The organism is Stenotrophomonas sp. YJH_SMC_8 (assembly GCF_059371315.1).
In genome coordinates this window covers 115,344-170,718 of record NZ_JCAFUL010000007.1, presented here as the reverse complement: position 1 = coordinate 170,718, position 55,375 = coordinate 115,344, and the positions used below count along the sequence as shown (strand labels likewise).

Sequence of the window (55,375 nt, the reverse complement as noted above, 5' to 3'; positions counted from 1 at the left end):
CGCGCCGGACTGGGTGAACAGTGCGGTGCCGTTGCCGTTCGGGTTGCTGTTGACCATCGCGATGGCGTCTTCCAGCGTTTCCGCTTCGAGGATGACCAGCACCGGCCCGAAGATTTCTTCCTGGTAGATGCGCATGTCGGTGGTGACACCGGCAAAGATGGTCGGGCCGACGAAGTTGCCCTTCTCGAAGCCATCGACCTGCGGCTTGCGGCCGTCGAGCACCAGCTGGGCGCCCTGCTCCACGCCCGAGGCGATCAGGCCTTCCACGCGCTCGCGGGCGCTGCAGGAAATGACCGGACCCACGTCGGTACCGGACACGGTGCCGCCGCTGACCTTCAGGGTCTTGGCCTTGCTGACCAGGTCCTGCACCCAGTTGCGTGCTTCACCGACCAGCACCAGGGTGGAGGCGGCCATGCAGCGCTGGCCGGCCGCACCGAAGGCGGCGCCGACCATCGCGTTGAGGGTCTGTTCCTTGTTGGCGTCCGGCAGCACCACGGCGTGGTTCTTGGCGCCCATCATGCACTGCACGCGCTTGCCGGCCAGCGAGGCGCGGTTGTAGACATGGGTGCCGACGCGGGTGGAACCGACGAACGACACGGCCTTGATGTCCGGGTGGTCGCAGATCGCGTTGACCACTTCTTCGCCGCCATGCACCACGTTCAGCACGCCCTTCGGAATGCCGGCTTCCAGCGCCAGTTCAACCAGGCGCATGGTGACCATCGGGTCCTGCTCGGACGGCTTGAGGATGAAGGTGTTGCCGGTGGCGATCGCCATCGGGAACATCCACAGCGGAATCATCGCCGGGAAGTTGAACGGGGTGATGCCGGCGCACACGCCCAGCGGCTGCATGATCGTGTAGGTATCCACGCCATTGGCCACGTTGTTGGCCAGCTCGCCCAGCTGCAGGTTGCCGATCGCAGCCGCATGCTCGACCACTTCCAGGCCGCGGAACACATCGCCTTCGGCGTCCGGCAGGGTCTTGCCCTGCTCGGCGGTGAGGATGTGGGCCAGCTCGCTCATGTTCTCGCGGATCAGCTGCTGGTACTTCAGGAAGATGCGCGCGCGGGTGCCGATCGGGGTCTTGCGCCAGGTCTTGAAGGCTTCCTTGGCGGCGGCGACGGCGGCGTCCACTTCACCGGTGGTGGCGAACGGCACCTTGGCCAGCACGTCCTGGGTGGCCGGATTGATCACGTCCTGCCAGTGGGAGGTGGCCGATTCGATGAACTGGCCATCGATCAGCATGCGGATACGGGGCGCTGCAACAGTCATGACGACAATCCCACGGGCTCGAAAGATGCTTGGCATTATTCACAGCACCCACCTCGATTTCCGGGCTGAATCCGCTTAATCTGGCCAACACGCCAGACGATTCATGTTAATTCTGTGAATTATTCAGCCACCCAGCGACAACTTGGCCTGCGCCTGCTGCGGCTGCGCGAGCAGCGCGGCTACAGCCAGGCCGACCTGGCACGAGCGCTGGGGTTGTCGGCCAGCTACCTGAACCAGATCGAGCGCAACAAGCGCCCGCTGACGCCGGCGGTGCAGAAAAAGCTGGGGGAGGTGTTGGGCGACGTTTCCTCGTTGTTCGACGAAGATGAGCCCGCCGCACTGCAGGAGGCTCTGGGCGAGACCCTGCGCGACCTGGGCCTGGCGGAGGTGAGCGCCACCGAACTGCGCGCGCTGGCCGGCAACCTGCCGCAGGTCAGCCGCGCGCTGCTGGACCTGCACCGCCGCCACCTGGCCCTGCGTGAACATGCCGCCGCCCTGGAATTCCAGCTGGGCGAGCCGGGTGCCGGCAGCACCCTGCCCGCCGGTGACCAGGTGCGCGAGTTCTTCAACCGCATGCACAACCACATCCCCGAGCTGGACGAGCTGGCCGAGCGCCTGTTCGCCGAGTGGGGGTTGTCGCCTGGGCATGTGGCACCACGCCTGCGCCAGCTGCTGGCCGACCGCCATGGCGTGCTGGTGGAAGTGGCCGCGCTGCAGGCCGGGCGCGAGAAGCGCCAGTACGATGCCGGTACCCGCCGGCTGTGGCTGCCGGACTACCTGGAGCCGGGCCAGCAGGCGTTCCAGATGGCCGCCGAGCTGGCCCTGCACGGCTACCTGCCACAGATCGATGCGGTGGTGGCACGTGCTGGATTCACCGATGACGCGCGCATCGCGCAGGCCCGCATCGGTCTTTCAAACTACTTCGCCGGTGCGCTGGTGATGCCGTACATGCGCTTCCTGCGCGCCGCCGAGGCCTGCAACTACGACATCGAACTGCTGGCGCACCAGTTCGGTGTCGGCTTCGAAGCGGTCTGCCACCGGCTGAGCACGCTGGCGCGGCGCAGCGCGCCTGGCCTGCCGTTCTTCTTCATCCGCGTGGACCGCGCCGGCAATGTGTCCAAGCGCCATTCGGCCACCGATTTCCATTTCTCGCAGGTGGGCGGCTCGTGCCCGCTGTGGATCGTCTACGAGGCGTTCAACCAGCCCGGGCGCATCCTCACCCAGACCGCGCGCATGCCCGATGGCCGCCGACATTTTTGGCTGGCACGGCAGGTCAGCAGCGGGCCGGTCGGGCATGGGCAGCCACGCAAGACGTTTGCGGTAGCACTGGGCTGCGATCTTCAGCATGCCGAACGGCTGGTGTACTCGCTGGGGCTGGACGTGCAGAGCCCGGGCAATTCGGTGTCGATCGGGCCGGGTTGCCGGGTATGCCCGCGCGAGGACTGCATGCAGCGCGCGTTCGCGCAGTTGCCGGGGCGTTGATGCCGTTGGGGTCAGATCCCTTTTGCCCTGCAAAAGGGATCTGACCCCATGATGGGACGCGGAGGGTTAAACCTTTCGTGCGTACGCTGCATCCCATTGCAATGCCTGCCCATGGAGACACCCATGTTCCTGCTGCGCTCTTGCCTGGCCCTGCTGCTTGCTGCCATCGCCGCACCGGCGTGGGCGACGTTCTCCATTGCCGCCTGCAACGAGGCTGGCGACTGTGGTGTGGCGGTGGCCACGCACAATCTCGGCGTCGGCGGTGTCGGGGTGCCGTGGGCGCAGGCGAAGGTGGGCGCTGTCGCCAGCCAGTTCGAGACCAACCCGACCTACGGCTCCAAAGGCCTTGAACTGCTGGCCAAAGGACGCACGCCTGCGCAGGTGTTGAAGCAGCTGCTGGACGAAGATGGCGATTTTGATGGCACCACGCTCGCCGAGCGACAGGTGGGGCTGGTCAGCGCGCGCGGCGGCAATGCGCAGTACACCGGTGCTACCGCGCAGCAGGCGGATTGGGCCGGTGCGCAGGGCGAGGGCATGCTGAGTGTGCAGGGCAATGGCCTGGCCGGGCCCGAGGTGCTGGCCGCAATGCAACGCGCCTTCGGCGCATCACACGGGGAATTGGCTGCGCGCCTGCTGGCGGCACTGGAAGCGGGCCAGGCCGAAGGCGGCCAGCGCAGCGGTCAATGGTCGGCGGCGCTGCTGGTACGTACACCTGGCGGCGACTGGCAGGACACCGATCTGCGCGTGGACGCCGACCCGCATGCAGTGGCGCGGCTGCGCGAGCTGTACGACATGCGCTTGTCCAACGAGGCGATCATCCGTGCCGAGCAGCGCTGGGAAAAGGGGGACGTGGCGGGTGCGCGCACGGCGCTGGCAACGTCGTTGTCGCTGGCACACGGCTGGGACCGGACCTGGGCGCGCGCGGCGCGGCTGGCGATGCGGCAGGGCGATGTTGCGCTGGCACGCGAGTATCTGGCGGGCCTGCGTGCGCTCAATCCGGGCTGGGTGAAGCAGGAGCTGGCGTTGCCGCTGTATGCGCCGTTGCGGGGCGATGCGGTGGTGGAGGCGTGGCGCTGAGGCGCACCGGGGAGGGGTCAGATCCGTTCTCCGCAGGAAAACGGATCTGACCCCGATTGCCCCCGATTGGACCGGCTCAGTAGATCGGCGTCACCTTCATCTGCGGCAGCGGTCGCGGCGCGCCGTCGGTGAGGTCGGGGCCGAGGTCATCCCAGGTGCGGCCCTGCTCGACCATCAAGCCCCACAGCTGCTGCGAGGCCAGCCGCTTGTCTTCCGAGCCCAGCTTGTACGACGGCGGTGCCGGTTCCCCGCGGGCAACCATCGAATAGGCCGCGCGGTAGGCCAGTACCTGCTGCGCCGGATCATCGGTGCGTGCCACTTCCAGCGTGTAGCGCTGGTAGGCCGAGGCCAGGTTGCGCCAGCGGATCCAGTAGTGGTTCTCGAACGAGAACGAACAGAAGCGCGCGCCGGCGAGGCTGCCCTTGTCGGCGATGTGGGTCAGCACCTCCTGCGGCATGTCCAGGTTCATGCCGCCTTCGTCGCCCTGCAGGCTGACGTGCACGATGCGGTCGCGGTAGCCCGGCGCGCGCGCCTGCAGCAGATCGCGCCAGTTCTGCATGGTCGCCACCACCGCGAACAGGAAGCGGCCCAGCTCGGCGGCCGCCAGCGGTGTGGCGATCGACTGGTAGGTGCGCTGCCAGCCGTGTCGGTTCTCGGTGGGCAGGAACACCGCGTGCTCCAGCGACTGGCGGCCACTGCTGCCGTGGTTCACCTCTTCGGCGTGCTGCGGGTAGACCAGATTGATGGCGAAGGTCGGCCAGCGCGGCAACGCGGCATCGAACAGATGGATCGGGAAATTGCTGCTGATGCCACCATCGGAGAACCAGCAGATGCGGAAGGCGGTGATCACCGGGCCGCAAGCCTGCCCGGCGCTGGTCAGCCCTTCCATGCTGTCGGCCACGTTGTGCTCGGGGTCGGCCGCCGGCGCGGTCGGCTCGCAGCGTCGTTCGCGGCGTGAGGGTTCATGCAGCGGCACCGCGCTGATCAGCAGCGGGAAGCTCAGGCTCATGCGCGTGGCCACCAGCACCGGCAGCTTCGGGCCCGGCGGCAGGTGGTAGTACTGCCGCCCTTCCACCTCCAGCGGCGGGCCGGCCTGCGTCACCAGCCACTGCACCACGCTGGCCGGGAACAGCTGCTCGAATTCCTCGCGCAGGAACCAGAACTGCGCGCCGCCCAGCGGCAGCGTGCGCGGCTCGTTGTGCGACACGCAGGTGGTGATCATCTGCAGGCTGATCGCATGCGGGCTGTCCGGTTCGCCGGCATAGCGCGGTGCGTCGTGCAGGTCGGCGAAGGTGAGCGGTGCATCCAGCGGCTTGCCGGACAACTGCTGCAGGCATTCGTGCAGCCACTCGGTCAGTGCCGGTGTGCGTGCATCGCGGCCGAGGCCGCTGCACAGGCCCAGCAGATTGCGTCGCGCCACGCGTGCCACACGAAGCGCGGCACCGGCCACACCTGCACCGTACGCACACAGCAGCGACGGCAGCAGCGTGGCCGCCACACCGCTCCAACCACCGCCCCACCAGCCCAGGCCGAGCAGCAGCGCCAGCGACACCAGCACTTCCAGCGGCGCGATCTCGAACACGGCAACGGCCAGGCACAGCAGTTTGTGCGGCAGGCTGGCATTGCCGGTCAGCACCACCAGCAGGCGATAGGCCGCGCGTGCCCCGCGTGCGGGCTGGAACAGGCTGTAGATGAAGCCGCGCCGCGACAGCTGCGCCGACACCGCCGACAACCCGCCATAGCCTGCATCGCCGGGCAGGTGCTCGCCGGCCTGCTGACGACGATCACCGCAGGCCGCCGCAGCCGCCACGGCGGCGGCGATGGCGCCGGCCGAAGTGCCGCCGATGCTCTTGAAGCGATACTCGCGCGCCAGCGCCAGTACCGCATTGGGGTACACGATACCGCTGGTGATGCCGCCTTTCATGACCAGATCGCAGTACTTGTCCGCCACTACCCTGCCCCCGCTGACTGTGCCCGAGATGCCATCCGACGCTACGGATGCAGTATGACGCGAAGCCTTCTCACAGCCTGAGAACCCGCCCACGGAAGCGCCACTGGCCGCCTCTGCCCAGCCCGGGCACACTGCACCCAGGACATTCATGCAGGGATTGCCATGACCACCCGTCGCGCGTTCATCGCAGGCTGTGGAGCCGCCGTTGCCGCCAATGCCTGTACGCGGCGCAGCGCGGGCATCGCCAACGACATCAGCCAGCTGGAACCCACCGAGGTCGCCGGGGTGCGGGCCATTGCCGGAACGGCGGATCTGCAGGCGGCGCTGCAGCAGCACCTCGGCACTGTCTGCGTGGCCGGTGGGCGATTCAGCATGGGCGGCCAGACCAGCGCGACCGCTGCCCTGCAGCTGGATCTGACGCCCAGCAACCGCCTGCTGTGGCTGGACATCGCCCGCAAGGCTGTGCGCGTGCAGGCCGGCATGCGCTGGCGCACGCTGCAGGAATGGCTGGACCCGCACAACCTGTCGGTGAAGGTGATGCAGAGCTTCAGCAACTTCACCGTCGGCGGCTCGGTCTCGGTGAACTGCCATGGCCGCTACGTCCGCAGCGGCAGTATCGCTTCGACCATTCGTGCGCTGCAGGTGGTGCTGCGCTCCGGCGAGGTGATCGAGACCTCGCGCACCCTGCATCCGGAGCTGTTCGCTGCGGTCATCGGTGGCTACGGCCTGATGGGCGTGGTCAGCGAAGTCGAACTGGACCTGGCCGACAACGACCGCATGGCGCGGCACATGGAACGGGTGGCGCTGGCCGACTACCCGCACTGGTTCCGCGAGAACGTGGTGTCACGCAGAGATGCGTTGATGCACAACGCCGACCTCATGCCACCCCGTTTCGACGCTCCGCTGACCGTGACCTGGCGACGCAGCACGGCACCACTGACCGACACCCGGCGACTGATACCGGTGGGCGCTGATTATGCCCACGAACAGAACATGATCTGGGCCGTCACCGAGCTGCCCGGCGGGCCACAGCTGCGCCAGAGCTCGGTGGTGAAGCAGCAGATGGCCGAACCGCGGGTGATCCATCGAAACCTGGAGGCAAGCCTGGATGTGGCGGCATTGGAGCCCCGCACCCGCGCGATGTCGACCTATCTGCTGCAGGAGTATTTCATCCCGGTGCGCAGCTTCCAGGCCTTCACCACGCGCATGGCGGCGATCCTGCAGCACCACCGCGTCGATGCGCTGAACGTATCGATCCGCCATGCGCCGGCCGATGCAACCGCATTGATGGCATGGGCAAGCGAAGAAGTGTTCTGCTTCGTGCTGTACCACAAGCAGCGTCGGCATCCGTGGGGCGACACGATGGCCACACGCTGGACCCGCGCATTGATCGACGCCGCGGTGGAGTGTGGCGGACGCTATTACCTGCCGTATCGCCCGCATGCCACACGCGAGCAGTTCCAGCGCGCGTATCCGCGGTGGAACGCATTCGTTGAACGCAAACGCCAGTACGATCCGCAGACGCAGCTGGTCAACCACCTCTGGCAGCGGTACATGGCGGCAGCATGAAGCCGAGGCATCCACGCACGGCGTGGATCCACCGCCCAGGCCCGGCCGGCAAATCAACGCTGCTGCGGACAGAGCGCCACGCGCTTGCTGCGCGCATCGATCAGCACCGCCGCGTCCTGCAGTGCGTGCGCGCCGATCACCGCCTCCGGGTAGCGATCAGAGACGCGAACGTCGAGATTGCGCAGCGTCAGGCCACCGGCCACCAGCGGCACGTCCAGCCGTGCCCGGCCGCTCTGGATCCGGCCGTGGCTGAGGGTCAGCGGGTCGCCCGGGACAACCACGCCGCTGGCCACGCGCTCATGGAGTGCAGCAGGCAGCACCAGCGCCACGTTCGCGCCGGTGTCCAACTGTGCTTCGGTCGTTACCGTGCCGATCTGCACCGGAATGCGGAAGGCCCGCGTGTAAGCCAGCGTGCCCGGCTGCCCCGGCAGCAATCGATGGTCGCGGCGAAAGCGCAGCCGCTTGCGTGGGAAGTCGAGCGCCAGCAGGCCATCGTCGAAGAAATCGCGCGCCAGGATCCCATCGAAGGCGGCGGCCTCGGACTGTCGGGCGTTGTAGTCGCGGGTGATCACCACCACGCCCTGGCGACGCACACCACCCAGGGTGAGCGAATCGAAGCGGACCGTGGTGGCATCGGCGGTGCGCACGCCATCGGAATGGGAGGCGGTGCCACCCATCGGCAGGTGCAGCGCGCGCACCAGGCGGGTATCGGCGCGCGCCATGCCGCTCGCACCGGTATCGACGGCGAAGCGGAACGTGCCTGCGTCGTTGACCTGCACCTGCAGGTAGATGCGCCCGTCGACAACCTCGAACGGAACATCGATGAGGGCTTCACCGGACGCGGTGGCCAGTGCGCATGCCGGCCAGCTGAGGGCAATGCATGGGTCCATCCGGAGAGGCAGAGCAGCCCCAGCGCCCATGCGGGCAGGCAGCGCCGCCTGGCACGGGTCGGGGCGGCAGGATGTCCGGTGCAGGCGTGCGGGGGCGTTGCGGCAAGGCTGTCCATGGGCAGGGTTCCAGGTGGTCCTGCAGCATGGATGCGCCACGGGCCTGCACGGTTGCACCCTGCGGACCTTGACCATCGCCGCCAACGGGTCCACCGTGCACACGCCGAAGGTATCCCTGCCGTGGCTGGATGGCGGCAGGGATTTAAACGGGAATCCGGTGAAGGCGCCTCGCGCGCCCATTCCGGAGCTGCCCCGCAGCGGTGAATGGAAACGAATCCTGCCAACAGCACTGGGCGCATGCCTGGGAAGCGGCAGGTAGTAGGTGGGCTGCGGCCCGTGTCCATCAGCCCGAATACCGGCCCCGGCCGGGGGACACGACCGTCCCCTGACTCGACCTGGACTCTCCGCGGGGAGGGTGCCGGGGCCGTCGTTGTCCTGCGCCTGCAGGCCGCGCGGCCGCGCGCGTCCTTTTCACGGTATCCGGCCCGCCCTGTTCCACCCACGCGCTGATGCATGGGCCACCGCCGTTGCCGGCGGTCCATGCGGTACCTGACGATGACCGAACTCCAACGCCCCACCCTGACCCTGCCTGCCGACGGCAAGCGCCTGCTGCTGCATTCGTGCTGCGCGCCCTGTTCGGGCGAAGTGATGGAGGCGATCACCGCCTCCGGGATCGACTACGCGATCTTCTTCTACAACCCCAACATCCACCCGGTGAAGGAGTACGAGCTGCGCAAGCAGGAGAACATCCGCTTCGCCGAACAGCACGACATTCCGTTCATCGACTGCGACTACGACACCGACAACTGGTTCAGCCGTGCGCGTGGCATGGAGAACGAACCCGAGCGCGGCATCCGCTGCACGATGTGCTTCGACATGCGTTTCGAGCGCACTGCGCTGTACGCGCATGAACACGGCTACGACACCATCAGCTCGTCGCTGGGCATCTCGCGCTGGAAGAACATGGCGCAGATCAACGACTGCGGCATCCGCGCCGCCTCACGCTATGAAGGCCTGCAGTACTGGGACTACAACTGGCGCAAGGGCGGTGGTGCCAGCCGCATGATCGAGATCAGCAAGCGCGAGCAGTTCTACCAGCAGGAATACTGCGGCTGCGTGTACTCGCTGCGCGATGCCAACCGCCATCGCCGCGAGAACGGCCGCGAGCGGATCAAGATCGGCCTGCTGTACTACGGGCAGGACGCTGAGACGCCGCAGGGCGATTGACCTGTGCCGCCGGGGCGGCCACGCTGGTCGTCCCTTTACGTTGTAGTGGACCTGCCATGACCGCCCTGCCCGCCGACGTCGCCCTGCTGGTGATCGACCTGCAGCCGGACTTCATGCCCGGTGGCGCGCTGGCCTGCGACCAGGGCGATGCGCTGGTGGCACCGATTGCTGGACTGCTGGCGCAGCGCCGCTACCGCACGGTGGTGGCCACCCAGGACTGGCACCCGGCCGATCACGCCTCATTCGCCAGCCAGCACCCCGGCAAGCGTCCGTTCGAGACCATCCTGCTGCACGCGCAGCCACAGACCCTGTGGCCCGACCATTGCGTGCAGGGCAGCGATGGCGCCGCGCTGCATCCGGGCGTGGACTGGACCGTGGCCGACCTGATCCTGCGCAAGGGCACGCGCCAACAGGTGGATTCGTACAGCGCCTTCCGCGAGAACCACGGCCCCGATGGCGAACGCCCGGCTACTGGCCTGGCCGGCTGGCTGCACGAGCGCCGCATCCGCGAAGTGCACGTGTGCGGCCTGGCCCGCGACTACTGCGTGCTGTGGAGCGCGCAGGACGCGGTGAAATCCGGCTTCCGGGTGAAGTTCCTGTGGGAGCTGACCAAACCGGTGACCGAGGCCAACGACGCGATGGTGCGCGAGGCGCTGGGCAAGGCGGGGATTGCGATCGCCTGACGGGCGACCGCCGGGCATGGCCCGGCGCTACCGATAATCCGACCCGAAACGGTAGTGCCGGCCGCTGGCCGGCAACCCCGGGATGGCTACCGTTGCCGGCCAGCGGCCGGCACTACCGGAACACGACGGTGCGGTGCCCGTTGAGCAGGATGCGGTGCTCCACATGCCGGCGCACGGCGCGCGCCAGCACCAGCGATTCGGTATCGCTGCCCAGCCGCACCAGTTCGCGCGGTGCCATCGCGTGGTCCACGCGGGCCACGTCCTGTTCGATGATCGGGCCTTCGTCCAGATCCTCGGTGACGTAGTGCGCGGTGGCACCGATGATCTTGACCCCGCGTGCGTGCGCCTGATGATACGGCTGCGCGCCCTTGAAGCTGGGCAGGAAGCTGTGGTGGATGTTGATCGCACGGCCGGCCAGCGCGCGGCACAGCGTGGGCGACAGGATCTGCATGTAGCGCGCCAGCACCACCAGGTCGATGCGCTCGCGCTCGACCAGGTCGATGATCTGCTGCTCCTGTACCGCGCGTGTTTCCGCGTTCACCGGCAGGTGGTGGAACGGCACCTGGTAGGACGCGGCCAGCGGCGCGAAGTCGGCGTGGTTGGAGGCCACCGCGGCGATGTCCACCTTCAGCTGGCCACTGTGGGCGCGGAACAGCAGATCGTTGAGGCAGTGGCCCTGCTTGCTGACCAGCACCAGCAGGCGCGCGCGGCGTCGGCCATCGTGCAGCTGCCAGTCCATGCCGAAGCCTTCGGCGAGCGCGGCCATGCTCGTGTGCACGGTCTCCAGCGGCAGGCTGGCGTCGCGGTCGAAGTGCACGCGCAGGAAGAAGCGGCCACTTTCCTCATCACCGAACTGCTGGGCGTCGAGGATGTTGCAGCCGTGGTCGAACAGCAGGCCGGACACGCGGTAGACGATGCCGGTACGGTCGGGACAGGACAGGGTAAGAATGGAATCGGGGCGCATTGCCCGAGTGTAGGGCAGCGCCCTGCCCGGCGGATCGATGGTCACCGATGCAACCGAACGGCTTGGTTCAGTCCCAAGCGATACTTGGGCATCCCCATGGCAAGCTGGTCGGTCATGAACCTGTTGCAACTGATCCGCAGCTTCACCCGCACCGCAGAGACCGGCAGCATTGCCGCCGCGGCCCGCATCCTTGGCATCAGCGCCACCGCAGTCGGCCAGAACATCAACCGGCTGGAGGCACATCTGGGCGTACGGTTGCTGAACCGAAGCACGCGCCAGCTGGCCCTCAGCGAGGCCGGTGCGCTGTACCTGGCCCAGGTGCGCCACATCGAAGCCGACCTGGCACGCGCGCAGGCCATGGTCACCGCCGGCGACATCGAGCCGGCCGGGCCGCTGCGCATCGCCAGCAGCAGCGCGTTCGGTCGCCATGTGCTGGCACCGTTGCTGCCTTCACTGCAGCAGCGCTATCCACAACTGCAGCTGGAGCTGCGCCTGACCGACCGCGCCGTGCAGCATGGGCCGGAAGCGGTGGATGCCAGCATCCGCATCGGTGCGCAGCTGGAAGATGGCGTGGTCGCGCGGCAACTGGCGCGCGTACCGTTCGTGTTCTGCGCCTCGCCGGCCTACCTGAAGGCGCACGGCACCCCGCAGCAGCCCTCCGACCTGGGCAGCCATCGTGGTCTGCTGCACCGCTTTCCCACCGATGGCCGACCATTGCGCTGGACGCTGCTGAAGGACGGCCAGCGCGTGGACGCCGCGCTGCCACCGAGCATGGTCTGCGATGACATCGATGCGCTGGCGACGCTGGCGGCGGCCGGTGCCGGCATCACCCGGCTGGCCGCATTCGTGGCCGAACCCTACCTGCGCGATGGCCGCCTGCAGGCGGTGTTCGGCGCCGATACTGCGTGGCGTCCGGAGCCGATGGAGGTCTATTTCTGCGTCAGCGACCGCCGCGACTTCACCGCCAAGATCCGCGCGCTGTTCGAGCACCTGCAGGCCGGCATGGCGCCGGCTTGGCGGGTGTGAGCTTCAGCGCGCCTTGAACACGCCGCGCGCATCGCGCGGCTCGCAGCGCAGGTACTGCGGCGCCGGTTCCACGCTGTCGCGCAATGCAGCAGCGGCGTGCCACGGCCAGCGCGGGTCGTAGAGGATGCCGCGTGCCAGCGCTACCGCATCGGCGTGGCGATGGCGCAGGATCGATTCGGCCTGCTCCGGTTCCGTGATCATGCCCACGGCGATAACCGGCATGCGCACCTTGGCCTTGATCGCCGCTGCGAACGGCACCTGATAGCCCGGGCCGACGCTGATCTTCTGGCGCTCGTCGAGGCCGCCGCTGGAGACATGCAGGAAGTTGCAGCCACGCGCATCCAGCACTTGGGCCAATGCCTCGCTCTGCACCAGATCCCAGCCGCCATCGACCCAGTCGCTGGCGGAAATGCGCACGCCTACGGCGACCTTGTCGGACACCGCCGCACGCACCGCGTCGAACACTTCCACCAGCAGGCGCAGGCGGTTCGGCAGCGAGCCACCGTAGCCGTCGGTGCGGCGGTTGCTCAGCGGCGACAGGAACTGGTGCAGCAGGTAACCGTGCGCGCCATGCAGCTCGATCAGCTCGAAGCCCAGGCGCTCGGCACGCACCGCGCTGGCGGCGAAGGCAGCGACGACTTCGGCAATGCCGGCCTCATCCAGCTCCTGCGGCGCCGGATCGGCGGCGTGGAACGGCAGCGGCGACGGCGCCACGGTGGCCCAGCCACGCGCATCATCGGCCGGCAGCTGGCCGCCGCCGTCCCACGGGCGCTTCACCGATGCCTTGCGACCGGCGTGGCCGAGCTGGATGCCCAGCGGCATCGGTGACCAGCGGCGGACGCTGGTCAGTACCTGCGCCAGTGCCGCTTCGGTGCCGTCATCCCACAGGCCCAGGTCGGCCCAGCTGATGCGGCCACGCGGCTCGACCGCGGTGGCTTCCAGGATCAGCAGGCCGGCGCCGGACTGGGCCAGGTTGCCCAGGTGCATGGCATGCCAGTCGCTGGCACGGCCGTCTTCGGCGGAGTACTGGCACATCGGCGCGATGACGATGCGGTTGGACAGGGTCAGGGGGCCGAACGAGATCGGCGAAAACAGCTGGCTCAAGACGGTGATGGACGACGAAGGGGGTGCGTATTGCACCGCCGCACGGCCTGCGAATCAACCGCCTGGATGGATCGCTGTTTCGCAGGGGCGCATGATGGGTAGCGCCGGGCCATGCCCGGCGAACGTGCGGCGCGGCACCCCGTTTCCGCCGGGCATGGCCCGGCGCTACCCGGTAACGAGCCCTGCCAGCGCCTCGGCGCAGTCGCGCTCATCCTTGAACTGCAGCAGGTCATCGGCGCGGGTGCGGCCTCGGTTCAGCGCCGCCACCGGCAACCCTGCCCTGGCCGCCGCCTGCACGAAGCGGAAGCCGGAATAGACCATCAGCGACGAGCCCACCACCAGCACGGCGTCGGCCTGCCGCAGGTGCTCATGCACCGCCTCCACGCGCTCGCGCGGCACGTTTTCGCCGAAGAACACCACATCTGGCTTCAGCAGGCCGCCGCAGTACGGGCAATCGGGCACCACGAAGCTGGAGAAATCGGTCTCCAGATCGGCATCGCCGTCGGGGGCGATGCCGGCCTCCAGCACGTCCCAGCCGGGGTTGGCGTCCAGCAGACGCTGCTGGAAGTCCTCGCGGCCGCTGCGGCGCTCGCAGCCCATGCAGCGCACCAGGTCCAGGCGGCCATGCAGGTCGATCACGTTGCGGCTGCCGGCCCGCTGGTGCAGGCCGTCCACGTTCTGGGTCAGCAGCACCTGCAGCTTGCCGCTGTCCTCCAGTGCGGCCAGGGCCTGGTGGGTACCATTGGGCCGTGCCAGGCCGAAGCGCGGCCAGCCCAGCAGGCTGCGCGCCCAGTAGCGCTGGCGGGTGGCCGCCTCGCCCATGAACGCCTGGTAGGTCACCGGCGGCGTACGTTTCCACTGGCCGTCGGTATCGCGGTAATCGGGAATGCCCGAGGCGGTGCTGCAACCGGCGCCGGTCAGCACGAACAGGCGCTGGGCGCGGTCGATGAAGTCGGTCAGCGGCGGGGTCATGGGTGCCAGATGGGGGCGCGTGCGCGCCCCCGCAAGCGCCGGTCCGGTCGGCCGGGTCAGGCCACCGGCAGCGGCGGCACCGCGATCGGATGGCCTTCCTCGTCCAGCGCGATCATCACGAAGTGGCCGCGGGTACACAGCTTGCGCTCGCCGCTGTGCAGGTCTTCGGCGACCAGTTCCACCTCCACCTTCATCGAACTGCGGCCGACTTCGACGATGCGGCCGATGGTTTCCACCATCTGGCCGATGCGGATCGGCAGCTTGAAGTCGACCTGGTCGCTGCGCGCGGTCACTACGGTGCGGCGCGAGTAGCGCGCGGCGGCCAGGAAGGCGGCCTTGTCCATCCACGCCAGCGCCTGGCCACCGAACAAGGTCCCGAGGTGGTTGGTGTGGTTGGGGAAGACGATTTCGGCCATGCGCACTTCGGTGGGTGGCACGGTCTCGGGGATCGGGGTCATGGGGGTGCTTCGGTGTGTGGGGTCCGGTAATTTTATGCGACCGGCGTGACGGCCATCGGAACGCATGTGCAATGGCCACTTGGCAGCGGTGCCTGCGCAGGCCGCGCCCGTGGCAGGCGCTACACTGCGCCACGCCCACCGCCAGGACCGCCCATGCCCGCCACTTCCGACCTTCTGGCCTTTGCACTGGTCTCGCTGGCCATGGTGATCACGCCCGGGCCGAACATGATCTACGTCATCTCGCGCTCGATCTGCCAGGGACCGATGGCGGGACTGATCTCGCTGGGCGGGGTGGCGCTGGGCTTCGTGTTCTACATGCTGTGCGCGGCGCTGGGCATTACCGCCCTGCTGATGACGGTACCGTTCGCCTACGACGCGCTGCGCATCGGCGGCGCGCTGTACCTGCTGTACCTGGCCTGGCAGGCGCTCAAGCCGGGGGGCCGTTCGCCGTTCGCGGTGCGCGACCTGCCGCAGGACAGCCCGCGCAAGCTGTTCACGATGGGCTTTCTGACCAATCTGCTGAACCCGAAGGTGGCCGTGATGTACCTGTCGCTGCTGCCGCAGTTCCTGCATCCCGACGGCGAAGGCAGTGTGCTGATGCAGTCGATCGTGCTGGGCTCCACCCAGATTCTGGTCAGCGTCAGCGTGAACGGCATGATCGCGCTGACTGCGGGCAGCATCGCCGGCTTCCTGGCTGCACGCCCGACCTGGCAGATGGTGCAGCGCTGGCTGATGGGCACGGTGCTGGCCGGGCTGGCGGTACGCATGGCGGTGGAAGGGCGGCGCTGATCGCGGCGTGCCCTCCAGGTGATGCGCCCGGCCCCGTGATCAGAACAGTTCGGCGTGGTAGAAGCTCGGTTGTGCCGACCAGGCCTTGATGTCGCCACATTGCGGCACGCTGGTGTAGTACAGGCGGATGGGAACGGCGGAGACCTTCGCGCTCATCAGCATGGCGTAGGTTGCCTTGCAGACCTCCGGCGGCATGCTGAAGTCGCCTTTGCTGACGATGTTGCAGACCGCGTGGATGGGCGAGACGGTGGTTGCCACGAACACCTTGCCGCTGGCATCGATGGAAACGTTGGCCACCTTGGAATCGCAGTTCGTGCCATGGGCGAGGGACGGACAGGCGACCAGGACGGCGAACAGTCCTCCCATCCATCCACGAAGCACGGTCTTGCGGGTGGCTGTTCCAGGCACTGCAGTCTCCATTGCGACCTCCAGGGTCCATTCAATTCCACCACCATGGCAGGGACACGCATACGGGAACGCGGCGCAGGGATTGTCCGCGCGTCATTCCTGCAGTGGCATCCCCTCTTCCTCTCCAGGCCCGGCATGGATACGACGCACCGCCGCCGCTGGAGTCCAGCGAGAATAGCCCATCCTGCTGATGCGCAACAAAAAAAACCCCGGCACTGGCCGGGGTTCTTCGTTACGACAGGCCTGACCGGTTCGATCAGAAGTTCATGTCGAAGGCGACTTCGCCCTGCACGCCGACCTGGTAGGCCGAGACGCGGCGTTCGAAGAAGTTGGTCAGCTCCTGCACGTCCTGCAGTTCCATGAACGGCAGCGGGTTGCGCACGTTGTACTTCTTTTCCATGCCCAGCTTGGCGAAATGCTGGTCGGCGCAGTGCTGCAGATACTGGCGCATGTCGCGGGTGGAGATGCCCGCCACGCCGCCGGACAACACGTCCTCGGCGAACTGCACTTCGCATTCGATGGCTTCGGCAAGCATGTCGTAGACCTGCTGCTTCATCTCTTCGTCGAACAGGTCCGGTTCTTCCTCACGCACCACGCGCACCGACTCGAACGCGAACTCCATGTGTGCGCTCTCGTCGCGGAACACCCAGTTGGTGCCCGAGGCCAGGCCCGGCAGCAGGCCGCGCGAACGGAAGTAGTACACGTAGGCGAACGCGGCGAAGAAGAACAGGCCTTCGATGCAGGCGGCGAAGCAGATCTGGTTGAGCAGGAACTGGCGACGCTCGGCACGGGTCTCGATGCGCTTCAGGTCCTGGATCGAGTCGATCCACTTGAAGCAGAAATCGGCCTTCTTCTTGATCGAGTCGATGTTCTCCACCGCCGAGAACGCCTTGGCGCGCTCTTCCGGGTCCGGCAGGTAGTTGTCGAGCAGGGTCAGGTAGAACTGCACGTGCAGCGCTTCTTCATACAGCTGGCGCGACAGGTACATGCGCGCTTCCGGCGCATTCAGATGCTGGTACAGGTTCAGCACCAGGTTGTTGGACACGATCGAGTCGCCGGTGGCGAAGAACGCGACCAGGCGGTGGATCAGGTGGCGCTCACCCGGCGACATCTTGCTGTGCAGGTCGGTGATGTCGATCTGGAAGTTGATCTCTTCCACCGTCCAGGTGTTCTTGATCGCATTCCGGTACATGTCATAGAACTGCGGGTAGCGCATCGGGCGCAGGGTCAGTTCAAAACCGGGATCGAGCAGCATCTGCTTGGGCTTGTCGGCCATGGGTGTTTCCTTGAATTCCTGGGTGAGACGCCGGGCATGGCCCGGCGCTACCGTGGGTGTTTTTCCGCAGCCGAGCATGGCTCGGCTCTACAGGTGCGAGGTGCCGGCAGAGCCGGCACAGCGCGTTTTACTGGCAGGCCTCGCAGGCTTCCGGGTTTTCCAGCGAGCAGGCGATGGCTTCGTCCGGGCTGAACACCTTGGCCGGGGCTGCGGTGCTCACCGTGGTCTTGGCGATCTTGGTGGCCGGGCGCGAGCGCAGGTAGTAGGTGGTCTTGATGCCCTGCTTCCAGGCGTACATGTACATGGAGGACATCGCGCCGATGTTCGGGCTTTCCATGAACAGGTTGAGCGAGGCCGACTGGTCGATGAAGGCACCACGCTCGGCGGCCATGTCGATCAGCGAACGCATCGGCAGTTCCCACGCGGTGCGGTAGACCTCGCGCAGCGTTTCCGGAATCTGCGCCACGCCGGCGATGGAGCCTTCGGCCAGCTTGATGGCATCGCGCATGTCGGCGGTCCACAGGCCCAGCTTCTTCAGCTCGTTCACCAGGTAGCGGTTGACCTGCAGGAAGTCACCGGACAGGGTCTCGCGCTTGAACAGGTTGGACACCTGCGGCTCGACGCACTCGTAGCAGCCGGCGATCGAGGCGATGGTCGCGGTCGGGGCGATCGCGATCATCAGCGAGTTGCGCAGGCCGTGTTCCTTGATGCGCTCACGCAGGGCATCCCAGCGTGCGGTGTCTTCCGGCACCACGTTCCAGGCATCGAACTGCAGTTCGCCGCTGGCGGCACGGGTATCGTTGAACGACGGGTGCTTGCCGCGTTCCTGGGCCAGTTCGGCCGAGGTTTCCAGGGCGTGGAAGTAGATCGTTTCGGCGATCTTCTTCGACAGGGTGCGGGCTTCGGCGCTGTCGAACGGCAGGCGCTTGCGGAAGAACACGTCCTGCAGGCCCATGCAGCCCAGGCCGACCGGACGCCAGCGCAGGTTGGCGCGGCGGGCGGTTTCGATCGGGTAGAAGTTCAGGTCGATGACGCGGTCGAGCTGGCGCACGGCCAGGCGCACGGTCTCGGCCAGCTTCTCGAAGTCGAACTCGTTGTGCTCGTCGAAGTGGTTGCCCAGGTTGATCGAACCCAGGTTGCACACCGCGGTTTCATCGTTGGAAGTGACTTCCAGGATTTCGGTGCACAGGTTGGACAGGTGGATCACGTTGCCCGGACGCAGGGTCTGGTTGCTGGCGCGGTTGCACTTGTCCTTGAAGGTCATCCAGCCGTTGCCGGTCTCGGCCAGCGTACGCATCATGCGGGCGTACAGCTTGCGCGCGGAGATGGTGCGGTTGGCCTTGCCCTGCGCTTCGGCCTGCAGGTAGGCGGCCTCGAAGGCTTCGCCGAACAGGTCGGTGAACTCCGGCACGACGCGCGGATCGAACAGCGACCATTCCTGGTCGGCTTCGACGCGCTTCATGAACAGGTCCGGCACCCAGTTGGCCAGGTTCAGGTTGTGCGCACGACGGGCTTCGTCACCGGTGTTGTCACGCAGCTCGAGGAAGTCCTCGATGTCGGCATGCCAGGTTTCCAGGTACACGCAGGCTGCGCCCTTGCGCTTGCCACCCTGGTTCACTGCGGCCACGGACGAATCCATGGTCTTCAGCCACGGCACGATGCCGTTGGAGTGGCCGTTGGTCGACTTGATGAGCGAACCACGCGAACGCACGCGGGTGTAGCTGACGCCGATGCCGCCGGAGAACTTCGACAGCTGGGCGATGTCGCCGTACTTGGAATAGATCGACTCCAGCGAGTCCTGCGGCGAATCCAGCAGGAAGCACGAGGACAGCTGCTCGTGGGTGGTACCGGAGTTGAACAGGGTCGGGCTGGACGGCAGGTAGTCCAGGTTGCCCATGCGCTTGTACAGCGCCAGGGTCTCGGACACGTCCTCGCTCAGCGCGCTGGCGATGCGCAGGAAGAACTGCTGCGGGGTCTCGATCACCTTGCGGGTGTGCGGGTGGCGCAGCAGGTAGCGGTCGTACAGGGTACGCAGGCCGAAGTAATCGAAGTTCAGGTCCAGCGAGATGTCGATGGCGTCGTTGAGCTTGCGCGCGTTGGTCTGCACGAAGTTCAGCAGGCGGTCGTTGATCAGGCCGACTTCATGGCCACGGCTGACCGACTGCGAGAAAGCGTAGATTTCCTGGCCCGAGACTTCCTTGGCGATGTAGTTGGCCAGCAGGCGCGCAGCAAGGCGGCCGTACTCGGGCTCTTCACCGATCAGCAGGGCGGCGGTACGGATGGACAGTTCGTCCAGCTCGCGGGTGGTGGCGCCGTTGTACAGGCCGGAAATGGTGCGGGTGGCCACGCGCATCGGATCGACGGCGTGCAGGCCTTCGGAGGAACGCTGCACCGCGCGCACGATCTTGTTCAGGTCCACCAGCTCGGTCGTGCCATTGCGCTTGGTCACACTCATCGCGTTGGCCGTCGGCGGCGACGTCAACAGGAATTCGCTTTCCTTCTCGATGGTGGCGCTGGATTCGGTGGTCACGGCGTGTGTCCTCTTGGCGTGATTGGTGGGTGCTCGATGCATCGGGTGACGCAGCCCGGGACATGACAGCCCAGGATGGCAGGACGGCGTCGCAGGGGATGAGACCCTGCGCCTGCCACTGCCGTTGACGATCGCGGATGGGTGCTGCTGCCACCCCCTGGAATTGGGGTTGCTGCGACCGACGGCCACAAGATAGTGGGGGTAATGGGGTCCGTCAACGCCAAATGTAGTGAAATTCGGCAATCCCTTGCGCCGCAAGGATCGTGCCATCGGCGCCCGGATCAGACGTTTCAGACCTGCCGGAACGGGCTGCGCAGTCAAGCCCGGAAGGCGTCACTGCGGTGGCACAACGCACCGCGGAAACGGAACAATGACAGCTTCACATGACAGTGATGAAGCTGGCTAGGGACAACCCTGTGGATAGGTGGTGGGCAGCCGGTGGGAATGCGGTGGACGGGTGACTTCCGGCCGGTGACGCCCGCGCGCCGGCAGCGGATGCTGGTCCTCCGGTTCCGGAGAAGGATGTTCCGATGCGCCTGCGCCTGCCCGCTCTGGCCCTGCTGCCTGCCCTGTTCGCCGCTCCCGCGCTGGCCGCCGAGGGGCCGGACCTGCGTTCGGACCAGTGCGGCATCCACACCGACTACGACGTGCTGGTGGACGGCGGCGGCATCTGGCTGCGGCATGGCCCGCAGGCGCCGCATGAAGTGGTGTTCCACGACGGCGAGCTGAGCCTGGACGGCACGATGGTGCCGGTCAGCGCCACCGACGCCGCCCGCCTGCGGCAGATGGAGGCCGGCGCCCGCCAGCTGATGCCGGCCGCCACTGCGCTCGCCCACGAAGTCTCCGGGGTCACCTTCGATGCGCTGGACGCCGCCTTCGAAGCCATCACCGGTAAGTCGCGCAACCGCCAGATGCGCGCGATGCGCGGCGAGATGCAGGACTGGATCGACGCCAGCCTGGGCCGCGGCTACTGGGAACAGGCGAGCTTCAGCGATGGTTTCGACGCGCACATCGAGCAGATGGCCGAGACGATGGCCACGTCGATGACCCGCAGCGTGCTGTGGCAGGTGTTCACCGGCCGCGCCGGCGCCATGGAGCGCCGCGCCGACCGCCTCGATGCCGAAGTCGACCGCCGCATGGAAGCGCGCAGCCATCAGCTGGAGGCCAAGGCGATGGCGCTGTGCCCGCTGGTGCAGTCGCTGGCGGATGCCCACGACGCGCTGGAGCTGCGCTACCAGGGGCAGCCGCTGCGGCTGCTGGAGCGCGGCGACAGCGTGCGGGTAAAGCATGGTGATGGTGCGGGCCTGCATGTGTCGGCCGGGCCGGATGAGCGGCCGTTGGGGACCGCGGTTGCCCCCTCCCGATAACCGCGCGGCGCTGTTGTAGAGCCGAGCCCACGCTCGGCTGCCTTTCGGCACATTATCCAGAAGCAGCCGAGCGTGGGCTCGGCTCTACAGTGAACCGCCATCACGCCCGGTGCGGGGTGCCCAGGTATTCGGCACTCTGCATTTCGATCAGGCGCGAGGCGGTGCGCTCGAAGGCGCCCTGCAGGCGCTGGCCGGTATACAGCTCGATCGGCGAGGTGCTGGCGGTGCAGACCAGGTTGACGTGGCGGTCGTACAGCTCATCGATCAGATTGACGAAGCGGCGCGCGGCATCTTCGTTCAGGCGGTCGAAGGCGGGAATGCCGCCCAGCAGCACCGTGTTGAATTCGTGCGCGATCTCGATGTAGTCCGACGGGCCGCGCGGGCCTTCGCACAGCGCGGCGAAATCGAACCAGGCGATGCTCTTGCCACGGCCGCGCACCGGAATCTTGCGACCTTCGATCTCGATGTTGCCGGCCTTGGCCGGCTGGCCGCCACTCAGTTCGTTCCAGCGCGTGGCCAGCCACTCATCGCTGTCGGCCGCCAGCGGCGCGCGGTATACCGGCGAGCGGGTCAGCGCGCGCATGCGGTAATCCTCGGTGCCTTCGGCGTACAGCTCGACGCAGAAGCGCTGCAGCAGGCCGATCGCCGGCAGGAAGCTCTCGCGCTGCAGTCCGTTGAGGTACAGGTTCTCCACCGCCGTGTTGGAGGTGGTGACCAGGGTCACGCCCTCGGCGAACAGGCGCTCCAGCAACCGCGCCAGCAGCATGGCATCGCCGATGTCGGTGACGAAGAACTCGTCCAGCACCAGCACCCGCAGATTGCTGCGCCATTCCTGGGCGATCTTCGCCAGCGGGTCGCTCTGGCCCTGGTGCTCGCGCAGGCGCTCGTGGACGCTGCGCATGAAACGGTGGAAGTGCGTGCGGTACTTCTGCTTGATCGGCAGGCCGTCGTAGAACAGGTCGACCAGGAAGGTCTTGCCGCGGCCGACGCCACCCCAGAAGTACAGGCCCTTCACCGGCTCGGGCTTCTTCCAGAACGAGGACAGGCGGTCCAGCCAGCCGTCCTCGGCGCTGTCCAGCAGGCCCAGGTGGATGCGGTCCAGCTCGGCCAGCGCCGCATGCTGGGCCGGGTCGTTCTGCCAGTCGCCACGGGCGACCCCTTCCGCGTACCGCTGCGACGGGGTCAACTCGGTTGCACTCATGCCGCTGCGCCCAGCCAATGCTTCACGCCGTGGGTCAGCGCGCCGCGCAGGTCGATCAGCTTGCGGTGGAAGAAGTGGCTGGTCTCGGGCATGCGCACCAGCTCATGCGGGAAATCCAGCGTATCCAGCCACTGGTAGACGGCCTGCGGATCGACGATCTCGTCCTGCTCGCCCTGGATCACCAGCCAGCGCGCTGGCGGTGCGATGCCATCGAAATCCCAGCGGCCGGCCGGCGGCGCGATCGAGATCAGCGCTTCGGGCTGCAGCTCGGCAGCGGCCTTCAGCGAAACGAACGAACCGAAACTGAAACCGGCCAGCCACAGGCGGTCGTCGGGGCGCTGGCTCCGCACCCAGGCGGCCACGGCCTTCAGGTCGTCCTGCTCGCCCACGCCGTGGTCGAACTCACCGGCCGAACCACCGACGCTGCGGAAGTTGAAGCGCACCGTGGTGATGCCCAGCTCGCGCAGGGTGGTGGCGGTCATGGTGACCACCTTGTTATGCAGGGTGCCGCCTTCGGTGGACAACGGATGGCAGATGATGGCCACGATCGGCTGCACCGGCACATCGGCCTTGGGCAGGTCGACGACCACTTCCAGCGGGCCGGCCGGGCCGTCCAGTTCGAGGCAGGCGGTTTCGCCGGGGGCGACGGGGAACGAGGGCTTGTGCATGGCACCATGATACCGTCCCCCGCCCCTGCCCTGTGCCCGCCCCATGCTCTACCTGTCTTTGGCCGTGATCTGCAGCGTGCTGGTTTCGGTGTTGTTGAAGCTGGCCAACCGCCGCCAGCTGGATGTCGCGCAGATGGTCACCTGGAACTACCTGGTGGCCGCGACAATGACAGCGGTGGTGCTGCAGCCGCCGCTGGATGCCTTGCGCGCGCCGCATGCGCCGTGGCTGACATTGCTGGCGCTGGCGGTGGTACTGCCCTCGATTTTCCTGGTGCTGGGCCGCGCGGTGGCGGTGGCCGGCATCGTCCGCAGCGATGTGGCACAGCGCCTGTCGCTGCTGTTGTCACTGGCCGCGGCGTTCCTGTTCTTCGGCCAGACCGCGACGCCGTGGAAGCTGGTCGGGCTCGGCCTGGGCCTGCTGGCGATGGTGGCGATCAGCCTGCGTCCGCGCGGCCCGGCGGTGGCATCCTCGCCCGGTGGCTGGGGCTGGCTGCTGGGCGTATGGGCAGGGTTTGCAGTGGTCGACGTGCTGCTCAAGCAGGTGGCGTTGTCCGGCACGCCGTCGATGGCGGCAGTGCTGGCCAGCTTCAGCGTGGCCTTCGTGCTGATGCTGGCGCTGCAGCTGTGGCGTCACTTCAGTGGTCGCAGCCGGCTGGCCTGGCGCAACCTCGGCGCCGGCGCGCTGCTGGGCCTGCTCAATGGCGGCAATATTCTTTTCTATGTGCATGCGCACCAGGCAATGCCGCAGAGCCCGGCCACCGTGTTCGCCGGCATGAACATCGGCGTGGTGGTGCTGGGTGCGCTGGTGGGCGTGTTCGCCTTCGGCGAGGCGACCACGAAGTGGAACCGCGCCGGCCTGGCGCTGGCGGTGCTGGCGATCGGGTTGATCGCCTGGGGCTGAGCGCGGCCAGGGGTCGGATCCCATTCCAACGGAATGGGATCCGACCCCTGCCGCGACCCCGGCGTTGGAGGGGTTATTTGTCGAAGCCCAGCAGCAGCGGGTCGTGGTCGGAGCTGCGCCACGGGCCCTGCACGTTGCGGCCCTGGTAGCCGCTGGCGTCCTGCTCGTCGGCGTTGCTGTGCCATTCGGCGGCACCGCGCAGGCGCTTGGCCATGCCCGGGCTCAGCAGCGCGTGGTCAAGACGGCCGGTGTAGCCGTTGTAGACGTAGCTGTAGGGATGCTCGACCTTGGCGACCTTGAACGCGTCCTGCCAGCCCAGGTCATGCAGGGTGCGGATCGGGTCTTCCATCGCGTAGGCGTTGAAATCACCCAGCAGCACGGCGTCCTTGGCGCCGGTACCGGTGGGGTCGGTCTGCAGCCAGGCATGCAGCTGCTGCGCCGAGGTCACGCGGGTGGCATTCCAGCAGCCCTGGTTGTCGTTGCGGTCGGCGTCGGCACCAGCGGCGTCGCGGCAACCCTTCGACTTGAAGTGGTTGGCCACCACCACGAACGGCGCGCCCTGCTTGCCGTGGAAGGCCTGCGCCAGCGGTACGCGGCTGTGCTCGACGAACGGGCCGCCGGTCAGCGTGGCCGGCTTGCCCAGCGGCTGCAGGCGGCTGCTGCGGTAGATGATGCCAACCCGGATCGGGTTGTCACCGGGGCCGTTGCCAGCATCGACGAAACGCCAGTCGCCCTGCGCGCCACGGTCGCGGTTGAGCGCATCGACCAGCTCGGCGATTGCCGACTGCGGGCCATAACCATCGTTCTCCAGCTCCATCAGCGCCGCGACATCGGCACCGAGCGCGTTGACCGTGGTGACCAGCTTGGCCACCTGTGCCTTGTGCTCGTCCAGCGTGCGTGCACCGCGCAGGGTCGGGAAGCCGCCGCCCTGGCCATCGCCGTTGAAGAAGTTTTCCAGGTTGAAGGCCGCCACGTGCAGGCTGCCCGCCACCATCGGCACCGCCGGGCGCTTCAGCTCCGGCAGCTTCAGCACACCTTCGACCTGCAGGCGCGGGCGCCCCTGCGCGTCCACGTGCACGACACCTTCCACGTTGCGCAGCTGCATGCCGGTGCGCAGCACCGGGTTGCCCGGCAGGTACGGCACGCTGGCCGGGTCGCGCGCATCACTGCCGTCGTCCAGCACCAGGCGGCGGCGCAGGTTGTCGGCCATCACCTGCTCGTAGCCGGCAGTACCCGGCGCGGCCACTTCGGTGGGCTGCCAGAGGCGACCATCGAAGGCGACAGTGAGCTGGCCGAAGCGCTCCAGACCGTCGGTACCGGCCAGGGTGAGCGGCGCGGCGATGCGCACGCGCTGGCCGTCCAGCGCGCGCCAGTCGGCCGGTGCGGCGGCCAGCACCACGGTAGCGCTGCTGCGCGCGGCAGCGGGCGTCGTAGCCGGTGCGGCCTGCGGCTGGGCCTGGGCAAAGGCGCTGGCCGGCAGCAGCAGGGACAGGGCAAGAGCAAGGGAACGGCGGCGCATCGACGGGCGATTCCAGGGAGGAGGGCGCACAGACTAACCCTGAAATGCGAAACCCCGCTTGCGGGCGGGGGAATATGGGCGATCAGGCCTCGGTGGGCAAAGCCGGGGCGGCGACCGGCGTGACCGGGGTGACCGGCATGACCGGCGTGACCGGCGTGACCGGCGGTAGAGTCGACTGTTAGTCGACTGTCGCGCGCAGCGCGGGCTTTCCGGCGGCGTTGGGAAGAGCAGTCGACTAACAGTCGACTCTACCGGCGATTCGGCGATTCGGCGATTCGGCGGTTAGGCGGTTAGGCGGTTAGGCGATTCGGTCGTTCGGCGGTTCGGCGGTTCAGCAGTTCGGCCATCCAGTGGTTTGGCCGTTCCGCCGTTCGGAGGCTATTTCAGGTTGCCCAGCATCCAGTCCACGGTGGCGTGGATCTGCTCCTCGGTCAGCGCCGGGTTGCCGCCCTTGGGGGGCATGATGCCGCCGTCCGGGCCGGTATAGCCCTCGATGGCGTGCTTGTAGAGCGTGTCCTTGCCCTGCGCGATGCGCTTGTCCCAGTGCGAGTGGTCCAGCGTTGGCGCCATGCCCACGCCCGTGGTGTGGCAGGCAGTGCACAGGTTGTCGAAGATGACCTTGCCGTCCTTGGTGCCGCCATAGGCCACCTGCGACGCCGCCTTGGCCAGCGCGGCGGCCTTGGCCGCGGCCTGTGCGGCGGCACCGGTGCTGCCGGCATAGACCGCGCCGGTGGGCGAGATGCGCTGTTCGGTGCGTTTGGCCGCGGTCGGCGACACCTCGGGCGGAATCCGGGTGTGGATGTAGGCGGCAAGGAGGATGAGGCCGAGGGTGATGGTCGCCAGCAGCGCGATCACCATGGAGAAGCGTTTCAGGAACTCCAGATCGTAATTCCGCACTCTTCGTTACCCCTGGCTGATAGTCGTTGGACCACGGCTGAGCGACTGCGTGATGGGCCGAGTATAGAACGCACTTTGCGTGCGACAACAGGCGTCACTGCTGATGCGGCGCAACATGCCGGGGGCTGGGGTCAGATCCCTTTTGCGATGCAAAAGGGATCTGACCCCGGCAACGCAAGCGCGGCAACAGCCGCCGGGCATGGCCCGGCGCTACCGTTTTGCGGGGGCGCCGATCGCGCGCAGGCAGAAGCTGCAGATCGCATCCACCAGTGCGCCTTCGTCGCGGTGCGCTTCGCGGCTGGGCGCGGTCGGGCCGACCATCGCTTCGGTGAAGGCACCGACCAGGCACGCGGCCGTGGCGTGCGCGTCCTGCGCCGGCAGCTCACCGGCGGCCACGCCCTCTTCCACCAGGCGCAGGAAGACATCCCCAAAGGCACGACGACCGCGCATGCGTTCGGCTTCCACGTCCGGGTCGACCGGCTCGACGATGAAGGCATGGGCCAGCCCCGGCCCGGCCAGGGCGCGGCGGACGAAGGCGGTGATCGCCAGCCGCAGCCGCTCGCTGGCCGCCTCCGGACCACTGGCGATGCGCTCCATGATCGCTACTTCATGGGCCACGGCGGCGTTGAGCACCTCCACGAACAGTTCGGCCTTGGACGGGAAGTGGCGGTAGATCAGGCCGGTGGATACCCCGGCCTGGGTCGCTACGGCGGTCACCGGGGCGTTGCGCCAGCCGCCGGTGGCGACCAGCTCGCGGGTGGCCAGCAGGATCCTTTCACGGGCCCCGGCCAGGCGTTCTTCCATCAATGCAGAGCGTTTATAGGCCATGTTCTGATTCTAGTTTCAATTTTTGAATTCGTATTCACTTCTTGCCCGAACCCCGCTACGCTGGGGTCCAATCGCCCGTGCGGGCAGCGGTCCTGCAGACCGCCGCCCGCTCCCCCGCCGGGTGCGTCCATTTCCTGCCATCCCGCCGTGGAGCCACCACAATGCACGTGCCATCCCTGAACTTCGATCTTGGCGAAGACATCGACCTGCTGCGCCAGAGCGTGGCCCATTTTGCCGCCGCCGAGGTCGCACCGCTGGCCGCCGAGGCCGATGCCACCAACCAGTTCCCGCTGGCCCTGTGGCCCAAGCTGGGCGAACAGGGCCTGCTCGGCCTCACCGTGGAGGAAGCATACGGCGGCACCGGCATGGGTTACCTGGCCCACGTGGTGGCGATGGAAGAAATCTCGCGCGCCTCCGGCGGCATCGGCCTGTCCTATGGCGCGCACTCCAACCTGTGCGTGAACCAACTGCGCAAGAACGGCAACGAGGAACAGAAGCAGCGCTTCCTGCCCGACCTGTGCAGCGGCGCCAAGGTCGGCGCGCTGGCGATGAGCGAACCGGGTGCCGGTTCGGACGTGGTGTCGATGAAGCTGCGCGCCGACAAGCGTGGCGACCGCTACGTGCTCAACGGCAACAAGATGTGGATCACCAACGGCCCGGATGCCGACGTGCTGGTGGTCTATGCCAAGACCGACATGGACGCCGGCGCCAAGGGCATCACCGCCTTCCTGGTCGAGAAGGGCATGAAGGGCTTCTCCACCGCGCAGAAGCTGGACAAGCTGGGCATGCGTTCCTCGCCCACCTGCGAGCTGGTGTTCCAGGACTGCGAAGTGCCGGAAGAAAACGTACTGGGCCAGGTCGGTGGCGGCGTGCGCGTGCTGATGTCCGGCCTGGACTACGAGCGCGTGGTACTGTCCGGCGGCCCGCTGGGCCTGATGGCTGCGGCGATGGACGTGGTGATGCCATACGTGCACGAGCGTCACCAGTTCGGCGAGGCGATCGGAAGCTTCCAGCTGATCCAGGCCAAGATCGCCGACATGTACGTGGGCCTCGGCGCCTGCCGCGCCTATGTGTATGCCGTGGCGCGCGCCTGCGACCAGGGCCGCACCACCCGCCAGGACGCAGCCGGTGCCATCCTGTATGCCGCCGAGAAGGCCACCTGGCTGACCGGCCAGGCGATCCAGATTCTGGGCGGCAACGGCTACATCAACGAATACCCGACCGGCCGTTTGTGGCGCGACGCCAAGCTGTATGAAATCGGCGCCGGCACCTCGGAGATCCGCCGCATGCTGATCGGCCGCGAACTGTTCCAGCGCACCCTGTAAGGCCACCGCGATGACCGTCCTGAACAGCCAGCTGCAACCGGGCAGCGATACCTTTGAAGCCAACCGCGCGGCCATGCAGGCCGTGGTCGACGACCTGCACGCCACGCTTGCCCGCACCGCACTGGGCGGCAACGAGGCGGCACGCGCCAAGCACACCGCACGCGGCAAGCTGCTGGTGCGCGACCGCATCGACGCCCTGCTCGACCCCGGCAGCGCCTTCCTGGAAATCGCGCCGCTGGCCGCGCACGGCATGTATGAAGACGCCGTGCCTGCCGCTGGCGTGGTGGCCGGCATCGGCCGCGTGAGCGGCGTGGAATGCGTGATCGTGGCCAACGACGCCACGGTCAAGGGCGGCACCTACTACCCGATGACGGTGAAGAAGCACCTGCGCGCGCAGGAGATCGCCGAGCAGAACCACCTGCCCTGCATCTACCTGGTCGACTCCGGCGGCGCGTTCCTGCCGCTGCAGGATGAAGTCTTCCCCGACCGCGACCATTTCGGCCGCATCTTCTACAACCAGGCCAACCTGTCGGCGCAGGGCATTCCGCAGATCGCCTGCGTGATGGGCAGCTGCACCGCCGGTGGCGCCTACGTGCCGGCGATGAGCGACGAGACGGTAATCGTGCGCGAACAGGGCACCATCTTCCTGGGCGGCCCGCCGCTCGTGAAGGCGGCCACCGGTGAAGTGGTTACCGCCGAGGAACTGGGCGGTGCCGACGTGCATACGCGCATTTCCGGCGTGGCCGACCACATGGCCGACAACGACCTGCAGGCGCTGGCGCGGGTACGCGCGATCATCGCCCAGCTGAACTGGCGCAAGCCGGAACCGGCGATGGCAGTGCAGCCGCCCGAGGAACCGCTGCTGCCGGCGCATGAACTGTATGGCGTGATTCCCGCCGATACGCGCAAGCCCTACGACGTGCGCGAAGTGATCGCGCGGCTGGTCGATGGCTCGCGCTTCGACGAGTTCAAGCCGCGCTACGGTGCAACGCTGGTCACCGGCTTCGCACATCTGAACGGCTACCCGATCGGCATCATCGCCAACAACGGCATCCTATTCTCCGAGTCGGCACTGAAGGGCGCGCACTTCATCGAGCTGTGCACCCAGCGCAACATCCCGCTGGTATTCCTGCAGAACATCACCGGCTTCATGGTCGGCCGCAAGTACGAACAGGGCGGCATCGCCAAGGACGGCGCCAAGCTGGTGATGGCGGTGGCCTGCGCCAGGGTGCCCAAGTTCACCGTGGTGATCGGTGGTTCGTTCGGTGCCGGCAACTACGGCATGTGCGGCCGTGCGTACTCGCCGAACTTCCTGTGGATGTGGCCGAACGCGCGCATCGGCGTGATGGGCGGCGAGCAGGCGGCCAGCGTGCTGGCCACGGTCAAGCGCGATGGCATCGAAGCCAAGGGCGGGCAGTGGCCGGCAGCGGAGGAAGACGCGTTCAAGGCGCCGATCCGCGACCAGTTCGAACAGCAGGGCCACCCGTATTACGCCAGCGCGCGCCTGTGGGACGACGGCGTGATCGATCCGGCCGACACCCGCCGCGTACTGGCCCTGGCGCTGTCGGCCAGCCTCAACGCCGCCCCACAGCAGACGCGCTTCGGCGTGTTCCGCATGTAACCCATGCCATGACCGAGCACGCTCCCATGAAGCCCGTTGCCATGTTCACCAAAGTCCTGATCGCCAACCGCGGCGAAATCGCCTGTCGCGTCATCGCCACCTGCCGCCGCCTCGGCATCGCCACCGTGGCGGTGTACTCCGATGCCGACCGCAACGCGCGCCACGTGCGCCTGGCCGACGAAGCCATCCACATCGGCCCGGCCGCCGCGCGTGAGAGTTACCTGCGCGGCGATGCCCTGCTCGATGCCGCACGCGCGACCGGCGCGCAGGCCATCCACCCCGGCTACGGCTTCCTGTCCGAGAATGCCGACTTCGCCGACGCCTGCGCCGCCGCCGGCATCACCTTCATCGGCCCGCCGGCCAGCGCCATCCGCGCGATGGGTGACAAGAGCGCGGCCAAGGCGCTGATGGCCAAGGCCGGCGTGCCGCTGACCCCGGGCTACCACGGCGACCAGCAGGCACCGGACTTCCTGCGCGCGCAGGCCGATGCCATCGGTTACCCGGTGCTGATCAAGGCCAGCGCTGGCGGCGGCGGCAAGGGCATGCGCAAGGTCGAGCGCAGCGAGGACTTCGTCGATGCACTGGCCAGCTGCCAGCGCGAGGCGGCCTCGGCCTTCGGCAACGACCACGTGCTGGTGGAAAAGTACGTCGAGCGCCCGCGCCACATCGAGATCCAGGTGTTCGGCGATTCCCACGGTGATGCGGTCTACCTGTTCGAGCGCGACTGCTCGGTGCAGCGCCGCCACCAGAAGGTGCTGGAAGAAGCCCCGGCACCGGGCATGAGCGCCGAGCGCCGTGCAGCGATGGGCAAGGCCGCGGTCGATGCCGCGCGCGCGGTGGGCTACGTCGGGGCAGGCACGGTGGAGTTCATTGCCGGCCCGGACGGCGATTTCTACTTCATGGAAATGAATACCCGCCTGCAGGTGGAACATCCGGTCACCGAGTTCATCACGGGCACCGACCTGGTGGAATGGCAGCTGCGCGTGGCCGGTGGCCAGCCGATGCCGCTGCGCCAGGAACAGCTGGCCATCCACGGCCATGCCATCGAAGCACGCCTGTATGCCGAAGATGCCGACCGCGGCTTCCTGCCCTCCACCGGCACCCTGCGCCGCCTGCGCCTGCCGACGCCCTCGGCGAACGTGCGCGTGGATACCGGCGTGGAGGAAGGCGACAGCATCACCCCGTACTACGACCCGATGATCGCCAAGCTGATCGTCTGGGACGTGGACCGCGAGGCCGCGCTGCGCCGCATGAGCCAGGCCCTGGCCGACTGCCAGGTGGTGGGCGTGACCACCAATGCCGGTTTCCTGCGTCGCCTGGTGAACACCGATTCGTTCGCCAATGCGAAGCTGGACACCGCGCTGATCGAACGCGAACAGGCGGCGTTGAGTCGCGTGGGCGACAGCGACGATGCACTGTGGCTGCTGGCGGCGGTGGCTGCCGTGACCAGCACCGCAGGAGCCATCACCGATGCCCGCGACCCGCATTCGCCATGGCAGGCACAGGACGGCTGGCGCCTCGGCGCATCCGCCCCGCGCGTGCTGCCGCTGCAGCAGGGCGAGCGCCGGCACACGCTGAAGGTGTGGCCGCAGGCCGATGGCTGGCGCGTGCAGTGCGACGACGCAGCACCGGTGCAGGTGATCGGCAGGGCCGATGCACAGAGCCTGGCGGCACAGCTGGGCCAGCGCCGCTGGACTCTGCAGCTGCTGCGCGAAGGCGACCAGCTGTACCTGTTCGGCGCCGACGGCCAGCACCGCTTCACCCTGCATGATCCGGTGGGCGAGTCGGACCACGCCGTGGCCGATGCCGGCAGCCTGCTGGCGCCGATGCCGGGCAAGATCGTTGCCACGCTGGTCGCCGCCGGTACCGAGGTCAAGCGCGGCACACCCCTGGTGGTGCTGGAAGCGATGAAGATGGAGCACACCCTGCAGGCACCGGCCGACGGTACGGTGAAGGGCTACCGCGCCAAGGCCGGCGACCAGGTGGGTGATGGCGCGGTGCTGGTGGACTTCGAAGCGGCGTGATGTGGCAGAGGCCGCGCGGGGTCAGCCCGCGCGGTCTTCAAGGTTCCAGATCACGCCTGCCGGGTCCAGCTCGCTGGTCGTCATCCGTGATGCACGCCATCCGAAACCGCAGACCGCGAGCACCCCCTCATTGATCGTGTCCAGGCCCAGGGCTCGTTCGATCGGCTTTTCGTTGATCGCCGCAGTAATGAATGCTCCCAGGCCGGCATCCGTGGCCGCCAGATACAGCGTCTGCGATAGATGTCCCGCCTCCATCGCGACAACCCGATAGCTTTTCCCATGCTGACGATACTTCCAGTACGTCCTGTTGAAACGCGGGGCCAGGATCACCAGCACATGCGCATCCGCAAACCAGTGCTGCTGCCCGACCATGGACATCACGAAGTCGCGATCGATGGCCACGGGGCAATCAATCGGCATCAGTCCGTGGCCCTGCGCTCGATAGAGATACATGCCGGCAGCAAGTCCATTGACATTGCGCACCAGCACGTAGGCTTCGACAGGATGCAGTCCGCCGCCTGAGGGTACGTTCTTCTTCAGGAACACCAGATCATCGCCTTCTCGCTGGCAGCTGCTGCTGCCGAATGCCCGCTGCAGCATCTGGCTCAGCAGGGGCAGTGGCAGTGGTCGGGTGACATCGAAGTTCCGGCAGGTGACGCGCCGTGCCAGCAGTGCGTCGAAATCGTTGGACTGCTGAGGCGGCAGTGGTACCAACCCTGCTTCGGCAGCGGCAGCGTGCGGTGGGGGCGCTCCCAACGTCCTGCGCATCTGCGAGGCTGTTTCGATCTGTGATTCACGCATGTTGCGAACGGCGTCAACATCCTCCCAGCGTGAGAAGGCATGCATGACCGCAGCCAGCGGGTGCCAATGCGTTGCACGCAGCCGCTCATCACGAGCGGCAACATCGTCATCCTGTCCGCGGGTCAGCACCAGGCCACTGGCAATCAGCAGGTCCATCGCAGGTGAACAGGCCTTCTCTGCCTCAAGCGTGGTCCATGCACTTGGGCTCAGGCTTCCCAGCAGTGCCTGTGCCGTGGCGTCCAGCACCACCGGCGCATCCAGGTGAGGGGCGAGTGCCTCCCAGGCAAGCGTGCGCACCAGGCCATCACCACCGCGCAGCAGGCCTTCAAGCTCAAACCGGATCTGCTCGGTGGGCTGTACCACTACGATCGCGCAGCGCCTGACATCCATCGGATCAGCCTTCCTTCATCGTGAATCCACGTTATCGAACCGCGGCCCGATTCCTTTACATCTTCCGCTCTACTCTCTCAAGAACCGGTTTGCCAGGCCGACATCACTACTGCCCCTCGACACTCCATGGATGCAGGACACAATGCCCACGTTGACGCTCTCGCTGCCGGTCGCCAGGACGCTGGTTCAGCGCCTCGCCACCGATGACACCTTCCGCCAGCTCTTCGCCACCGACACGGCCGCCGCGATACTGCTGGCTGGACACGTTCCATCCGACCCGGCTGATCTTCAGCAGTTCGTCCAGGATTGCTGCAAGAACATCTGCCTGGCGGAGAAGGACGTCATCGCACAGGCCGAAGACCAGATCATCGCCATGCTGACCAGTGGTACCGGCTACTCCGTGCCGATGCTTGAGGACGGTTACGGCTCGCCGCGCACGCTGCGCTGAGGCACCGAGGCCACGGTGTCGGCAGCCTCACTTGCCGGCGCCGCCATGAGCCTCCTCACATCCACTACATTCAGTGCCTGCAGGCAGAAGCTGCATTGCGCTTCCGCGTATGCAAATCCGGGGCGATCACGTAGCCAGCGCGTCTGCTCCTGGGCAACATCCTTCAGCCCTGCCTCCAGCGCCAGGTCACGCACCGCCAGCCGTACCTGCAGGCGTGGCTGCTTCTTCAGCAGCGGTACGAGCAGGTCCAGCCCGGCTTGGGGCTGGCCCTCATGCTGCATCATCCGCCCGGCCAACAGGGTGACGTACTGGCGCAACACACTGCTGTCAGGAAGATCCTGAAGCGCCTTCATCCGGGCCTGGACCGCCCTGGCCGGTGCGGCATCGCCCAGTCTCAGCGCCAGCAAGGCTGCCGCATGTGCTGCAACCAGACGATCCACTACCTCCACCGCCGGTTCGCCGCTCAGCTCTGCGAACGGCGCCGTCGCGGACGCGCGCGCCACCATCAAGGCTTTCGACTTTCTGCCGGCCATCATGTAGGCGACTGCCAGGGGCATGTCGAAGTTGTACCGATCCATGCCCTGGCGCCGCGCGGCAAGCATCCTCCCCTGTTCGGCGAGCTTGATGGCGCCCTCGACATCGCCTTGGTCAAGCGCAATCGTGGTGGCGAAATTACCAGCATGGAAGTTGTTTGGGTCGATCCGCCCAAGCAACGCATTGGCCTTCTCGAACTCGGCACGCGCTGCCGCCACCGTTGCCTGGCGCATCAATGCACCTTCCCAACCATTGCTGGCGGCACGGCTGAACGCGATGTCAGCCTCTGCGTAGCGCTCGCTGGCCAGCAAGGCGCGGCCGTACTGGTCCTGCGCGATCTCAGGCAGCTCGACCCTGCTTTGTGCAACGCGCTTGGAAAGCGCCAAGGCCTCGGCAAGGCGGTTCTCGTGGAAAAGATTCAGGCCGGCGTTGTAGCTTGCAGGCATGTAATCCGGATACAGCTCTGCCATGCGCGCCCAGCCATCGGTGGCACGATCCGGATCACCGATCTGCAGCGCCCAGTTCTGCACATACAGACGCTCGCGTGGCGTAAGGTGTCCTGATCGACGGTCGGCCTCTTCCAGCAGACGCTTGGCATCGTGGTAGTTCATCATGGCGAAGCGACAGCGGGCTTGGCCCAGCCATGCCAGGGCGAACTCAGGATCGACCTGGATCGCCTGCCCGAAGAACGCCATCGCGCCGTTGAAATCTCCGCGGCTGTAGCGCTTCTGGCCCAAGGCAAACGCACGCAGCGCATCCATGCTGCCCGTGGTCACCTCCGGCAGGGATTGGCTGTCGCGCTGGATCAATGCGGGCTCTTCGCCCAGGCGATCGCGCAGCTGGCGCGAAACATCGTCCACCGCCGCCAGTACCGCACCCGCCTTCGCATCGGCGGATACCACGGCCAGGGTGCGCAGCGTCGACGGCTCGACCACCTCCACGCTGAAGCGGGTGCGGCCGCCGATATCGGTAGCCGATGGCACGAACACCAGGCGGGCGCCCGTGCGTACCGCAACAGCGGCGGCATCGCCGCGTTCGCGGACGCCGCCATCCAGCGGTTTCCGCATCATCTCAAGGGTGCGGCCGACGCGATCGTCACTGACGACGTTGACGTAGCGGGACTGCTCGAGACTGATCCGGAACGCCTGGTCCAGGGCGTCATCAAGCAGGCGATTGCCGGTGAGGTTATGCAGCCCACCGAGCACCACCCAATCGCGTTCAGCGAACGCGATTGCCGGCTGTGGCCGGGTCAGCAACCAGACGCCAAGCACTGCGGCCAGCAGCACAGCAGCCTGCGCCGCCATCGCCAGTGGACGGCGCCACAACGGAAGATCACGCCGGGCCTTGGCCGTGTGCCGCAGCCGCCCCGGCGTGGGCATGCCCGCCGCCTGCACGCCGTAGACTTCGGCAGGCTGGCTCACGCCCTTGAAGCGCCAGCGCCCGAATGATCGCCATTGCAGGCCTTCAGCCATCGCGCCCAGCGACCCACTGGAGCGACGCACGATGGATTCGGCCACCGCCGAAAGCAGGATCTGGCCCGGCCGTGCCAACTGCATCAAGCGCGCCGCCGTCGGCTTGGCCAGGCCTTCGACTTCAATCGCCTTGGCGCCAGCGCGCACTGCCTCGGCGCTGTTCTCCCAGGTGAGCACATCGCCCACATGCAGACCGGCCCGCGCCTGCAGATGGATCTCGTGCCTCTGCCCCAGCGGCTGCAGCCCACGCTGGTAATCCAATGCGAAGCCAAGCGCGTCGATCGGGCGCTCGAACAGCATGAACAACCCGTCGGAGCGATCGATCAGCTGGCCGTTCCAGCGCTGCTGCAACGCCAGCACCAGCCGGTCGTGTTCCTGGAACAGTTCGGCGGCAGCGACATCGCCGATGCGTTCGACCAGCAGCAGCGAGTCACACAGGTCGGTGAACAGCAGGGCGCGCAGTTGCTGGTTGTGCGGCGCCGACGTTCCGTTGTCGCCATTCATCGCCTCTGTCTCCCGATCTAGGGTGAGTCCACTGCGTCTGCCCAACGCAGGCAGTTGCCACCATCACGCTTGGCCTGGTACAGCGCACGGTCCGCGCTGGCGTACCACTCGCTCCAGCCCGCATCCGGGTCCAGCAGGCTGGCGCCGATGCTGACCAGGCTGACGTGCGGCGTGCCGTGGCTGCGTTCGAGCAGGCCGTGTACCGCGCTGAGGATGAACTCGGCCGCGTGCTGCACGATCTCGTGGTTGCCACGACGCAGGATCAGGCAGAACTCGTCACCGCCGAGCCGGCAGGCCAGGTCCTGCTCGCCGGCCATCGAGCGCAGGATGTTGCCCATGCTCTGCAGCACGCGATCGCCGGCCTGGTGGCCATGGCGGTCATTGATCTGCTTGAAGCGGTCGCAGTCGATCAGCAGCAGCGCCTGCGGCAGCCCACTGCCATCTGCGCGGCATTCCTGCAGGTACAGGGTGAGGCCACGGCGGTTGTGCAGTCCGGTCAGTTCATCGGTACGCACCAGCTCACGGGTGTGGGTCAGCTGGTGGGTGGTGATGTACAGGTTGTCCAGCGCGGTTTCCAGGTCATGGTTGCGCCGGCGCAGCTGGCTGATCAGGGCCTGTTCGTTGGTCAGCACGCGCATGATCGTGCGGCGCAGGAAGTAGGCGACCAGGCCCGGATCGGATTCGACCAGGCGATGGAAGTCGGCGGGCCCCAGCTCAAGCACCTCGCAGTCCACCAGGGCGCGCGCACTGGCGCTGCGCGGGTGATCACCCACCAGCAGGCCCAGCTCACCGAAGAACTCCTGCTGCCCGAGGGTCTTGATCACCAGGTCCTCGCCGAAGTCCAGTTCGATCTGGCCTTCCAGGATCACGTACATGCGCTCGCCACGATGCCCGCGCTGGAACAGCCACTGTCCGGCATGAAGCTTGCATGGACGGGCAAATCTGGCGAACAATGCGACCTCGGCATCGGACAGCAGCGCATGCACGATCTCGGCCATCGCCACCCGGGCGATACCTGACGTCACATCACTGTTCTCGGCCGCACCCCTGCCGGTCATTCCCTGCACCCGCCGCCAGCGTCCCCTGGTGAGCCGCGGAGCATAGCACCGCTTTAAAATGTGCGCCCTATCTCATTTTGAGCCTTGTGGTCCGCTTTCCCGATGTGAAGGCGCGCGGTGGCCGTTCTGCCCGCCACGGTCCAGGGAAAAGTCGTTCCGGATCAATCTGATGGCCACCTTCACAGGGTTTCGGCCAAGTTGCCGGGCTGTGGGGTGCGCCGGATTGACGCTGCATGCGTTCATCGCGTTTCCATCGATACAACAACGCCGGCAGGTCCCCCGACCGGCCGGCGTTGTCTGGCCCTTCCCTGGCCACCCTGATCGCTCTGAGGCCCGGTAGTGCCGGCCGCTGGCCGGCAACCACCTGGACCTCGGGAACATCTACGGGTTGCCGGCCAGTGGCCGGCACTACCCGCTCAGGCAGCGCGTTCGCTGCGGCCGCCGTGGAACTGCTCTTCCTCGGTGGAGCCGGTCAGTGCGGTGGTCGAGGACTGGCCCTGCTGGATCGCCTGGGTCACGGCATCGAAGTAGCCGGTGCCGACCTCGCGCTGGTGCTTGACCGCAGTGAAGCCACGCTCGGCCGCTTCGAACTCGGCCTCCTGCAGTTCCACGAACGCGCTCATCTGGCGGCGTGCATAGCCGTGGGCCAGGTTGAACATGCCGTAGTTCAGCGCGTGGAAGCCGGCCAGGGTGATGAACTGGAACTTGTAGCCGTAGCTGCCCAGCTCGCGCTGGAACTTCGCGATCGTTGCGTCGTCCAGGTTCTTCTTCCAGTTGAAGCTGGGCGAGCAGTTGTAGGCAAGCAGCTTGCCGGGGAACTTCGCATGGATCGCCTCGGCGAACTTGCGGGCGAACTCCAGGTCCGGCTTGCCGGTCTCGCACCACACCAGGTCGGCATAGGGCGCGTAGGCCAGGCCGCGGCTGATCGCCTGGTCCAGGCCATTGCGGGTCTTGTAGAAGCCTTCCACGGTGCGTTCGCCGGTGGCGAACGGCTTGTCGTTGCCGTCGATGTCGCTGGTCAGCAGGTCGGCGGCTTCGGCGTCGGTACGCGCCACCAGCAGGGTCGGCACGCCCAGCACGTCGGCAGCCAGGCGCGCGGCGTTGAGCTTCTCGATCGCCTCTCGGGTCGGCACCAGCACCTTGCCGCCCATGTGGCCGCACTTCTTCACCGAGGCCAGCTGGTCCTCGAAGTGCACGCCGGCGGCGCCAGCCTCGATCATCGCCTTCATCAGCTCGAACGCGTTGAGCACGCCGCCGAAACCGGCTTCGGCGTCGGCCACGATCGGCTGCAGGAAGTCGATGTCATCCTTGCCTTCGGCGTGGTGCAGCTGGTCGGCGCGCAGCAGCGTGTTGTTGATGCGCTTGACCACCGCCGGCACCGAATCAGCCGGGTACAGCGACTGGTCCGGATACATCTGGCCGGCCAGGTTGGCGTCGGCCGCCACCTGCCAGCCGGACAGGTAGATCGCCTTCAGCCCGGCCTTGACCTGCTGCATGGCCTGGTTGCCGGTCAGGGCACCCAGCGCGTTGACGAACTCGCGCTCATGCAGCGATGCCCACAGCTTCTCCGCGCCCAGGCGGGCCAGCGAATGCTCGATGTGGACGGTGCCGCGCAGGCGCACCACGTCAGCGGCGCTGTAGTTGCGCTGGATGCCTTCCCAGCGCGGGTTGGTGTCCCAGTCGTGCTGGATCTGTTCGGCAGTGGGCAGCTTGCTCATGTCTTTCTCCAGTTCGGTTCGTGCGTGCAGCGGGGAGGGAAACGGCGGGATTGCGGGCAGTCGGTCAGTCGATGCGCGCGTAGGCCGGCAGAGTCAGGAAATCGGTCAATTCGTTGCTGCGGCTCAGTTCGGCCAGCAGGGCGATGGCTTCGCCGATGCGGGCGCCACCGGGCAGCGCGGCGGTATCGCCCAGCCGCGCCGGCAGCTGCGCCAGCGTGGAATCCAGCAGGGCCAGGTCGATCGCGGTGCCATCGTCCAGTTGCTGGCCCGGCGTATGCAGCCACTGCCACAGCTGGCTGCGGCTGATCTCGGCGGTGGCCGCGTCCTCCATCAGGTGATGGATCGGCACGCAGCCGTTGCCATCCAGCCACGCCGCCAGATAGCGCACGCAGACTTCCACGTTGCCTTCGAAACCGGCGCGGGTGATGGTGCCCGGCGGACGCGCGATCAGCTCATCGCGGCCGACGCGCACATCCTGGCGCAGCACGCTGTGCTGGTTCGCACCGGGCATATGTTCGTCGAAGATCGCCATCGCCACCGGAATCAGCGCCGGGTGCGCGACCCAGGTACCGTCATGGCCGGCGGTGACTTCGCGCAGCTTGTCGGCGCGCACGCGGGCCATCGCCTGCTCGTTGGCGGCGGCATCGTTGTTGATCGGGATCTGCGCGGCCATGCCGCCCATCGCATGCGCGCCCCGGCGATGGCAGGTCTGGATCAGCAGCTCCGAATAGGCCTTCAGGAACGGCTGTGTCATGGTCACCTGACCGCGCTCGGGCAGCACGCGGTCGGCGTGGCGGCGGAAGGTCTTCAGGTACGAGAAGATGTAATCCCAGCGCCCGCAGTTCAGGCCGACGATGCGGTCACGCAGCGCGTGCAGGATCTCGTCCATCTCGAACACCGCCGGCAGTGTTTCGATCAGCACGGTCACCTTGATCTGGCCGTGCGGCAGGCCGAGCATGCCTTCGATGTGCGACAGCGCGGTCTCCCACAGCGCGGCCTCTTCCATGCTCTGCAGCTTGGGCAGGTAGAAGTACGGGCCGCGGTCATTGCCCTGCAGGGTGCGGGCGTTGTGGAAGGCGAACACCGCCGCGTCGAACAGGCCACCGGCCAGCGGCTGGCCGTCAATGGCCACGTGCTTTTCGTCCAGGTGCCAGCCGCGCGGGCGCACGATCAGCACCGCCTGCTCGTCGTAGGGGCGCAGGCGGTAGTGCTTGCCATTGGGTGCGGTGTACTCCAGATCACCGCGCACCGCCGCCGCCAGCGACTGCTGACCCGCCAGCAGGTTGCGCCAGGTCGGCGAGGTCGAATCCTCGAAGTCGGCCATGAACACCTTGGCGCCCGAGTTCAGCGCGTTGATGACCATCTTCGGGTCGGTCGGGCCGGTGATCTCGACGCGGCGATCCTGCAGCGCGGCCGGCAGCGGCGCGACGGTCCAGTCGCCGCTGCGGATGGCGGCAGTGTCTTCGCGGAAATCCGGCAGGCCGCCCTGGTCGAAGAACGCCTGGCGCTCGCGGCGGGCCTGCAGCCGTGCCTGCCGGCCCGGTTCCACCGCACGGTGCAGCGACACCAGCAGGGCCAGCAGCGGCGCCGGCAGCACGGTGTCCTGGCCGGCCACACGGGTCGCCAGGGCGATGCCGGGGGTAGCCTTGCTGGCAGGGGTGGGAACAGCGGAAGCGACGGCGGACATGGGGCGACTCCAGCGATGGGGGAACGTCTCCACGGTGCCGCTGGGACTGAGTATTTGGCAAAACAGTTTTTGCAATGCTCTACATAAATTGTGCTAATACTTGTGACGCCATGACCACGCGCCCCTCGCCAAGTCCGCGTTTTTCCTACAAATCCGACCGGTTGAAGCCGCTGCGCGCGTTCTGCCAGACGGTGCGCCTGGGTTCGGTCTCACGGGCTGCTGAGGCGCTGTTCGTCAGCCAGCCGGCCATCAGCCTGCAGTTGCAGGCGTTGGAGCGTGAGTTGGGGGTGCCCCTGTTCGAGCGCAGTGGGCGACGCCTGGTGCCCAGCCGTGAGGGCCAGCTGTTGTATGAAATGGCGCAGCCACTGGTGGAGAACCTGGATGGGCTGGAGGCGCGTTTCCGCGACAAGGTGCGCGGCCTGGACGCGGGCGAACTGAACATCGCCGCCAACAGTTCCACCATCCTGTACCTGCTGCCGAAGATCGTCGAACGCTTCCGCCTGCACCACCCGGACGTGCGCCTGACCCTGCACAACGCGATCAGCGCCGACGGCACCGACCTGCTGCGCGAGGATGCCGCCGACCTGGCGATCGGCTCGATGACCGACGTACCGGCCGATCTCAGCTACGCCCCGGCGTACCGCTTCGAGCAGGTGCTGATCGCGCCGCACGATCATCCGCTGGCCAGTGGCGGCGAGCTGGAGCTGGCCGACATTGCGCGCTACCCGCTGGTGCTGCCGCCGAAGCGGCAGATCACTTACCGGCTGGTCGACCAGGTCTTCCAGCGCCATCGCATCGCCTACACGGTGGCGCTGGAGGTCGGCGGCTGGGAGGTGATCAAGCAATACGTGGCGATGGGCATGGGCATTTCCATCGTGCCGGCGCTGTGCCTGAACGAGGCCGACCGCGAGCGGCTGGCGGCGCGGTCGATGAAGCGCTGGTTCCCGGAACGCAGCTACGGGGTGATCGTGCGGCGCGGCAAGGCGTTGTCGGCGCAGGCGCGGGCATTCATCGAGCTGATCCAGCCGGAGTTGTTCAGCCCGCGCGATTACGACCAGAGCGGGCATTCGGAGCGGTGAGGGGTGTTCGGCAGGGCTGCGCCCTGCACCTGCAAAGGCCAGAGCAACAGCCGAAGCAACAGCAACAGCAAGCTATCCGTGTGATGGCGGGGTGGGTCCGGTGGCGGGGGACGCCGTAAACCCGTCCTTGGGGGCTTGGCCGCGGCATCCATGCCGCGGACACCCCCACAACCGGACCCACCCCGCCTTCGACAGTTTTGCGCAGTCTGTCTGGATGACATGGCCTGCTCTGGGTGGGTGTCGACCTTGGTCGACACAGTAGATCCACGCCATGCGTGGATGCCTTCGATCTACCGGGGTCAGAGCCCGCCGCTGCGCAACGGGATCTGACCCCACTTCCGACCCATTTACGGCTGGCGATGAATAGACTGGCCCCATGCCGATCGAACTCCGCCACCTGCGTTACTTCCTTGCCGTCGCCGATACGCTGCACTTCGGCCAGGCGGCCGAGCGGCTGGGGATGTCGCAACCGCCGCTCAGCCAGCAGATCCGCCAGCTGGAAGACCTGATAGGTGCGCGCCTGTTCGTACGAAGCCATCGCCGCGTGCAGCTGACGCCTGCGGGCGAGCTGCTGCAGGAACGTGCACGCGCCATCGTGCAGCAGGTGGAAACCGCGGTGGACGAGGTGCAGCGTGCGCAGCGCGGTGAGCAGGGCGAACTGCACATTGGCCTGACCCGCGCCACGCCGCTGTCGCCGCAGATTCCGCGTTCGATCCTGCATTACCGCCAGCAGTATCCGCAGGTGCGCTTGCAGCTGAGCGAGATGAACACGCTGCAGCAGATCGACGCGCTGCTCGACGGTTCACTGGACGTCGGCATCATCCGCAAGCGCGCGCTGCCGGCGGAACTGGTGGCACACAGCCTGTTCGTCGATCCGCTGGCGCTGATCGTGCATGCCGACCATCCTGCCCTGCGCAGACTGTCGAAGCAGGGCACGCTGTCGCTGCGCGACTTCGCGCAGGAGCCGTTCGTGGCGTTCCGCCGCAGTGCCGGTGCGGGTATCCACGACCATATGATCGCGTTGTGCGCGGCTGCCGGATTCACACCGCGCATCGTGCAGGAGGCGGGTGAAGCCTCGACGCTGATCAGTCTGGCCGCCGCGGGCCTGGGTGCGGCGATCCTGCCGTCGTCGTGCGATCACATCCGCGTGGAAGGCGCGCGCTTCGTGGCGCTGGCCGACGCCGGCGCACATTCGGAAGTGCAGCTGGCGTGGCGTCGCGAAGGGGTGACGCCGTTGATCCGCAATTTCGCCACCCTGCTGCGCGGGGCGTTCGCCGGTAGAGTCGACTGTTAGTCGACTATCGCGCGCAGCGCGGGGCTTTTGCGGTCTGATGGAAGAGCAGTCGACTGACAGTCGACTCTACCTCGGCAGGCGTCGGTGCTATCGGAAGTGCGGCTTGCCTGGCATCGCGAACGGATAACGCCGTTGATCCGCAATCTCGCCACGCTGCTGCGCGGGGCGTTCGCCGGTAGAGTCGACTGTTAGTCGACTAACGCGCGCAGCGCGGGGTTTTCGCGACCTGATCGAAGAGCAGTCGACTAACAGTCGACTCTACCTCGGCAGGCGTCGGTGCTATCGGAAGTGCAGCTGGCGTGGCACCGCGAGCGGGTGACGCCGTTGATCCGCAATTTCGCCACGCTGCTGCGCGGGGCGTTCGCCGGTAGAGTCGACTGTTAGTCGACTATCGCGCGCAGCGCGGGGTTTTCGCGGTCTGATCGAAGAGCAGTCGACTGACAGTCGACTCTACCTCGGCAGGCGTCACCACCATCGGAGGTGCAGCTGGCCTGGCATCTCGAGCGGGTAACGCCGTTGATCCGCAATTTCGCCACACTGCTGCGCGGGGCGTTCGCCGGTAGAGTCGACTGTTAGTCGACTAACGCGCGCAGCGCGGGGTTTTCGCGATCTGATCGAAGAGCAGTCGACTGACAGTCGACTCTACCTCGGCAGGCGCCACTACCATCGGAAGTGCAGCTGGCGTGGCATCGCGAACGGATAACGCCGTTGATCCGCAATTTCGCCACACTGCTGCGCGGGGCGTTCGCCGGTAGAGTCGACTGTTAGTCGACTACCGTGCGCAGCGCGGGGTTTTCGCGATCTGATCGAAGAGCAGTCGACTGACAGTCGACTCTACCTCGGCAGGCGTCGGTGCTATCGGAAGTGCAGCTGGCCTGGCATCGCGAGCGAGTGACGCCGTTGATCCGCAATTTCGCCACGCTGCTGCGCGGGGCGTTCGCCGGTAGAGTCGACTGTTAGTCGACTAGCGCGCGCAGCGCGGGGCTTTTGCGGTCTGACGGAAGAGCAGTCGACTCTACCAAGGCAAGCGCAACTCCACAGGATCAGGCCGTAACCGGCTGCGGCGCACGCTGCTGCAGCGCCCAGACGATGCCACCACCGATCAGGGTCAACACGGCGGCGAACGCACAGACGCCAAGCCAGTCCCAGGCGGCATAGGCCAGCCCACCCACGCCGCCCAGCACGCTGGACCCCAGGTAGTAGGCAAACAGGTACAGCGCCGACGCTTCGGCGCGCATCGCACCGGCGCGGCTGCCGACCCAGCTGCTGGCGACCGAGTGGCCACCGAAGAAGCCGAACGTCACCAGCGCGATACCCAGCGCCATCGTGCTCAGCCACGGCATCGCCAGCAGCGCGATGCCGGCGCCGATCAGCGCGAACGAGATCGACAGGATGCGGCCGCGGCCGTAGCGCGTGGCCTGCTGGCCCATCCACGCCGAACTGAAGGTGCCCACCAGATAGACGCTGAAGATGAGCCCGACCACGGTCTGGCTGAGGTGGTAGGGCGGCGCCAGCAGGTGATACCCGAGGTAGTTGTAGAGGGTGACGAACACGCCCATCAGCACGAACGAGGTGGCGAACAGCCACGGCAGGCCCGGGTCGGCGAACAGCGTGCGCCAGCGCGATGGCAACTGGCGCAGGCCATCGCGTCGCGCGCTGAAATGGCGCGAAGGCGGCAGCTGCAGCCACAGCAGCACGGTGCTGGCGATGGCGATGATCGAGACCACGCCGATACCCCAGCGCCAGCCCCAGTGGTCGGCGATGATGCCGGCCAGCAGGCGCCCGCTCATGCCACCGATGGCGTTGCCGCCGATGTACAGGCCCATCGCCAGGCCCAGCGCGCGGCTGTCCATTTCCTCGACCAGATAGGTCATCGCCACCGCCGGTACGCCGCTCAGCGCCAGGCCGAGCAGGGTGCGCAGCACCAGCAGCGTGGTCCAGTCGTCCACCAGCGCCGTGCTCAGCGACAGCATGGCCGAGGCCAACAGCGCGGCGATCATCAACGGGCGGCGCCCGATCGCATCGGACAACAGGCCGGCCAGCAGCATCGCCACCGCCAACGTGCCAGTGGTCAGCGACAGCGACATCGCACTACCGGCGGCGGACACGCCGAAGTGGCGGCTGAACTCGGGCAGCAGCGGCTGCACCGTGTACAGCAGGCCGAAGGTGGAGAAGCCAGCCAGGAACAGCGCCAACGCGGTGCGGCGGAAGGCCGGCGTGCCCTGCTGGATGCGGGTCTCGGCGCCGGAATCGGCAGTGCGGGGGCGGCGTTCGACGGCCGCCGCAGTTTCGCCAGTCATGGGATCGATGGGCCGGTGGGGACGGCCGGGCGTGGGAGGGAACGGGCCTAGACTAGGCCCGCCCATCCAGTCGATCCATAACCTGATAGGTCAGGATTGATACGCGAAAAGTATCAATTCAGCTTACAGGCGCTGCCACTCGAAGCCGTCGCCACGGCGGTAGTACACCGCCACCGCCCGGCCGTAGACCTTGTCGGCGTCGACGAAGCCGAAGAAGCGGCCATCGAAGCTGTTGCCGCGGTGGTCGCCCAGCACCAGCACCTTCCCGGCCGGCACCACCAGATCGGCGATGTCCGGACCACCGCCCATGTCCAGGTCGAGGTGGGCGCGACGCTCACCGAAGGCTTCCACGTCCTGCAGGTCGGCCATCTGCAGCGGCTGGCCGTTGATGCTCAGGTGTCCCTCGCGCATCTGCACGTGGTCCCCCGCCACCGCCGCCACGCGCTTGATCAACCGGGTGCCATCGGCCGGCGAATCGAACACCGCCACTTCGCCGCGCTGCGGCGTGCCGGTGGACATCAGTTCCTTGTTGGTGAACGGCAGGCGCAGGCCGTAGGCACGCATGTCCACCACCACCCGGTCACCGGGCTGCAGGGTCGGCTGCATCGAGCCGCTGGGCACCACGTAGTGGTTGGCCAGGGTATCGCGGGCGGCGGCCAACAGGCCGAGCATCACCAGCAGCGGCAACGCCTCCTTCTTCAGCCAGGCCAGCGCTCGTTCGGAAAAGGGAGGGCGGGCAACAGCATCCATCGCAGGCTCCAGGTAGGTGGTAGATGCATCAGACCACACATGGGGGGAGAGGTTCCCGCGCCGGCTTGTTGTAGAGCCGAGCCCGCGCTCGGCTGCTCTTCGAGCGTCGGCGCACGCCAGCCGAGCGTAGGCTCGGCTCTACAGGAAGGGTTACGCAGGTTTTACGCGTGGGGCCGGCTCCGGGCATCGCACCTTTACGGCTGCCGCGCGCATCGTGTGCCCACCGCGCCGCAGGGCGCATTCCGCAAGGTGTTGTATGACCCTCCTGGTGATCCGCCACGCATCTTCGTCGGCGCCACGCCCGCAATTGCCGGCGCAGCTGGCCGGCCATCGCGTGCTGTGCAGCGACTGCGCCAGCCTGTCCGAAGTACGCCAGTGCCTGTGCCAGCCGCAGGCGCGTTCAGCCGACTGGGTACTGCTGGATGTCGGCGTGGCCGACGAAGCGCAATGGCAGGCCGAGGGCGGTGCGTTGCAGGCGGCGCTGGAACGTCTGCCGGCGCAGTACATCGAGCTGCAGTCGCCCAGCGAGCTTGGCCTGGATGCGCGCCTGCGCCTGCAGCATGGCCCCGCCGCAGTGGTGATCGACCAGCGCAGCCAGCAGGCCGGCTATCCGCTGTCGCTGGCCATCGTCGGTCGCCGCCTGGCGCAGGAGGGCTGAGCCATGTCGATCTTCATCATCCGTGGCCCGGAAGCCGCCGGTGCGTTGATCCGTACCGCCATGCCGCTACCGGCGCCGGTGCTGAAGTCGCTGGTGCATCGTGCGATCGACGCCGGCACCAGCGTGGCGATCCGTGCCTGTGGTTCGGAACAGGAACTGCTGGATGCACTGCGCGTGGCCGACCACAGTCGCGGCGAGGTGACGCTGCTCGATCCAGGTGCGTGTGCCAACAGCCTGCGCCTGCAGCGATTGCTGCCCTACCTGCACAACGCCTACGTGGAAGTACATGACGACGGTGCCGTGGCCGAACCGTGCCTGCCGGCCGGTGTCGGCCAGCGACTGGGCATTGCTGCCGGGTATGGCGCGCAGAGCTATGTGCTGGCGCTGGACATCGCGCTGGATCACCTGGGGCTGGCCGAGCAGGCCAATCGGGTGCACGTGGGGACGTAAACCGCTGGTGTGGAGCCGAGCCCATGCTCGGCTGCATTTCCAGGAAAAACCAGCCGAGCATGGCTCGGCTCTACACAAAGAAGAACGGCGGGGTTTCCCCCGCCGTTTTCTGTTTCTTACTTCAGCCCGCGGAACTTCAGCAGCGGTTCCACCGACGGGTCCTTGCCGCGGAAATCACGGTACAGGGTCGACAGCTCCACGCTGTTGCCGCGCGAGAGGATCTTGTCGCGGAATTCCTGGCCGTTGGCGGCGGTCAGGCCACCGTGTTCGGTGAACCACTGGTAGGCGTCATGATCCAGCACTTCGGCCCAGAAGTAGGCGTAGTAGCCGGCCGAGTAACCGCCACCCCAGATGTGGTCGAAGTAGGTGGTGCGGTAACGCGGCGGCACCTGCGGCAGGTCGACCTTGAACTTCTTCAGCGCGCTGGCTTCAAAGGCGCCGACATCCTGCAGCGGCGCGTCGGCCTTCTGCGTGTGCCAGGCCAGGTCCAGCAGTGCGGCCGACAGGTACTCGGTGGTCGCATAGCCCTGGTTGAAGCTGCGTGCCTTGAGGATCTTGTCGACCAGTTCCTGCGGCATCGCCTCGCCGGTCTTGTAGTGCTTGGCGTAGTTGGCGAACACCTTCGGGTCCAGTGCCCAGTGCTCGTTGAACTGCGAGGGGAACTCGACGAAATCGCGCGAGGTGGCGGTGCCGGCGATCGACGGGTACTTCACGTTGGAGAACATGCCATGCAGTGCGTGGCCGAACTCATGGAACATGGTGGTGACGTCGTCGAAGCTGATCAGCGCAGGCTGGCCGGCGGCCGGCTTGGTGAAGTTGCAGACGTTGTAGACCACCGGCTTGGCACCGGTCAGGCCGTCCTGTTCGACGAACACGTCCATCCAGGCGCCACCGGACTTGCTGTCACGCTTGAAGTAGTCGGTGTAGAACAGGGCCAGCGAGGTGCCGTCCTTGTCGAACACTTCGTACACCTTCATGTCCGGGTTGTAGGTCGGAATGTCGGTACGCGGCTTGAAGGTGATGCCGTACAGCTGGGTGGCGGCGTAGAAGACGCCGTTCTGCAGCACGTTGTCCAGTTCGAAGTACGGCTTGACCTGCGATTCGTCCAGATCGTACTTGGCCTTGCGCACCTGCTCGGCGTAGAAGTCCCAGTCCGAGGCGGCGACCTGGAAGCCGCCCTTCTGCGCGTCGATCACCTTCTGGATCTCGCCGGCTTCGGCACGGGCCTTGGCAGTAGCGGCCGGCACGGTGTCGGTCAGCAGCTTGAGCGCGGCAGCCGGAGTCTTGGCCATCTGGTCGCCCAGCTGGTAGTCGGCGAAGGTGTCGAAGCCAAGCAGCTTGGCCTTCTGGGCACGCAGCTGGGCCAGGCGCTGCACGGTCTGCCGGGTGTCGTTGGCATCGCCGCGCTCGGCGCGGGTTTCCGAAGCCTTCAGCACGGCGGCACGCTGGTCGCGATCGCTCAGCGAACCGAGCACCGGCTGCTGGGTGGTGTTCTGCAGCGGCAGCAGGAACTTGCCATCCAGCTTGCGATCCTTGGCGGCGGCCGCCGCGTTGTTGATCGCGTCCTCGTCCAGGCCGGCCAGCTTGGCCTTGTCGTCAACGACGACGGCGGCTGCAGCAGTGGCCGCTACCAGGCGGGTGTGGAACTGGGTGGAGAGGGTGGTCTCTTCCACGTTGAGCTTGCGCAGCGAGGCCTTGTCGGCGTCGGACAGCTGCGCGCCAGCGCGCACCAGGCCATCGTAGTAATGCTCGACCAGGCGCTTCTGCACCGGATCCAGTTCCAGCGTGTCGCGCTGGTCATAGATCGACTTCACGCGCGCGAACAGCTTCGGATCGAGGTTGATCTCGTCCTGGTGCGCAGCCAGCTTCGGCGCCACCTCTTCCTGGATCTTCTGGCGCGCATCGTTGGTATCGGCCTGGACCAGGCCGAAGAAGATGCGCGACACGCGGTTCAGGGTCTCGCCGCTGCGCTCCATCGCCACGATGGTGTTGTCGAAGGTGGCCGGCTCGCTGCTGTCGGCGATCTTGCGCACGTCGGCCAGGTGCTGGCGCATGCCTTCTTCGAACGCCGGCAGGTAGTCGCTGTCCTTGATCTTGTCGAACTGCGGCGCCTGGAACGGCAGCGTGCTGGCGCTCAACAGCGGATTGGTGGAGGCTTCGGCCGGCTGCTGGGCCGGGGCTTTCTGGGCATCGGACACGGGGGTGGACTCCTTGCCGGAACAGGCCGCCAGCGCCAGGCTGATGGCGGCGGCCAGGACTACGGTACGCGACATGTAAAACGCTCCTTGGGCAGACGGTATGGAATACCAGCCCTCCACCCTACTCCTGTCGCGCTCGCCCGGCATGTGCCGGACGTGGCGTCTATGCGGCGGCCTGCGACCGGCTCAGACCGTGCCGCGGGTCTTGCCGATCCACGGGCGGTAGAACTCGCGGATGGCGGCCATGTCGGCGGCGTCATCGCCGGTCGGCTGGAACAGCGGGCCGATGCCGATGGTCTTTTCCGGGTAATGGAAATAGGCGGCCAGGATCGGCACGTCGGCCATCCGGGCGATCTTCAGGAAGCCGGCCTTCCAGTCCTTCACCGCCTTGCGGGTGCCCTCGGGGGTGATGGCGAACCACATCTTCTCGTTGTTGCGCAGCAGGTCCACCGCCTGGCCTACCGTGCCCTGCGGCGAGCTGCGGTCCAGCGGGATCACGCCCAGCTTGTGCAGCAGCGGCCCCAGCGGCCACCAGAACAGCGAGGCCTTGCCCAGCACCTTCACCTTCATGCCCAGCGCGATCTTGGCCGCCATGCCCCACAGGCCGTCCCAGTTGGACGAGTGCGGGGCGATGATGAAGACCAGCCGCGGAATGTCAGGCAGGGTGCCGGTCACCTTCCAGCCGCCCATGCGCAGGGTGCAGCGCGCCAGCCAGCGCAGGAAGGCGTTGGGTTTGACCTGCGGCATCTGCGGCGGCACGGCCGGCAGCAACGAAGTCGGCTTGTTCAAGCAATCACTCCCAGTCACGTGATGAGCGCCCGCGCTTGATCTGCGCGCGCCCGCGTTTGGCGTCCAGACGACGCAGTTTCGACCCGAGGGTCGGCTTGGTGGCCTTGCGCGGTTTGGGCACGCTCAGCCCGGCCTGGATGAAGGCCGCCAGCCGCTCGCGCGCATCCTCGCGATTGCGATCCTGGGTGCGGAAACGTTGCGCGTCGATGACCAGCACGCCTTCGCCGGTCATGCGCCGGTCACGCCGCGCCAGCAGGCGCTCGCGCAACGGGTCGGGCAACGAGGGCGAGTTGGCCACATCGAAACGCAGTTCCACCGCGGTGGAGACCTTGTTGACGTTCTGGCCACCGGCACCGCTGGCACGCACGAACCGCTCGACGATCTCGCCGTCGGGGATTTCAAGCTGCGCGCTGATGGTGACCGGTCCACTGCCCATCCGCGCATTGTAGCGGCAGCCACGTGTCGGAGTGCGCATCGCGCGCCGTATGCCGCCGATCAGGTACCGAACACGCCGCCTTCGCCTTGGCTGCGGGTATGCTGGCCATCCCATGTACCGCAGGAAGCTTCGCATGACCCGCTCCGCACCCGCCCTGCCGTCCCTGCTGCGCCGCGCCGCCCTGCTGCTGGCGCTGGCCGTGGCCAGCGTCCCCGCCCTGGCCGCACCGCCGACCGACGGCGACATCAACCGCCTGCTCTCGGCCTCGCGCGCGCAGAGCATGATCGACACCATGCTGCCGCAGATCGAAGCGATGCAGCAGCAGCAGTTCCAGCAGGTGGCCGCCCAGCGCCAGCTCAACGCCCAGCAGCAGGAACAGCTGAAACGGATCCAGGCACGGACCAGCCAGACCCTGCGCCAGGCCCTGTCGTGGCAGCAGCTGCGGCCGATGTACGTGGACCTGTACAAGAAGACCTTCAGCAAGGAAGACGTGCTGGCGATGGCCGAGTTCTACGAGAGCGCGGCCGGCCAGAGCCTGCTGGACAAGACCCCGGCGCTGATGCAGAACGTGATGGTAGCGATCCAGGCGCGCATGCAGCCGCTGTTCGCGGACCTGCAGAAGGACCTGGAAGCGATCGTCAACGAGCCGGAAAAGAAGTGACCGGGATTTCCGTAGCGCCCGAGCCCATGCTCGGGCGGCGGCGCGCAGCGCCGTGAAGCGCAGCCGAGCGTGGGCTCGGCTCTACACGTCCTGGTGCCAGCCGAACAGGTCCAGCGCCTTCTGGAACTCGCGGTCCAGCGGCGCACGTACATCCACCATGCCACCATCGGGATGCGGGAAACGCAGGCGCTCGGCGTGCAGCAGCATGCGGTGCACGCCCTGCATGCGGAAGATGCGGTTGTGGCGGCCATCACCGTGGCTGGTGTCGCCGATCATGTGATGCGACAGGTGCTTGAGATGCCGGCGGATCTGCCGGAAGCGCCCGGTCTGCGGCTGGCAGCGCAGCAGTGCGTAACGCGAGCTGGTGAACTCGCCGACCGGCACCGACAGCTCGCCGGTCGCCAGGCGCTGGAAGTCGGTGATCGCCGGCTTCTTCACCGGCTTGCCGGGGCCACCGTCGAGGTCGTGGTCGACCCGCCAGGACAGTTCGGCCGGCCAGCCGCGGCAGACGGTCAGGTAGTCCTTCAGCACCTCGCCGCCCATCAGCGCCTTGCCCAGCACGCTGGCGGTATCGCGGTCGAAGGCCAGCAGCAGGCAACCGCTGGTGGCGCGGTCCAGCCGGTGGACCAGGAAGATCGGGCGGCCCAGCTGCCCGCGCAGGCGGTCGGCCAGGAAATCGTCTTCGCCACGGGCCAGCTTGCTGTCGTGGACCATCAGTCCGGCAGGCTTGTTGACCACGGCCAGGCGTTCATCCAGGTGCAGCAGCTGCAGGGGCGCGGTGTCGGTCTCGACCGCGGCGAGGGTGTCAGGTTCGGTGCTCACCCCGGGATTATCGCAGATCGGGGTCAGAACCCTTTTCCTTCGGAACAGGGTTCTGACCCCATGCGGGGGTGGCACGGCAATCAGGCGTTGCGCACGGCCAGCAGCTCGCCGTTGCCCACCGGCACCAGGCTGGTGCAGAAGTCCGCGTCAGCCTCCAGCAGCGCCCGCAGCGGTTCCATCTCTTCCGCGTGCGAGGTGGCGTTGTCCACCACCAGCAGGCCGCCCGGGCGCAACACGCGACGCAGCTGCGGCCACCAGCCGGCGTACTGACCGCGGTCCGAGTCGAGGAACAGCAGATCGATGCTCCCCTCACCGGCCTGAGCCAACCACTGCCCGGCATCGCCGTGCACCAGCGTGATGTGCTCGGCCAGACCGCTGCGTGCGAAGTTCGCGCGTGCCATTGCCACCTTGTCCCCGGCGAACTCCAGCGTGGTCACGTGGCCGTCGATGGTGGCGGCGGCCTCGGCCAGCCACAGCGTGGAATAGCCGTTGGAGGTGCCGATCTCCAGCACCCGCCGCGCTGCGCCGAAACGCACCAGCACGGCCAGGAATTCGCCCGTATCCGGTGTGATGTTGAGCATGCGGCGGCCGCGTTCGACTTCACGGGCGTCGTTTTCGGCACCGAGCCGGGCCAGTTCATTCTTCAGTTCCGACAGTTCCAGGGCCATTTTTCCGCTGAGCTCGCCATGAAGCAGCGTCCATTCTTACCCGAATCCCGAATTTTCGTATCAATCCTAGAGCCGCTGCATTTTCACGCTGAGATAGTTCCCGCCTCCTTCACGCGGGGACAGCATGCCTGGCCGCCGCGCACCCGGCTTCCGCTAGGACACGGCCATGACATTGAACATTCTGGCAATCGGTGCCCATCCAGATGACATCGAACTCGGTTGCGGTGGCAGCCTGGCAAAGCTTGCCCGCGCCGGCTCACGCATCCATGCACTGGTACTCAGCCGCGGTGGCCGCGGCTGCCACGCCGGCATCGATCGCAGCGATGAATCGCATCGCGCCCTGCGCCGACTCGGGGTGGCCGAGGTGATCCAGCAGGATTTCCCGGACACGCGATTCCCCGCCTGTCGCAACGACATCATCGCGTCGATCGAACAGGCCTGCGCCGTGATCGAACTAGGCCGCGTCTACACGATGTGTGGCGAGGATCATCACCAGGACCATCGCACGGTCCACGAAGCGTCGATCATCGCCTGCCGCCACATTCCGCAGATCCTCTGTTATGAGAGCCCCAGCACCCTGCCGCAGTTCGCGCCGCAGGTGTTCGAGGACATCAGCGCGCAGCTGGAGCTGAAGATCCACGCGCTGCGCGAGCACGCCAGCCAGGGCGATCGCCACTACATGCAGGAAAGCCACCTCCGCTGCCATGCGCAGTTCCGTGGCCAGCAGATCGGCATCGGTCCCAGCGAGGGTTTCCTGCCATACCGGTTGGTGCTGTGATGAAGACACTGCTGTTCCTGGCCATGTGCGCCTTCATCCTGGTGCGTATCTGCGTGCAGGCCTCGCGCCGGCCCAGCACCCGCCTGTACAGCATCGACGCGATCGTGCCGGCCTACAACGAAGCCCCGTGCCTGGAGCGCTCGCTGGCCAGCCTGCTGGAAAACCCATACGTGGCGCGGGTGATCTGCGTCAACGATGGTTCCACCGACAACACCGCTCAAGTGCTTGATGCGCTGCAGGCACGCTGGCCCGGGCGGCTGGTGGCCGTGCACCAGGCCAACACCGGCAAGGGCGGTGCACTGATGCACGGGCTGCAGCACGCGACCGCCGAGCAGGTGTTCCTGACCGATGCAGATACCCATATCGATCCGCGCAGCCATGGCCTGGGCCATCTGCTGGACGAGATCGAACGCGGTGCCGATGCAGTTGGCGGCGTCCCCTCTTCCAGCCTGCAGGGCGCCGGTTTCCTCCCCCATGTGCGCGCCAGCCTGAAACTGCCGATGATCGTGATCAAGCGCAGCTTCCAGCAATGGCTGGGCGGCGCACCGTTCATCGTCTCCGGTTCGTGTGGCCTGTTCCGCACTTCGGTGCTGCGCAAGGTCGGGTTTTCCGATCGCACCCGCGTGGAAGACCTGGACATGTCCTGGTCGCTGGTTGCGCAGGGCTATCGGGTTCGCCAGAGCGTCCGCTGCGTGGTCTACCCGCAGGAATGCAACACACTGGTGGAGGAGTGGCGGCGCTGGCGGCGCTGGATCGTCGGCTATGCGGTATGCATGCGCCTGCATCGCCGCCTGCTGCTGACCCGCTTCGGCCTTTTCAGCATCCTGCCGATGATGCTGCTCGCCCTGGCCGGCATCGCGCTGTCGCTGCAGGTCTGGTTTGGCGCGGCCCGGCTGAACGGACCCGGTGGCCTGGCACTGTCGGTGATGCCGCTGTTCTGGGTCGGCATCGTCATGCTGCTGGCAGTGATCAGCGCCATCCACCACCGACGCGCGTGGCTGGTGCCGGCGGCGGCCTTCTCGATGCTGTATGTGCTGCTCGCCTATGCGATCTGGCTGCTGCACGGCCTGGCGGGATTGTTCACCGGCCGTGAGCCCGTGCGCGACAAACCGACGAGGTATCCGCATGTGGTGGAATGACCTCGCCGCCATGGCCGAGGCGCTGTCGGCACTGGCGCCCCACACCGATCCCAGCGCACGGGTCTCGCCACGGGCCACCCTGCAGGGCGCCATACGGATAGGTGCCGGCAGTCGCATCTGCGACGGCGCCCATGTCCAGGGTCCGGTGTCGATCGGCCGCGACTGCCTTGTCGGCAACAACGCGCTGCTGCGCGGCCCGCTGTGCATCGGCGACGGCACGCGTATCGGCTTTGCCAGTGAGCTGAAGAACGCACGGTTGGGCAACCAGGTCAGCATCGGTCCGCAATGCTTCGTCGCCGACAGCCGTATCGATGACCAGGTCTATCTCGGCGCCCTGGTGCGCACCAGCAACCACCGCCTCGATGGCGCCACGGTCAGCGTGCATATCGAAGGCACCGCCATCGACAGCCAACGCGACAAGCTCGGTGCCTGGATCGGTGAAGGTGCCGCGCTGGGCGTCGGCGTGATCATCCTGCCCGGCCGCATCGTCGCGCCGGGGAGCCAGTTCGGCCCACGCATCACCGTGGAGCGAAACCTGCCGCCCGGCCGCTATCGCCTGCTGCAGTCACTGCATTCCCAACCCCTGGAGTAACCCCATGCGATTGATCATCCGTGGCGCACTGCCGTGCGCCCTGCTGCTGGCTGTTTCCAGCGCCCA

General features: G+C 67.1%; 49 protein-coding genes, 2 pseudogenes and 1 riboswitch (2 of these 52 only partly in view). Of the genes and pseudogenes, 24 read left to right on the top strand and 27 right to left on the bottom strand.

The window, feature by feature from the left end; all coding sequences use genetic code 11:
• Positions 1-1,269, bottom strand: the 5' portion of a protein-coding gene (locus AC5P88_RS10945; RefSeq protein WP_106549917.1) for a CoA-acylating methylmalonate-semialdehyde dehydrogenase. It extends 237 nt beyond the left edge of the window; only the first 1,269 of its 1,506 coding nucleotides appear in the window; the start codon lies at positions 1,267-1,269; the stop codon falls past the left edge of the window.
• Between the two features lie 114 nt (positions 1,270-1,383).
• On the opposite strand from AC5P88_RS10945, the gene AC5P88_RS10940 reads away from it, so the two are divergent.
• Together AC5P88_RS10940 and AC5P88_RS10935 are read left to right on the top strand one after the other, a co-directional pair.
• Positions 1,384-2,751, top strand: a complete 1,368-nt coding sequence (locus AC5P88_RS10940; RefSeq protein WP_106549918.1) for a helix-turn-helix domain-containing protein — start codon at positions 1,384-1,386, stop codon at positions 2,749-2,751.
• 123 nt (positions 2,752-2,874) lie between these two features.
• Positions 2,875-3,828, top strand: a complete 954-nt coding sequence (locus AC5P88_RS10935; RefSeq protein WP_495225028.1) for a DUF1028 domain-containing protein — start codon at positions 2,875-2,877, stop codon at positions 3,826-3,828.
• 76 nt (positions 3,829-3,904) lie between these two features.
• On the opposite strand, the gene AC5P88_RS10930 is transcribed toward AC5P88_RS10935, so the two are convergent.
• Entirely contained in the window at positions 3,905-5,752 is a 1,848-nt protein-coding gene (locus AC5P88_RS10930) for an RpoH suppressor (RefSeq protein ID WP_495225027.1), read from the bottom strand.
• 189 nt (positions 5,753-5,941) lie between these two features.
• Here AC5P88_RS10930 and AC5P88_RS10925 point away from each other — a divergent pair, with 189 nt between their 5' ends.
• Entirely contained in the window at positions 5,942-7,348 is a 1,407-nt protein-coding gene (locus tag AC5P88_RS10925; protein ID WP_495225026.1) for an FAD-binding oxidoreductase, read from the top strand.
• Positions 7,349-7,401: 53 nt separating this feature from the next.
• On the opposite strand, the gene AC5P88_RS10920 is transcribed toward AC5P88_RS10925, so the two are convergent.
• The gene (locus AC5P88_RS10920) at positions 7,402-8,238 is read right to left on the bottom strand and encodes an aspartyl protease family protein (protein WP_495225025.1); all 837 of its coding nucleotides are present in this window, start codon (positions 8,236-8,238) and stop codon (positions 7,402-7,404) included.
• 221 nt (positions 8,239-8,459) lie between these two features.
• A riboswitch (cobalamin riboswitch) is annotated at positions 8,460-8,673 on the top strand.
• Positions 8,674-8,835: 162 nt separating this feature from the next.
• Here AC5P88_RS10920 and AC5P88_RS10915 point away from each other — a divergent pair.
• Positions 8,836-9,522: an epoxyqueuosine reductase QueH gene (locus AC5P88_RS10915; RefSeq protein WP_080357239.1), complete on the top strand. Its 687-nt coding sequence runs from the start codon at positions 8,836-8,838 to the stop codon at positions 9,520-9,522.
• 56 nt (positions 9,523-9,578) lie between these two features.
• Complete coding sequence (gene pncA, locus AC5P88_RS10910; protein WP_106548786.1) at positions 9,579-10,205, top strand: bifunctional nicotinamidase/pyrazinamidase; 627 nt, start codon at positions 9,579-9,581, stop codon at positions 10,203-10,205.
• A 112-nt stretch (positions 10,206-10,317) separates the two neighbouring features.
• Here the strand turns inward: pncA and purU are convergent, their stop codons facing one another.
• Positions 10,318-11,169 (bottom strand): formyltetrahydrofolate deformylase, encoded by an 852-nt coding sequence (purU, locus tag AC5P88_RS10905; RefSeq protein WP_111112505.1) that lies wholly within the window; start codon positions 11,167-11,169, stop codon positions 10,318-10,320.
• Between the two features lie 114 nt (positions 11,170-11,283).
• On the opposite strand from purU, the gene AC5P88_RS10900 reads away from it, so the two are divergent.
• A complete protein-coding gene (locus AC5P88_RS10900; RefSeq protein WP_495225024.1) occupies positions 11,284-12,195 on the top strand; it encodes a LysR family transcriptional regulator in 912 nt (303 codons plus the stop codon).
• A 3-nt stretch (positions 12,196-12,198) separates the two neighbouring features.
• Here AC5P88_RS10900 and AC5P88_RS10895 read toward each other — a convergent pair whose 3' ends face one another.
• The 3 genes from AC5P88_RS10895 to AC5P88_RS10885 form a co-directional block, all read right to left on the bottom strand.
• The gene (locus AC5P88_RS10895; protein ID WP_495225023.1) at positions 12,199-13,299 is read right to left on the bottom strand and encodes an NADH:flavin oxidoreductase/NADH oxidase; all 1,101 of its coding nucleotides are present in this window, start codon (positions 13,297-13,299) and stop codon (positions 12,199-12,201) included.
• 165 nt (positions 13,300-13,464) lie between these two features.
• Complete coding sequence (locus AC5P88_RS10890) at positions 13,465-14,271, bottom strand: NAD-dependent protein deacetylase (protein ID WP_495225022.1); 807 nt, start codon at positions 14,269-14,271, stop codon at positions 13,465-13,467.
• 56 nt (positions 14,272-14,327) lie between these two features.
• On the bottom strand, positions 14,328-14,729 hold the full coding sequence (locus tag AC5P88_RS10885) for an acyl-CoA thioesterase (protein WP_049435481.1): 402 nt from the start codon (positions 14,727-14,729) through the stop codon (positions 14,328-14,330).
• Between the two features lie 153 nt (positions 14,730-14,882).
• Here AC5P88_RS10885 and AC5P88_RS10880 point away from each other — a divergent pair, with 153 nt between their 5' ends.
• Positions 14,883-15,518, top strand: coding sequence for a LysE family translocator (locus AC5P88_RS10880; protein ID WP_054170721.1), 636 nt, complete (start codon positions 14,883-14,885; stop codon positions 15,516-15,518).
• A 39-nt stretch (positions 15,519-15,557) separates the two neighbouring features.
• On the opposite strand, the gene AC5P88_RS10875 is transcribed toward AC5P88_RS10880, so the two are convergent.
• The 3 genes from AC5P88_RS10875 to AC5P88_RS10865 form a co-directional block, all read right to left on the bottom strand.
• A complete protein-coding gene (locus tag AC5P88_RS10875; RefSeq protein ID WP_239503939.1) occupies positions 15,558-15,926 on the bottom strand; it encodes a hypothetical protein in 369 nt (122 codons plus the stop codon).
• 256 nt (positions 15,927-16,182) lie between these two features.
• On the bottom strand, positions 16,183-17,202 hold the full coding sequence (locus AC5P88_RS10870; protein ID WP_106548780.1) for a ribonucleotide-diphosphate reductase subunit beta: 1,020 nt from the start codon (positions 17,200-17,202) through the stop codon (positions 16,183-16,185).
• A 127-nt stretch (positions 17,203-17,329) separates the two neighbouring features.
• Entirely contained in the window at positions 17,330-19,732 is a 2,403-nt protein-coding gene (locus AC5P88_RS10865; RefSeq protein WP_495225021.1) for a ribonucleoside-diphosphate reductase subunit alpha, read from the bottom strand.
• 530 nt (positions 19,733-20,262) lie between these two features.
• Between AC5P88_RS10865 and AC5P88_RS10860 the strand changes: the two genes are divergently transcribed.
• Complete coding sequence (locus AC5P88_RS10860) at positions 20,263-21,099, top strand: DUF2884 family protein (protein ID WP_495225020.1); 837 nt, start codon at positions 20,263-20,265, stop codon at positions 21,097-21,099.
• Positions 21,100-21,199: 100 nt separating this feature from the next.
• Here AC5P88_RS10860 and zapE read toward each other — a convergent pair whose 3' ends face one another.
• On the bottom strand, positions 21,200-22,300 hold the full coding sequence (gene zapE, locus AC5P88_RS10855; RefSeq protein ID WP_029380119.1) for a cell division protein ZapE: 1,101 nt from the start codon (positions 22,298-22,300) through the stop codon (positions 21,200-21,202).
• Positions 22,297-22,968, bottom strand: coding sequence for an alpha/beta hydrolase (locus AC5P88_RS10850; protein WP_495225019.1), 672 nt, complete (start codon positions 22,966-22,968; stop codon positions 22,297-22,299). Before AC5P88_RS10850 ends, zapE begins: the two co-directional genes overlap by 4 nt.
• Positions 22,969-23,011: 43 nt before the next feature.
• Here AC5P88_RS10850 and AC5P88_RS10845 point away from each other — a divergent pair, with 43 nt between their 5' ends.
• Complete coding sequence (locus AC5P88_RS10845) at positions 23,012-23,869, top strand: EamA family transporter (RefSeq protein ID WP_495225018.1); 858 nt, start codon at positions 23,012-23,014, stop codon at positions 23,867-23,869.
• Positions 23,870-23,942: 73 nt separating this feature from the next.
• Here the strand turns inward: AC5P88_RS10845 and AC5P88_RS10840 are convergent, their stop codons facing one another.
• The 3 genes from AC5P88_RS10840 to AC5P88_RS10830 all read right to left on the bottom strand — a co-directional run bounded on the left by AC5P88_RS10840 (position 23,943) and on the right by AC5P88_RS10830 (position 27,113).
• Positions 23,943-25,388, bottom strand: coding sequence for an ExeM/NucH family extracellular endonuclease (locus AC5P88_RS10840; protein ID WP_495225017.1), 1,446 nt, complete (start codon positions 25,386-25,388; stop codon positions 23,943-23,945).
• Positions 25,389-25,766: 378 nt separating this feature from the next.
• On the bottom strand, positions 25,767-26,285 hold the full coding sequence (locus AC5P88_RS10835) for a c-type cytochrome (protein ID WP_005407662.1): 519 nt from the start codon (positions 26,283-26,285) through the stop codon (positions 25,767-25,769).
• Positions 26,286-26,495: 210 nt separating this feature from the next.
• Positions 26,496-27,113: a TetR/AcrR family transcriptional regulator gene (locus AC5P88_RS10830; protein WP_106548774.1), complete on the bottom strand. Its 618-nt coding sequence runs from the start codon at positions 27,111-27,113 to the stop codon at positions 26,496-26,498.
• Between the two features lie 161 nt (positions 27,114-27,274).
• Between AC5P88_RS10830 and AC5P88_RS10825 the strand changes: the two genes are divergently transcribed.
• Genes AC5P88_RS10825 through AC5P88_RS10815 form a run of 3 tightly spaced genes read left to right on the top strand, consistent with a single transcriptional unit; the run spans position 27,275 to position 32,083 of the window.
• Positions 27,275-28,438, top strand: coding sequence for an isovaleryl-CoA dehydrogenase (locus AC5P88_RS10825; RefSeq protein ID WP_495225016.1), 1,164 nt, complete (start codon positions 27,275-27,277; stop codon positions 28,436-28,438).
• 10 nt (positions 28,439-28,448) lie between these two features.
• Positions 28,449-30,059 carry a carboxyl transferase domain-containing protein gene (locus AC5P88_RS10820; protein WP_495225015.1) on the top strand — a complete coding sequence of 537 codons (1,611 nt, stop codon included), beginning with the start codon at positions 28,449-28,451 and terminating at the stop codon, positions 30,057-30,059.
• Between the two features lie 8 nt (positions 30,060-30,067).
• Positions 30,068-32,083, top strand: a complete 2,016-nt coding sequence (locus AC5P88_RS10815; RefSeq protein WP_495225014.1) for an acetyl/propionyl/methylcrotonyl-CoA carboxylase subunit alpha — start codon at positions 30,068-30,070, stop codon at positions 32,081-32,083.
• A 21-nt stretch (positions 32,084-32,104) separates the two neighbouring features.
• Here AC5P88_RS10815 and AC5P88_RS10810 read toward each other — a convergent pair whose 3' ends face one another.
• Positions 32,105-33,274: a putative peptide maturation dehydrogenase gene (locus AC5P88_RS10810; RefSeq protein WP_106548771.1), complete on the bottom strand. Its 1,170-nt coding sequence runs from the start codon at positions 33,272-33,274 to the stop codon at positions 32,105-32,107.
• A 142-nt stretch (positions 33,275-33,416) separates the two neighbouring features.
• On the opposite strand from AC5P88_RS10810, the gene AC5P88_RS10805 reads away from it, so the two are divergent.
• Positions 33,417-33,722: an NHLP-related RiPP peptide gene (locus AC5P88_RS10805; protein ID WP_106548770.1), complete on the top strand. Its 306-nt coding sequence runs from the start codon at positions 33,417-33,419 to the stop codon at positions 33,720-33,722.
• Here AC5P88_RS10805 and AC5P88_RS10800 read toward each other — a convergent pair.
• The 4 genes from AC5P88_RS10800 to aceB all read right to left on the bottom strand — a co-directional run bounded on the left by AC5P88_RS10800 (position 33,695) and on the right by aceB (position 40,695).
• Positions 33,695-36,232 (bottom strand): putative peptide modification system cyclase, encoded by a 2,538-nt coding sequence (locus AC5P88_RS10800; RefSeq protein ID WP_106548769.1) that lies wholly within the window; start codon positions 36,230-36,232, stop codon positions 33,695-33,697. The two genes, AC5P88_RS10805 and AC5P88_RS10800, sit on opposite strands and share 28 nt — an antisense overlap.
• A 17-nt stretch (positions 36,233-36,249) precedes the next feature.
• Positions 36,250-37,290 (bottom strand): GGDEF domain-containing protein, encoded by a 1,041-nt coding sequence (locus AC5P88_RS10795; protein WP_106548768.1) that lies wholly within the window; start codon positions 37,288-37,290, stop codon positions 36,250-36,252.
• Positions 37,291-37,706: 416 nt separating this feature from the next.
• Complete coding sequence (gene aceA / locus AC5P88_RS10790) at positions 37,707-39,008, bottom strand: isocitrate lyase (RefSeq protein ID WP_004153647.1); 1,302 nt, start codon at positions 39,006-39,008, stop codon at positions 37,707-37,709.
• 64 nt (positions 39,009-39,072) lie between these two features.
• Complete coding sequence (aceB, locus tag AC5P88_RS10785) at positions 39,073-40,695, bottom strand: malate synthase A (RefSeq protein ID WP_495225013.1); 1,623 nt, start codon at positions 40,693-40,695, stop codon at positions 39,073-39,075.
• A 110-nt stretch (positions 40,696-40,805) separates the two neighbouring features.
• On the opposite strand from aceB, the gene AC5P88_RS10780 reads away from it, so the two are divergent.
• From AC5P88_RS10780 to AC5P88_RS10765, 4 genes and pseudogenes are all read left to right on the top strand, one after another.
• Complete coding sequence (locus tag AC5P88_RS10780) at positions 40,806-41,774, top strand: LysR family transcriptional regulator (RefSeq protein WP_024956234.1); 969 nt, start codon at positions 40,806-40,808, stop codon at positions 41,772-41,774.
• A 376-nt stretch (positions 41,775-42,150) separates the two neighbouring features.
• The gene (locus AC5P88_RS10775) at positions 42,151-43,068 is read left to right on the top strand and encodes a LysR family transcriptional regulator (RefSeq protein ID WP_164146538.1); all 918 of its coding nucleotides are present in this window, start codon (positions 42,151-42,153) and stop codon (positions 43,066-43,068) included.
• 270 nt (positions 43,069-43,338) lie between these two features.
• A pseudogene (locus AC5P88_RS10770) lies at positions 43,339-43,452 on the top strand (LysR family transcriptional regulator); the annotation flags it as partial.
• 462 nt (positions 43,453-43,914) lie between these two features.
• Positions 43,915-44,028: pseudogene (locus AC5P88_RS10765) on the top strand (LysR family transcriptional regulator); the annotation flags it as partial.
• A gap of 83 nt (positions 44,029-44,111) precedes the next feature.
• Here the strand turns inward: AC5P88_RS10765 and AC5P88_RS10760 are convergent.
• Positions 44,112-45,368: an MFS transporter gene (locus AC5P88_RS10760; protein WP_495225012.1), complete on the bottom strand. Its 1,257-nt coding sequence runs from the start codon at positions 45,366-45,368 to the stop codon at positions 44,112-44,114.
• Positions 45,369-45,491: 123 nt separating this feature from the next.
• The gene (lepB, locus tag AC5P88_RS10755; RefSeq protein ID WP_495225011.1) at positions 45,492-46,118 is read right to left on the bottom strand and encodes a signal peptidase I; all 627 of its coding nucleotides are present in this window, start codon (positions 46,116-46,118) and stop codon (positions 45,492-45,494) included.
• Between the two features lie 256 nt (positions 46,119-46,374).
• Here lepB and AC5P88_RS10750 point away from each other — a divergent pair, with 256 nt between their 5' ends.
• Positions 46,375-46,776, top strand: a complete 402-nt coding sequence (locus AC5P88_RS10750; RefSeq protein WP_049429790.1) for a hypothetical protein — start codon at positions 46,375-46,377, stop codon at positions 46,774-46,776.
• 3 nt (positions 46,777-46,779) lie between these two features.
• On the top strand, positions 46,780-47,226 hold the full coding sequence (locus AC5P88_RS10745; RefSeq protein WP_004153636.1) for a 3-dehydroquinate dehydratase: 447 nt from the start codon (positions 46,780-46,782) through the stop codon (positions 47,224-47,226).
• 116 nt (positions 47,227-47,342) lie between these two features.
• Here AC5P88_RS10745 and dcp read toward each other — a convergent pair whose 3' ends face one another.
• The 3 genes from dcp to arfB form a co-directional block, all read right to left on the bottom strand.
• Positions 47,343-49,499, bottom strand: a complete 2,157-nt coding sequence (dcp, locus tag AC5P88_RS10740) for a peptidyl-dipeptidase Dcp (protein WP_295571258.1) — start codon at positions 49,497-49,499, stop codon at positions 47,343-47,345.
• A 111-nt stretch (positions 49,500-49,610) separates the two neighbouring features.
• The gene (locus AC5P88_RS10735; protein WP_249337006.1) at positions 49,611-50,171 is read right to left on the bottom strand and encodes a lysophospholipid acyltransferase family protein; all 561 of its coding nucleotides are present in this window, start codon (positions 50,169-50,171) and stop codon (positions 49,611-49,613) included.
• Between the two features lie 46 nt (positions 50,172-50,217).
• On the bottom strand, positions 50,218-50,649 hold the full coding sequence (arfB, locus tag AC5P88_RS10730; RefSeq protein WP_049429794.1) for an alternative ribosome rescue aminoacyl-tRNA hydrolase ArfB: 432 nt from the start codon (positions 50,647-50,649) through the stop codon (positions 50,218-50,220).
• A gap of 133 nt (positions 50,650-50,782) precedes the next feature.
• On the opposite strand from arfB, the gene AC5P88_RS10725 reads away from it, so the two are divergent.
• Positions 50,783-51,310 carry a DUF2059 domain-containing protein gene (locus tag AC5P88_RS10725; RefSeq protein WP_005407643.1) on the top strand — a complete coding sequence of 176 codons (528 nt, stop codon included), beginning with the start codon at positions 50,783-50,785 and terminating at the stop codon, positions 51,308-51,310.
• Positions 51,311-51,391: 81 nt separating this feature from the next.
• Here the strand turns inward: AC5P88_RS10725 and AC5P88_RS10720 are convergent, their stop codons facing one another.
• Complete coding sequence (locus tag AC5P88_RS10720) at positions 51,392-52,132, bottom strand: pseudouridine synthase (protein WP_106548761.1); 741 nt, start codon at positions 52,130-52,132, stop codon at positions 51,392-51,394.
• A gap of 80 nt (positions 52,133-52,212) precedes the next feature.
• Positions 52,213-52,800: an O-methyltransferase gene (locus AC5P88_RS10715; protein ID WP_495225010.1), complete on the bottom strand. Its 588-nt coding sequence runs from the start codon at positions 52,798-52,800 to the stop codon at positions 52,213-52,215.
• A gap of 166 nt (positions 52,801-52,966) precedes the next feature.
• Between AC5P88_RS10715 and AC5P88_RS10710 the strand changes: the two genes are divergently transcribed.
• The 4 genes in view from AC5P88_RS10710 to AC5P88_RS10695 are tightly spaced (at most 4 nt apart) and all read left to right on the top strand, a layout consistent with a single transcriptional unit that may run on beyond the window.
• The gene (locus tag AC5P88_RS10710) at positions 52,967-53,578 is read left to right on the top strand and encodes a PIG-L deacetylase family protein (RefSeq protein ID WP_495225009.1); all 612 of its coding nucleotides are present in this window, start codon (positions 52,967-52,969) and stop codon (positions 53,576-53,578) included.
• Complete coding sequence (locus AC5P88_RS10705) at positions 53,578-54,717, top strand: glycosyltransferase family 2 protein (protein ID WP_106548758.1); 1,140 nt, start codon at positions 53,578-53,580, stop codon at positions 54,715-54,717. The genes AC5P88_RS10710 and AC5P88_RS10705 overlap by 1 nt, the downstream gene beginning before the upstream one ends.
• Entirely contained in the window at positions 54,704-55,309 is a 606-nt protein-coding gene (locus AC5P88_RS10700; RefSeq protein WP_106548757.1) for an LbetaH domain-containing protein, read from the top strand. The genes AC5P88_RS10705 and AC5P88_RS10700 overlap by 14 nt, the downstream gene beginning before the upstream one ends.
• Positions 55,310-55,313: 4 nt before the next feature.
• Positions 55,314-55,375 carry the start of a YaiO family outer membrane beta-barrel protein gene (locus AC5P88_RS10695; RefSeq protein ID WP_111113286.1) on the top strand. 724 nt of this gene lie beyond the right edge of the window, so 62 of the gene's 786 nt are visible here — the first part of the coding sequence; it begins with the start codon at positions 55,314-55,316; its stop codon lies off the right edge, out of view.

Excerpts from the sequence above, each read along its gene's own strand:
- AC5P88_RS10935 (WP_495225028.1), top strand. The coding sequence starts at position 2,875 with ATGTTCCTGCTGCGCTCTTGCCTGGCCCTGCTGCTTGCTGCCATCGCC.
- AC5P88_RS10930 (WP_495225027.1), bottom strand. The coding sequence starts at position 5,752 with ATGAAAGGCGGCATCACCAGCGGTATCGTGTACCCCAATGCGGTACTG.
- AC5P88_RS10925 (WP_495225026.1), top strand. The coding sequence starts at position 5,942 with ATGACCACCCGTCGCGCGTTCATCGCAGGCTGTGGAGCCGCCGTTGCC.
- AC5P88_RS10920 (WP_495225025.1), bottom strand. The coding sequence starts at position 8,238 with ATGGACCCATGCATTGCCCTCAGCTGGCCGGCATGCGCACTGGCCACC.
- AC5P88_RS10915 (WP_080357239.1), top strand. The coding sequence starts at position 8,836 with ATGCGGTACCTGACGATGACCGAACTCCAACGCCCCACCCTGACCCTG.
- pncA (WP_106548786.1), top strand. The coding sequence starts at position 9,579 with ATGACCGCCCTGCCCGCCGACGTCGCCCTGCTGGTGATCGACCTGCAG.
- purU (WP_111112505.1), bottom strand. The coding sequence starts at position 11,169 with ATGCGCCCCGATTCCATTCTTACCCTGTCCTGTCCCGACCGTACCGGC.
- AC5P88_RS10900 (WP_495225024.1), top strand. The coding sequence starts at position 11,284 with ATGAACCTGTTGCAACTGATCCGCAGCTTCACCCGCACCGCAGAGACC.
- AC5P88_RS10890 (WP_495225022.1), bottom strand. The coding sequence starts at position 14,271 with ATGACCCCGCCGCTGACCGACTTCATCGACCGCGCCCAGCGCCTGTTC.
- AC5P88_RS10885 (WP_049435481.1), bottom strand. The coding sequence starts at position 14,729 with ATGACCCCGATCCCCGAGACCGTGCCACCCACCGAAGTGCGCATGGCC.
- AC5P88_RS10880 (WP_054170721.1), top strand. The coding sequence starts at position 14,883 with ATGCCCGCCACTTCCGACCTTCTGGCCTTTGCACTGGTCTCGCTGGCC.
- AC5P88_RS10870 (WP_106548780.1), bottom strand. The coding sequence starts at position 17,202 with ATGGCCGACAAGCCCAAGCAGATGCTGCTCGATCCCGGTTTTGAACTG.
- AC5P88_RS10860 (WP_495225020.1), top strand. The coding sequence starts at position 20,263 with ATGCGCCTGCGCCTGCCCGCTCTGGCCCTGCTGCCTGCCCTGTTCGCC.
- zapE (WP_029380119.1), bottom strand. The coding sequence starts at position 22,300 with ATGAGTGCAACCGAGTTGACCCCGTCGCAGCGGTACGCGGAAGGGGTC.
- AC5P88_RS10850 (WP_495225019.1), bottom strand. The coding sequence starts at position 22,968 with ATGCACAAGCCCTCGTTCCCCGTCGCCCCCGGCGAAACCGCCTGCCTC.
- AC5P88_RS10845 (WP_495225018.1), top strand. The coding sequence starts at position 23,012 with ATGCTCTACCTGTCTTTGGCCGTGATCTGCAGCGTGCTGGTTTCGGTG.
- AC5P88_RS10840 (WP_495225017.1), bottom strand. The coding sequence starts at position 25,388 with ATGCGCCGCCGTTCCCTTGCTCTTGCCCTGTCCCTGCTGCTGCCGGCC.
- AC5P88_RS10830 (WP_106548774.1), bottom strand. The coding sequence starts at position 27,113 with ATGGCCTATAAACGCTCTGCATTGATGGAAGAACGCCTGGCCGGGGCC.
- AC5P88_RS10825 (WP_495225016.1), top strand. The coding sequence starts at position 27,275 with ATGCACGTGCCATCCCTGAACTTCGATCTTGGCGAAGACATCGACCTG.
- AC5P88_RS10820 (WP_495225015.1), top strand. The coding sequence starts at position 28,449 with ATGACCGTCCTGAACAGCCAGCTGCAACCGGGCAGCGATACCTTTGAA.
- AC5P88_RS10815 (WP_495225014.1), top strand. The coding sequence starts at position 30,068 with ATGACCGAGCACGCTCCCATGAAGCCCGTTGCCATGTTCACCAAAGTC.
- AC5P88_RS10810 (WP_106548771.1), bottom strand. The coding sequence starts at position 33,274 with ATGGATGTCAGGCGCTGCGCGATCGTAGTGGTACAGCCCACCGAGCAG.
- AC5P88_RS10805 (WP_106548770.1), top strand. The coding sequence starts at position 33,417 with ATGCCCACGTTGACGCTCTCGCTGCCGGTCGCCAGGACGCTGGTTCAG.
- AC5P88_RS10800 (WP_106548769.1), bottom strand. The coding sequence starts at position 36,232 with ATGAATGGCGACAACGGAACGTCGGCGCCGCACAACCAGCAACTGCGC.
- AC5P88_RS10795 (WP_106548768.1), bottom strand. The coding sequence starts at position 37,290 with ATGACCGGCAGGGGTGCGGCCGAGAACAGTGATGTGACGTCAGGTATC.
- aceA (WP_004153647.1), bottom strand. The coding sequence starts at position 39,008 with ATGAGCAAGCTGCCCACTGCCGAACAGATCCAGCACGACTGGGACACC.
- aceB (WP_495225013.1), bottom strand. The coding sequence starts at position 40,695 with ATGTCCGCCGTCGCTTCCGCTGTTCCCACCCCTGCCAGCAAGGCTACC.
- AC5P88_RS10780 (WP_024956234.1), top strand. The coding sequence starts at position 40,806 with ATGACCACGCGCCCCTCGCCAAGTCCGCGTTTTTCCTACAAATCCGAC.
- AC5P88_RS10775 (WP_164146538.1), top strand. The coding sequence starts at position 42,151 with ATGCCGATCGAACTCCGCCACCTGCGTTACTTCCTTGCCGTCGCCGAT.
- AC5P88_RS10760 (WP_495225012.1), bottom strand. The coding sequence starts at position 45,368 with ATGACTGGCGAAACTGCGGCGGCCGTCGAACGCCGCCCCCGCACTGCC.
- lepB (WP_495225011.1), bottom strand. The coding sequence starts at position 46,118 with ATGGATGCTGTTGCCCGCCCTCCCTTTTCCGAACGAGCGCTGGCCTGG.
- AC5P88_RS10750 (WP_049429790.1), top strand. The coding sequence starts at position 46,375 with ATGACCCTCCTGGTGATCCGCCACGCATCTTCGTCGGCGCCACGCCCG.
- AC5P88_RS10745 (WP_004153636.1), top strand. The coding sequence starts at position 46,780 with ATGTCGATCTTCATCATCCGTGGCCCGGAAGCCGCCGGTGCGTTGATC.
- dcp (WP_295571258.1), bottom strand. The coding sequence starts at position 49,499 with ATGTCGCGTACCGTAGTCCTGGCCGCCGCCATCAGCCTGGCGCTGGCG.
- AC5P88_RS10735 (WP_249337006.1), bottom strand. The coding sequence starts at position 50,171 with ATGCCGCAGGTCAAACCCAACGCCTTCCTGCGCTGGCTGGCGCGCTGC.
- arfB (WP_049429794.1), bottom strand. The coding sequence starts at position 50,649 with ATGGGCAGTGGACCGGTCACCATCAGCGCGCAGCTTGAAATCCCCGAC.
- AC5P88_RS10725 (WP_005407643.1), top strand. The coding sequence starts at position 50,783 with ATGACCCGCTCCGCACCCGCCCTGCCGTCCCTGCTGCGCCGCGCCGCC.
- AC5P88_RS10715 (WP_495225010.1), bottom strand. The coding sequence starts at position 52,800 with ATGGCCCTGGAACTGTCGGAACTGAAGAATGAACTGGCCCGGCTCGGT.
- AC5P88_RS10710 (WP_495225009.1), top strand. The coding sequence starts at position 52,967 with ATGACATTGAACATTCTGGCAATCGGTGCCCATCCAGATGACATCGAA.
- AC5P88_RS10705 (WP_106548758.1), top strand. The coding sequence starts at position 53,578 with ATGAAGACACTGCTGTTCCTGGCCATGTGCGCCTTCATCCTGGTGCGT.
- AC5P88_RS10700 (WP_106548757.1), top strand. The coding sequence starts at position 54,704 with ATGTGGTGGAATGACCTCGCCGCCATGGCCGAGGCGCTGTCGGCACTG.